Origin of the sequence: Citrobacter sp. S55_ASV_140 (assembly GCF_018919505.1) — a bacterium.
Lineage (GTDB): Bacteria > Pseudomonadota > Gammaproteobacteria > Enterobacterales > Enterobacteriaceae > Citrobacter > Citrobacter werkmanii.
The window spans coordinates 1-57671 of record NZ_JAHLQZ010000008.1 but is presented as its reverse complement, the minus strand read 5'-3'; the positions used below and the strand labels follow the sequence as shown (position 1 = coordinate 57671).

The following is a 57671-nucleotide window of genomic DNA, read 5'->3' as shown; positions in this document are numbered from 1 at the left end:
GGCGTTTTATCTGTTTATGTGATGACTTAGCGGCGAGAGGATGGACGGGCCTGACTCGGGAAGTTGTTCAGGATAATCCAGCGTGTAGTGCAGGCCCCGACTCTCTTTGCGCATCATTGCGCAGCGTACAATCAGCTCGGCAACCTGCACCAGGTTGCGCAGTTCCAGCAAATTGTTCGACACGCGGAAATGGGCGTAATACTCGTCGATTTCCTGTTGCAGCATGGTGATACGGCGCAGCGCGCGCTCCAGGCGCTTAGTCGTACGCACAATCCCGACGTAGTCCCACATAAATAAGCGCAGCTCATGCCAGTTATGCTGAATCACCACCAACTCATCCGGATTTTCCACACGACTTTCATCCCAGGCGGGAAGTGTGTTGACACCGCGTGCGTAAGGCATTCGCCTGTCGATATCTTCAGCGGCTGACCAGCCGTAAACCAGGCACTCAAGCAATGAGTTCGACGCCATACGGTTGGCGCCATGCAGGCCGGTATAGCTCACTTCGCCGATGGCATACAGACCGTCGACATCCGTGCGGCCAAAGTCATCAACCATCACACCGCCGCAGGTATAGTGCGCGGCAGGGACGATAGGGACCGGCTCTTTGGTCAAATCGATGCCCAGTCCCAGCAGTTTTTCATAAATCATCGGGAAATGCTGACGAACAAATGCTTCCGGTTTATGGCTGATGTCGAGGAACATGCAGTCAGCGCCCAGACGCTTCATCTCGTGGTCAATGGCACGGGCGACGATATCGCGAGGAGCCAGTTCGCCACGCTCGTCAAAATCGGGCATAAAGCGCGAGCCGTCCGGGCGCTTCAGGTGCGCGCCTTCGCCACGCAGCGCCTCGGTCAGCAGGAAATTGCGCGCCTGCGGATGATACAGCGCCGTTGGATGAAACTGGTTAAATTCAAGATTGGCGACACGACATCCCGCGCGCCAGGCCATCGCAATCCCGTCCCCCGAGGAGATATCCGGATTGGTAGTGTACTGATACACTTTTGACGCGCCGCCGGTAGCTAACACCACTGACTTCGCATGGCAGGTTTCGACAGCTTCTTTATTACGATTCCAGATCCAGGCCCCAACAACCCGACGCGTTCCCGGCAGGCCGATTTTATCAGAGACAATCAGATCGACGGCATTACTGCGCTCCAGAACCTGTATGTTAGGATGATTTTGCGCCTGGCTGACAAGGGTGGTTTCGACTTCTTTACCGGTAGCATCCGCAGCATGCAGGATGCGTCGATGACTATGACCGCCTTCACGGGTCAGGTGATAACTCTCTTCACCGTTAGGCTGAACCTGCGTATCAAATAACACACCCTGATCGATAAGCCACTGCACACAGGTGCGGGCATTGCTGGCGACAAACTCTACCGCATGACGATCGCAAAGTCCGGCCCCGGCAACCAGCGTATCTTCAACGTGGGAGTCGATACTGTCGGTTTCATCGAAAACCGCGGCAATACCACCCTGAGCATAAAACGTCGAGCCTTCGCTAACAGGACCTTTGCTCAGTACAATAACCTGATGTTTCTCAGCCAGCCGCAGCGCCAGCGAGAGTCCGGCAGCTCCGCTGCCAATGATCAGCACGTCACAGGATAATTCAGGAGTTGTATTCATAATGTTTGTTTAATTTACTAAACAGTGTTTGCTCACAATAGCACCAGAATACGCGTTGCTGCACGTTTTATTTTTAAATGTGTTGCAATGGCTAAACATGAAAGAAAAAGTATGACGAGGCCGAAATGAGCAAAATTATTTTGTGAAGCAGGCCGTTAGCATCAGATTATGTGATGAAATAAAGTGGCCGTTGGGTTACTCTGCAAGCGGTGAAATGGGCATTTCTTACAGATAGTGCGTTGATCGGGTTATGTAGACTTATAATGAGAGATAAGACCTGTCTACAACATGACAAACAAAAAACAAATGCGTAACGGAACTTTACGAAACTTGAGCACTCTAAGCATTTGCTTGCTCATAGTGAAGCTTATGGAGTGGCGTTTCGACAGCGCGTGGAAATTTGGTTTGGGGAGACTTTACCTCGGATGAGCGAGCAGTTAACGGACCAGGTCCTGGTAGAACGGGTCCAGAAGGGAGATCAGAAAGCCTTTAACCTACTGGTAGTCCGCTATCAGCATAAGGTGGCGAGTCTGGTTTCTCGCTATGTACCGTCGGGCGATGTACCCGATGTAGTACAAGAAGCATTTATCAAGGCCTATCGTGCGCTGGACTCGTTCCGGGGGGATAGTGCTTTTTATACCTGGCTGTATCGTATCGCAGTCAATACAGCGAAGAATTACCTGGTCGCTCAGGGGCGTCGTCCACCTTCCAGTGATATAGATGCGATTGAAGCAGAAAACTACGAAAGTGGCGGTGCACTGAAAGAAATTTCGAACCCTGAGAACTTAATGTTGTCAGAAGAACTGAGACAGATAGTTTTCCGAACTATTGAGTCCCTCCCGGAAGATTTACGCATGGCAATAACCTTACGGGAGCTGGATGGCCTGAGCTATGAAGAGATAGCCGCTATCATGGATTGTCCGGTAGGTACGGTGCGTTCACGTATCTTCCGAGCGAGGGAAGCTATTGATAATAAAGTTCAACCGCTTATCAGGCGTTGACGATAGCGGGATACTGGAAAAGGTATTAGGCATGCAGAAAGAAAAACTTTCCGCTTTAATGGATGGCGAAACGCTGGATACTGAGTTGCTTAAAGAGCTGACTCACGACCCGGAAATGCAAAAAACCTGGGAGAGTTATCACCTGATTCGCGATTCCATGCGAGGTGATACCGCCGACGTTCTCCATTTCGATATTTCCGCCCGCGTAATGGCTGCCATCCAGGATGAGCCAGTACGTCAGACGGCGCCATTGATTCCTGAGGCCCAGCCAGCACCGCACCAGTGGCAGAAAATGCCATTCTGGAAGAAAATGCGTCCGTGGGCCGCGCAGCTTACCCAAATGGGGGTGGCCGCGTGTGTATCACTTGCAGTTATTGTTGGCGTCCAGCACTATAACGGTCAATCTGAAACGTCCCAGCAGCCCGAAACGCCGGTATTTAATACATTACCGATGATGGGTAAAGCCAGTCCGGTAAGCCTGGGTGTACCTTCTGACGCGACAGCCAGCGGCGGTCAGCAACAGCAGGTACAGGAGCAGCGTCGTCGTATTAATGCCATGTTGCAGGATTACGAACTGCAACGTCGACTGCACTCTGAACAGCTTCAGTTTGAGCAGGCGCAAACACAGCAAGCCGCTGTGCAGGTGCCAGGAATTCAAACTTTAGGAACGCAATCGCAGTAATGAAGCAACTTTGGTTTGCCATGTCACTTGTGGCTGGTAGCCTGTTCTTCTCTGTAAACGCCTCGGCCAATCCTGCGTCCGGGGCGTTGTTGCAGCAGATGAATCTGGCCAGCCAGTCGCTAACCTATGAGCTGTCATTTGTCAGCATCAATAAACAGGGTGTTGAATCCCTACGTTATCGCCATGCCCGCCAGGATAACCGTCCGTTAGCGCAGTTGTTGCAATTGGATGGACCGCGCCGGGAAGTGGTGCAACGCGGCAATGAAATAAGTTATTTCGAGCCTGGGCTCGAACCGTTCACGCTGAACGGCGACTATATCGTTGATTCATTGCCATCCCTGATTTATACCGACTTCAAACGCCTTGCACCCTACTATGATTTTATTTCAGTAGGCCGCACTCGCATTGCCGATCGGCTCTGTGAAGTGATCCGCGTTGTCGCTCGTGACGGCACGCGTTACAGCTATATCGTCTGGATGGACACCGAAACCAAGCTACCGATGCGTGTCGATCTTCTCGATCGTGATGGCGAAACGCTGGAACAGTTCCGCGTCATCGCCTTTACCGTAAACAACGGCGTTAGCGACAGCATGCAGACGCTGGCGAAAGCCAATCTACCGCCGTTGCTGTCGGTTCCCGCGGGTGAAAAAACCAACTTCAACTGGAGTCCGTCATGGGTGCCGCAAGGCTTTAGTGAAGTCTCCAGCAGTCGACGTCCGCTGCCGACCATGGATAACATGCCGATTGAATCACGCCTTTATTCGGATGGCCTGTTTAGTTTCTCCGTGAACGTAAACCGCGCGACGCAAAACAGCACCGATCAACTGCTGCGAACCGGGCGTAGAACGGTCAGCACCAGCGTGCGTGATAACGCGGAAATTACGATAGTGGGCGAACTGCCGCCACAAACGGCGAAGCGTATCGCGGACAATATTAAGTTCAGGGCCGCACAATGATCAAAGAGTGGGCGACAGTCGTTTCCTGGCAAAATGGTCTGGCGACGGTCAGCTGTGATGTGAAAGCGTCATGTAGCAGCTGTGCTTCCCGGGCCGGGTGCGGGAGCCGCGTGCTGAATAAACTTGGACCGCAGACCACGCACACTATCGTGGTACCCTGCGATGAGCCATTGGCCCCTGGTCAAAAAGTTGAGCTGGGCATTGCCGAGAGGAGCCTGTTGGGATCGGCGATGCTGGTTTATATGTCTCCGCTGGCGGGGCTCTTTCTTTTCGCGGCGCTGTTCCAGGTGCTGTTTGGGTCCGACCTGGCAGCTTTAAGCGGGGCTGTACTGGGTGGCGTGGGCGGATTCCTGATCGCCCGCGGATATTCCCGTAAGCTTGCTGAACGTGAAGCCTGGCAGCCGGTCATTCTGAACGTTGCCCTCCCGCCCGATCTTATTCGCGTTGAAACCCAGCAGTGATATCTTTGCCTGATGGCGCTGCGCTTATCAGGCCTACCGCGTTTTCAGATGCAGGCGTAGGCCGGATAAGGCGTTTATGCTGCCATCCGGCAAAAGTTTCACCGACTTTGTAAGGTTGTTTCCAGTTCCCGCTATCCTTGCTCTATGAACGTTTCCTCGCCTCAGCGTTGTAGTGTAGAATGCGGCGTTTCACTTAAACAGACGTTAAGCTCAGATCAGCGACTTCTCAGAGCCTGCTCAGGCGGGCGTAAGGCACAATAATTACTCTATATGAAGAACATACGTAACTTTTCAATCATTGCTCACATCGACCACGGTAAATCGACGCTGTCTGACCGTATTATCCAGATCTGCGGTGGCCTGTCTGACCGTGAAATGGAAGCGCAGGTTCTCGACTCGATGGATCTTGAGCGTGAGCGCGGTATTACTATCAAAGCGCAGAGCGTGACGCTCGATTTCAAAGCATCTGATGGTGAAACCTATCAGCTTAACTTTATCGACACCCCGGGCCACGTCGACTTCTCATATGAAGTTTCCCGCTCGCTTGCCGCCTGTGAAGGCGCACTGCTGGTGGTTGACGCCGGGCAGGGTGTAGAAGCGCAAACGCTGGCCAACTGCTACACCGCCATGGAAATGGATCTGGAAGTGGTGCCGGTACTGAACAAGATTGACCTGCCAGCCGCTGACCCTGAGCGTGTAGCGGAAGAAATTGAAGATATCGTCGGCATCGACGCCACCGACGCAGTACGCTGCTCGGCGAAAACCGGCGTGGGCGTGACCGACGTGCTGGAACGTCTGGTGCGCGACATTCCGCCGCCGGAAGGCGATCCGGAAGGCCCATTGCAGGCGCTGATCATCGACTCCTGGTTCGATAACTACCTGGGCGTGGTTTCGCTGGTGCGTATTAAAAACGGCACCATGCGTAAAGGCGACAAGATTAAAGTGATGAGCACCGGTCAGGTTTATAACGCCGACCGTCTGGGTATCTTCACGCCGAAACAGGTTGACCGTACCGAGCTGAAATGCGGCGAGGTAGGTTGGTTGGTTTGTGCGATTAAAGACATCCTTGGCGCCCCGGTGGGTGATACCTTAACGTCTGCGCGTAACCCGGCAGAGAAAGCGCTACCAGGTTTCAAGAAGGTGAAACCGCAGGTTTATGCCGGTCTGTTCCCGGTCAGCTCTGACGATTACGAAAACTTCCGTGATGCGCTCGGCAAGCTGAGCCTGAACGACGCTTCCTTGTTCTATGAGCCGGAAAGCTCAACCGCGCTGGGCTTTGGCTTCCGCTGTGGCTTCCTCGGCCTGTTGCACATGGAGATCATTCAGGAACGTCTGGAACGTGAATACGATCTGGATCTGATCACTACCGCGCCGACCGTAGTTTACGAAGTGGAAACCACGGCGAAGGAGACAATCTACGTCGATAGCCCGTCCAAGCTGCCGCCGCTGAACAACATCTACGAACTGCGCGAGCCGATCGCCGAGTGTCACATGCTGCTGCCGCAGGCTTACCTTGGTAACGTCATCACGCTGTGTATCGAGAAACGTGGCGTACAAACCAACATGGTTTATCACGGTAACCAGGTCGCGCTGACCTATGAAATTCCGATGGCGGAAGTGGTACTCGACTTCTTCGACCGCCTGAAGTCGACTTCCCGTGGCTATGCGTCGCTGGACTATAACTTCAAACGCTTCCAGGCGTCTGACATGGTGCGTGTTGATGTCCTCATCAACAACGAACGTGTTGATGCGCTGGCGCTGATCACTCACCGCGACAACTCCCAGAGCCGTGGCCGTGAGCTGGTCGAGAAGATGAAAGATCTGATCCCGCGCCAGCAGTTTGATATCGCGATCCAGGCGGCCATCGGCACGCACATCATCGCGCGTTCAACGGTGAAGCAACTGCGTAAAAACGTTCTGGCGAAATGCTACGGTGGCGACATCAGCCGTAAGAAAAAGCTGCTGCAAAAACAGAAAGAGGGTAAAAAGCGCATGAAGCAGATCGGTAACGTCGAACTGCCGCAGGAAGCGTTCCTCGCCATTCTGCATGTCGGTAAAGACAGCAAATAATCTTAAGGAGTTGGCATGGCGAACATGTTTGCCCTGATTCTGGTGATTGCCACACTAGTGACGGGCATTTTATGGTGCGTAGATAAATTCATTTTCGCGCCAAAACGCCGGGAGCGTCAGGCAGCAGCGCAAGCTGCTGCAGGTGATTCACTGGATAAAGCAACGCTGAAAAAAGTGGCCCCTAAGCCGGGCTGGCTGGAAACTGGCGCATCCGTTTTCCCGGTATTAGCTATCGTGCTGGTGGTGCGTTCGTTTATTTATGAACCGTTCCAGATCCCGTCAGGTTCGATGATGCCGACGCTGTTGATTGGCGACTTTATCCTGGTGGAGAAATTCGCCTACGGGATTAAAGATCCGATTTACCAGAAAACGTTGATCGAAACCGGCCATCCGAAACGCGGTGATATCGTGGTGTTTAAATACCCGGAAGATCCGCGCCTGGACTACATCAAACGCGCTGTCGGTTTACCGGGAGACAAAGTGACGTACGATCCGGTGGCGAAAGAGGTGACTATTCAGCCTGGTTGCAGCTCCGGTCAGGCGTGTGAAAATGCGCTGCCGGTAACCTACTCTGATGTTCAGCCAAGTGATTTTGTGCAGACCTTTGCTCGTCGCAACGGCGGGGAAGCGACCAGCGGTTTCTTTGAAGTTCCGTTGAACGAAACGAAAGAGAACGGTATTCGCCTCACCGAACGTAAAGAAACGCTCGGTGAGGTAACGCACCGCATTCTGACCGTGCCAATCGCGCAGGATCAGGTAGGGATGTACTACCGTCAGCCTGGCCAGCAGCTAGCGACCTGGATCGTCCCACCGGGACACTACTTCATGATGGGTGATAACCGTGACAATAGCGCGGACAGCCGTTACTGGGGATTTGTGCCGGAAGCGAATCTGGTGGGTAAAGCGACTGCAATCTGGATGAGTTTCGACAAGCAAGAGGGTGAATGGCCGACCGGCGTGCGTTTAAGCCGTATTGGTGGTATTCATTAATTGCTAATAATCGTTCACGTTGTCGTCATTATGGCGACAACGTGAATTATTTCTCGGATAAATTCCCGCAGACTAACGACATCCCTTGTCGTTGTGTATAGAATATTCCCCCGAAGTTTTAGGTTGGCACCGACAGGTTGCCACGGCACACGAAACAGCGTTGGTTTGTATACAAAAGCATTCAGACGATGCCAGATGGCTAAGTGAATGGCGTATATCAGGTCTGTTTCGTGTGCTGAATTGTTGACGCATTCATTTATTGGTATCGCATGAACCCCATCGTAATTAATCGGCTTCAACGGAAGCTGGGCTACACTTTTAATCATCAGGAGCTGTTGCAGCAGGCATTAACTCACCGTAGCGCCAGCAGCAAACATAACGAGCGTTTAGAATTTTTAGGCGACTCTATTTTGAGCTTTGTCATCGCTAATGCGTTATATCACCGTTTCCCGCGTGTGGATGAAGGTGATATGAGCCGCATGCGCGCGACGCTGGTTCGCGGTAATACGCTGGCAGAATTAGCCCGTGAGTTTGACCTCGGTGAATGTTTACGTTTGGGGCCAGGCGAGCTGAAAAGCGGCGGTTTCCGTCGTGAATCGATCCTGGCGGACACCGTTGAAGCTTTGATCGGCGGCGTCTTCCTCGACAGCGATATTCAAACCGTTGAACAACTGATCCTGAATTGGTATCAAACCCGTCTGGATGAAATTAGCCCAGGCGACAAACAAAAAGATCCGAAAACGCGCCTGCAGGAATATTTGCAGGGTCGCCACCTGCCGCTGCCGTCCTACCTGGTGGTGCAGGTCCGTGGTGAAGCTCACGATCAAGAATTTACTATCCACTGCCAGGTCAGCGGCCTGAGTGAACCGGTGGTTGGCACAGGTTCGAGCCGTCGTAAGGCTGAGCAGGCTGCCGCCGAACAGGCGTTGAAAAAACTGGAGCTGGAATGAGCATCGATAAAACCTACTGCGGATTTATTGCCATCGTCGGCCGCCCGAACGTTGGCAAATCCACCTTGTTGAATAATCTGCTTGGGCAGAAGATTTCTATTACCTCTCGTAAGGCTCAGACAACTCGTCACCGTATTGTTGGCATCCATACCGAAGGCGCGTATCAGGCGATTTATGTTGATACCCCGGGCCTGCATATGGAAGAAAAACGTGCCATTAACCGCTTGATGAATAAGGCGGCGAGCAGCTCGATTGGTGATGTTGAGCTGGTGATTTTCGTTGTGGAAGGCACTCGCTGGACGCCGGACGACGAAATGGTGCTCAACAAGCTGCGTGATGGTAAAGCCCCGGTAATTCTGGCAGTGAACAAAGTCGATAACGTTCAGGAAAAAGCCGATCTGCTGCCGCACCTGCAGTTCCTGGCCAGCCAGATGAACTTTCTCGACATCGTGCCGATCTCTGCCGAGACCGGTCTGAATGTTGATACCATTGCGGGTATCGTACGTAAGCATCTGCCGGAAGCAATTCATCACTTCCCGGAAGATTACATCACCGATCGTTCTCAGCGCTTTATGGCCTCTGAAATCATCCGTGAAAAGCTGATGCGTTTTCTGGGCGCTGAACTGCCGTATTCCGTCACCGTTGAGATTGAGCGTTTTATCTCTAACGAGCGCGGCGGCTACGATATCAACGGTCTGATCCTTGTCGAACGTGAAGGGCAGAAGAAGATGGTGATTGGCAACAAAGGGGCCAAAATTAAAACCATCGGTATTGAAGCGCGTAAAGACATGCAGGAAATGTTCGAAGCGCCTGTTCACCTTGAATTGTGGGTGAAAGTGAAATCCGGCTGGGCCGATGACGAACGCGCGCTGCGCAGCCTCGGTTACGGCGACGATCTCTGAGAATAACCCCGATGGAGGGCTGGCAACGCGCTTTTGTCCTGCACAGCCGCCCGTGGAGCGAAACCAGCCTCGTGCTGGACGTCTTCACGGAAGAATCGGGCCGCGTGCGCCTTGTAGCCAAAGGCGCACGTTCCAAACGTTCCAATCTTAAAGGCGCTCTCCAGCCTTTTACGCCGTTACTGCTTCGCTTTGGTGGACGTGGTGAGGTCAAAACCTTGCGTAGCGCCGAAGCCGTCTCTTTGGCACTCCCTCTAAGCGGTATTACGTTGTATAGCGGTCTGTATATCAACGAGCTTATCTCACGCGTGCTTGAATACGAGACCCGCTTTTCTGAACTCTTTTTCGACTACCTGAACTGTATTCAGGCGCTGGCAGGCGCGACGGGTTCGCCAGAGCCTGCCTTGCGTCGCTTTGAACTGGCTTTACTCGGTCATCTGGGTTATGGCGTGGATTTTACCCACTGCGCGGGTAGCGGTGAGCCGGTAGATGACACCATGACCTATCGCTATCGGGAAGAGAAAGGATTTATCGCAAGTGTAGTGATTGATAACGCCACCTTTACCGGACGCCATCTGAAAGCGCTTGAGTCGCGTGAATTTCCGGATGCTGATACGCTTCGCGCTGCGAAACGCTTTACCCGCATGGCGTTAAAGCCGTATCTTGGTGGTAAGCCGTTAAAAAGCCGGGAACTGTTCCGGCAATTTATGCCAAAACGCGCAGTAAAAATTAAAAATGATTAACGAGGATTGTCATGGCTGAATTACTGTTAGGCGTCAACATTGACCACATTGCCACTTTACGTAATGCACGCGGCACCGCATACCCGGACCCGGTTCAGGCGGCGTTTATCGTTGAACAGGCGGGCGCAGACGGCATTACCGTACATCTGCGTGAAGACCGTCGCCATATTACCGACAGAGACGTGCGTATTCTGCGCCAGACGCTGGATACCCGTATGAATCTGGAAATGGCGGTAACCGAAGAGATGCTGGCCATTGCCGTTGAGACGAAGCCGCATTTTTGCTGCCTGGTGCCGGAAAAACGCCAGGAAGTTACCACCGAAGGTGGTCTGGACGTCGCCGGTCAACGCGACAAAATGCGCGACGCCTGTAAACGCCTGGCGGATGCTGGCATTCTGGTTTCACTGTTCATTGATGCCGACGAAGAACAGATTAAAGCCGCTGCTGAAGTTGGCGCGCCGTTTATTGAAATTCACACCGGCTGTTACGCTGATGCGAAAACTGACGCGGAACAGGCCAGCGAACTGGCGCGTATCGCCAAAGCGGCGACCTTTGCCGCAAGCCTTGGCCTGAAGGTGAATGCGGGTCACGGCCTGACGTACCACAACGTTAAAGCCATCGCGCGGATCCCTGAAATGCACGAACTGAACATCGGTCATGCCATTATCGGACGCGCAGTGATGAGCGGTCTGAAAGACGCGGTAGTAGAAATGAAACGCCTGATGCTGGAAGCGCGTGGCTAATGGCGATTTTGGGATTAGGTACGGATATCGTGGAGATTGCCCGCATTGAAGCGGTGATCTCCCGCTCCGGTGACCGTCTGGCAAGACGCGTGCTCAGCGACAACGAATGGGCAATCTGGGAGACGCATCAGCAGCCGGTGCGTTTTCTGGCGAAGCGTTTTGCGGTTAAAGAAGCGGCAGCAAAAGCCTTTGGTACGGGTATCCGCAACGGCCTGGCGTTCAACCAGTTTGAGGTTTTCAACGACGAGCTCGGTAAGCCGCGTCTGCGGTTATGGGGAGAGGCGTTAAACCTGGCGGAAAAACTCGGCGTCGCCCATATGCATGTGACGCTGGCCGATGAGCGTCACTACGCCTGCGCCACGGTGATTATTGAAAGTTAGATTTTGTCCGCGTGATGCATCTGGACGAATTTATCCCACAACTGCTCTTCACTCTCTAAATGTGCCGGATCTTTCAAAATAGTATTGGGGATCGGGCACACCTTCTGGCAGGTTGGCGTGTCGTAATGGCCTACGCATTCCGTACATTTGTCGCTGTTAATCTCGTAAATGCTGTCACCCATCGAAATCGCCTCATTCGGGCATTCAGGTTCGCACATATCGCAATTGATACACTTTTTAGTGATTAACAGGGCCATCAGGAAACTCTCAAAACATCACAAATCGGGCGGGCATTATACGCGCATTCTTTGCTCAGACCAGTTTTTTTACCAGCGCTTCGCTGTGACGAATGCGTTCCGGGGCATGCTCCAGATCCTGCTGCACCAGCGCCATAAACAGTAAATCGGTGAGCATCATTTGCGCGTGGGTGGAGGAGATCGCGGCGCTGCGCGTAGCCTGTTCCTCGGCAATCGTATACAGACAATGACTTGCACGTTGCTGCAGGGCATTGGGCGTAAATCCGGTGATGGCGAGAATTTTGGCCCCGGTACGCAGCGTTTCATCTGCCGCCAGATTAAGTTCGCGGCGCTCACCGGTGTACGAAATAGCCAGCAACAAATCGCCTGGTGAAAGCGCCTGCACCGTCGCCAGCAGGGCGTGCATATCACGTTCGACTACCGCGTTAAAACCTATCTTCAACAGCTTCCAGGCAAAGTTCTGCGCGACCAGACCCGATGCGCCAATACCGGTCAGAATAATACGTCGGGCAGAGCGCAACATCGTGACGCTCTCCAACAGTTTTTCTTCGCTGTTAATATCCAGCGTCGCATGCATCGCCGCCACGTTCTCCTGAATCAGCTTTTCGCCCACCAGACGCATCGGGTCATCACCCCGAATCTGGTTATGCACCGGAACAGAATGGGGGTTGGGATTACTGGCCAGCGCTTCGCTAATCGCCAGTTTCAGTGCCGGAAATCCTTTAAAACCCAATTTTTGCGCGAACTTCACCACGCTGGACTGGCTGACGCCCGCTTCGAAGGCCAACTGCTGTGAGCTGAGATGACGCGCGGTATCTGGTTGAGCAAGGAGATAATCCGCAAGTTTTTTATCGCTTTGCGCGAGATCCGGGTAACGCTGACGAATGCGAATTAAACAGTTCATGCTGTCTCCTGGCGAAAACGTGATGGCGATTACAAAACAAAATTTCCCTCGCCTGGATGAATATAATATTCCATTATGACAGATTATTATGAATTAAAAATTCCTAAGGACCAAAAAATGAATCTCGGTGCATTAGTTTCAGAAACCCGTAACCCTCAGACCATGGATCTTGATGCGCTCTCCACGTTGGAGTTGGTTCATCGTTTTAATCAACAGGATACGCTGGTAGCACAAGCAGTAAAAGCCACTCTTCCTGAAGTTGCGCGAGCGGTCGATGCGGCGGCGGATGCGCTTAAAGCGGGCGGACGCATTATATACATGGGCGCGGGTACCAGCGGGCGTCTTGGCGTGCTGGATGCCTCTGAATGCCCACCGACTTTCGGCGTACCGCACGGTCTGGTGGTTGGCCTGATAGCCGGAGGACCGGGCGCGTTGCTGAAGGCGGTTGAAGGCGCGGAAGATAACCCGCAGTTAGGTGAAGACGATCTGCGTACGCTCAACCTTACCCCAGAGGATCTGGTGGTTGGTCTGGCGGCGTCAGGTCGTACGCCGTATGTGATTGGTGGGCTGAAATATGCCAGGACGGTAGGCTGTACAACGGTGGCGATTTCCTGCAATCCGGACTCTCCTATTGCTCATGAAGCGGATATTGCCATCTCCCCTGTGGTAGGGCCGGAGGCCCTGACGGGGTCAACACGACTGAAATCCGGCACTGCGCAAAAACTGGTGCTCAATATGATCTCCACCGGTGCGATGGTGAAGTTTGGCAAGGTGTATCAGAACCTGATGGTGGATATGCAGGCAACCAACGTCAAACTGGTCGATCGGGCGTGTCGCATGGTGGTTGAGGCCACTGGCATTGCGCGTGAGCAGGCACAAGCGCTGTTAAAGCAGACTGACTTTGAGGTTAAACCCACCATTTTAATGGCGCTCACCGGCCTGGACGCTGCTGCCGCCCGCGAAAAGCTTGCCGCTCACCAGGGTTTTTTACGCGCGGCGTTAGAACGCTAAGAGGTGTATATGGATAAGACGGCGGTGCTGGCCAGCGACATTTTGCTGGGCGTTGGCGGAGAGAAAAATATTCTGCGCATGGAAAACTGTATGACCCGTGTCAGGGTGGAAGTCCGGGATGAGGCTCAGCTCGATGTATCCCGACTCAAGCAACTGTCCGGCGTCAGCGGCTACGTGAAGCAGGGCGCGCAGCACCAGATCATCGTCGGTCCCGGTAAAGCCGCCAGGGTGGTGGATGCTATGCGCGCCCTGATTGCCGATGGCGGCGAGCGCACCGATGCGCATGATATCGAGCGCACGAAGTCAGCGGCTAAAGCGAAATACAAAGCGCCGATGAGCGATGCGCTGCGTAAGCTGGCGAACGTCTTTATCCCTCTTATTCCGGCGTTTATCGCCTCCGGTTTAATTACCGGCATTATTAACATCCTTAAGCGACCGGATATCGTCGGGGATTTTGCGACCCACTATCCGAATTTACTTGGACTGATGGGCATATTTGGCAGCGCCGTGTTTGCCATTATGAATATTCTGGTCGGGGTGAATACCGCTAAAGTCTTTGGCGGTTCTCTGGCGATGGGCGGAGTGATGGCGGGGATCCTCTCCAGTCCGCAACTGGCGCAAATTACCCTGTTTGGCGAAACGCTGCAGCCGGGGCGCGGCGGGGTAATCGCCGTGCTGTTGGTGGTAGCGTTGATGTGCTGGATCGAACGCAAATTCCGCGAACTGCTGCCGGAATCACTGGAACTGATCCTTAACCCACTGCTGACCACCATTATTACCGGGGCTATTGCGATAGTGGCGCTGCAACCGTTGGGCGGTTGGATTTCCGAATCTATCGCTCACGGCGCATCCTGGGCTATCGATCGCGGCGGTTTTCTGGTCGGCGCTATACTGGCGGGAACCTTCCTGCCGCTGGTGCTCACCGGACTTCATCAGGGGTTAGTGCCTATCCACGTCGAACTGGTGCAGGCGCATGGTTATAACGCGCTCTTCCCAATCCTTGCAATGGCGGGTGTTGGGCAAATCGGTGCTGCGATTGCGGTGCTGATGAAAACCCGCAACGCACGACTAAAAAAGGTGATCAAAGGGGCGTTGCCGGTTGGATTGTTGGGGATTGGCGAACCGCTGATTTTTGGCGTTACGCTGCCGTTGGGTAAGCCGTTTATCGGTGCCTGTCTTGGCGGAGCGGTAGGCGGGGCGCTGATAAGCTACTGGAAAGTGGCGACGGTTATCACCTTTGGTATCTCAGGATTACCGCTGGCATTAACGATTGTTGCCGGAAAAGTGATGTTCTATCTGTTAGGCTATCTGGTAGCAGTTATTGCCGGGTTTCTGTTTACCTGGCTATTGGGGTTCAACGATCCAGAGGAATAAAGTTTGACCAATCACCAGCGCCGCGTTGTCTTTTTTGATTTGGATGGCACGTTACATCAGCAGGATATGTTCGGGAGTTTTATACGTTATCTGCTGCGTCGTCAGCCGCTGAACGTGCTGCTTGTGCTGCCTCTGTTACCGGTGATTGCGCTGGCGTTGTTGATAAAAGGACGCGCGGCACGCTGGCCGATGAGTCTGTTGCTGTGGGGATGCACTTTTGGTCGCAGCGAGGCGCATCTGAAAGCGCACCAGGCCGATTTTGTGCGTTGGTTTCGCAATAACGTGACGGCGTTTCCGCTCGTACAGCAGCGGCTTACCACCTATCTGTTAAGCTCTGACGCCGACATCTGGCTTATCACCGGCTCCCCACAGTCGCTGGTGGAGCAGGTTTACTTTGATACCCCGTGGCTACCGCGCGTCAATCTGATCGCCAGTAAAATGGCGCGAGGATACGGTGGCTGGGTGTTGCCTCTGCGTTGTCTGGGGCATGAGAAAGTGACACAGCTGGAACGCCAGATTGGCGCGCCGCTGCAACTTTATAGTGGTTATAGCGACAGTAAGCAGGACAACCCGCTGCTCTCTTTTTGCCAGCATCGCTGGCGCGTCACGCCGCGTGGGGAACTGCAACAACTCGAATAGAGTAAACGAGAGCGTCTGTGTATAATGCGCCCGCTTTGATTACTGGAGTTACCCCCTTTGTCTGAAGTTGAATTTAGCCACGAATACTGGATGCGTCATGCTTTAACGCTGGCTAAGCGCGCCTGGGATGAGCGTGAAGTCCCGGTGGGCGCAGTATTAGTGCATAATAACCGCGTCATTGGCGAAGGCTGGAACCGGCCGATTGGTCACCATGATCCCACGGCCCACGCTGAAATTATGGCGCTGCGTCAGGGCGGCCTGGTGCTGCAAAATTACCGTCTGTTGGATGCCACGTTGTACGTCACGCTGGAGCCGTGCGTGATGTGCGCCGGCGCGATGGTGCACAGCCGTATCGGCCGGGTGGTTTTTGGCGCGCGCGATGCGAAAACGGGGGCGGCGGGTTCATTAATTGACGTGCTACATCACCCTGGAATGAATCATCGGGTTGAAGTGACAGAGGGAGTCCTGCGGGATGAATGTGCCACGCTGCTCAGCGATTTCTTTCGTATGCGTCGTCAGGAAATCAAAGCCCTGAAAAAATCCGCCAATGCGTAAATGCTGGTCTGATTGTCTGATGTTTATCAGGCCGATAAGACTACTTTTCCTCTTTCTTTTGCGCTGAAAACAGCAGGGAAGGGGAGTGCGTCAGGTAGTTTGACGACGTCTGAGACAGAAACGCGGAAAGCGGGAATTTCTCTTTACCTAATAACTCCGCGGGCGACACCGCCGGGTAATCCTGCGCCAGTTGCTGCGTTTCCTGCGCCTGCTTTTCTTTTTCTTGCAGATATCCCACCAGGCTTATCTGGTATTTACGGATATTTTCCACATAGGCGTAGGCTTCATGACCACGCGCATAGCCATAGGTCAGCTTGTTGTAATACGGCTTTTGGCTGAGCAGCGGTAGCCGCTGTTTTACATCGGACCAGCTATTCGGATTGCCTTTGGTTTTGACCGTCAGCGCCCGCGCGTCCAGCATATGCGCATAACCCATATTGTAGGCGGCAAGCGCAAACCAGATCCGTTCTCCTTCCGGGACGGTATCCGGCACTTTACTCATCATATCCTGCAAATAACGCGCGCCGCCGCTGATGCTCTGTTCGGCATCGGTACGGTCAGTCAGCCCGAGACTCTGGGCGGTATTTTTGGTCAACATCATCAGTCCGCGTACGCCGGTCGGAGAAGTGGCCTGCGCGTCCCAGTGCGACTCCTGATAAGAGATCGCGGCAAGCAGTCGCCAGTCTATTTCCTGCGCATACTTCTCAAACAGCGGCTTGAGGTCTGGCAACACGCTGTCTACGGCGCGCAAAAAGGTGCGGGTGTCGACATAGTCAAAATCATCGCCATGTCCAAGATATTTCTCTTCCAGTCTTGCCAGGGAACCCTCTTCGTTCATGGAATTAAAGAAATCCAACAGGGCAGCGGCCAGCGTATTGTCATCGTCCAGACGACTAAACCAGGTCACCGGCTGTTCGTCGGAGACGTCCAGCGCGACGGCCAGCTCAGGGTGTACGCGTTGGTACAGGCTGATGGCGACGGAATCGGCAATGGTGTAATCCAGCTTACCGGCGATGACATCATCAAGTAGTTCAGTGGTGCCCTTTTTGTCATCCACTTTCCAGCTCAGGTCGGGAAATTTTTTCTCTTTTAGCTGCTGGAGATCGTTAACCACCACATGTCCCGGGGCGATAGTCAACTGATTTTCATTCACGCTAGCCAGGGTTCGAGGGCGATATTGCCCAACCCGATACACCAGCTGTTGTGACACCGAGTAATAGGTCGGGCCGGGCTGGTAATTTTTCACCCGCTCGCTGTTATACACCAGACCTGCGGCTAACAGATCGGCATCCCCGTTATCCAGGTCGTCAAACAGCTGGCTGATGTTCTGGCGCACGGTGATTTTTAATTTCACGCCTAAATAGTTGGCGAACGCCTGGGCCAGTTCATAATCCAGACCGAATTTTTTGCCGTTGAGGGTCGCATAAGTTAATGGCGAGTCAATGGTACTGACGCGCAGTTCTCCCCGCGACTGAATGGCGGCGATACGATTTTCGGCTTTACCGAACCAGGGAATAGATGGCCAGAGGGCCGCTGCCAACAACAGCGTTAATATGCCGATGAACAGATAATTAATCTTTAATTTTTTCAATTAGTTAATTCTCTGAACCGTACGTTGTCTCTGCCTGCTGTAGTGTTGTTTAAGAAGTGAAGTCGTCATTAATGAGCGGCATTTTGCTTAAACTTGCGTCAGTTGGCAACTTATTCAGAAAACAGACCGCATTTGATGATAAGACGAGGCCGCGATTTTATTTCGACGCAAACGGTTTCGTCGGCGCGGTAGATTCTTTATAATACCGCCCGTTTCCCCCACTTGGGCACACCGAAAGCTTAGAAGACGAGAGACTTATGATGGAAATTCTGCGTGGTTCACCTGCACTGTCTGCATTCCGTATTAACAAACTGCTGGCACGTTTTCAGGCTGCCAACCTCCAGGTCCACAATATTTACGCCGAGTACGTCCATTTTGCCGATCTGAACGCACCGTTGAATAAAGATGAGCACGCGCAGCTTGCACGCCTGCTGAAATATGGTCCTGCTCTTCACAGCCACGCTCCTGAGGGCAAATTACTGCTGGTCACCCCTCGTCCGGGCACCATCTCCCCGTGGTCTTCTAAAGCGACTGATATTGCCCACAATTGCGGCCTACAACAGATTAGCCGTCTGGAACGTGGCGTTGCTTACTATGTCGAAGCTTCTACGCTGACTGCGGAGCAGTGGCAGGAGGTTGCCGACGTACTGCACGACCGCATGATGGAAACGGTTTTCTCTGCGCTAAACGATGCCGAAAAACTCTTTGCGCATCACCAGCCTGCGCCGGTCTCCAGCGTCGATCTGCTGGGTGAGGGCCGTCAGGCGCTGATTGACGCCAACGTGCGTCTCGGCCTGGCATTGGCGGAGGATGAAATCGACTATCTGCAGGACGCGTTCAGCAAACTGGGGCGCAACCCGAACGACATCGAACTGTACATGTTCGCGCAGGCCAACTCTGAGCACTGTCGCCACAAGATTTTTAACGCCGACTGGGTTATCGACGGTAAACAGCAGCCGAAGTCGCTGTTTAAGATGATCAAAAATACCTTTGAAACCACGCCGGACCACGTGCTGTCCGCCTATAAAGACAACGCCGCGGTGATGGAAGGTTCTGACGTGGGGCGCTACTTTGCCGACCACAAAACCGGTCGCTACGATTTCCATCAGGAGCCAGCCCATATCCTGATGAAGGTAGAAACTCACAACCACCCGACCGCCATCTCTCCGTGGCCGGGCGCGGCAACCGGATCCGGCGGTGAAATTCGTGATGAAGGCGCAACCGGGCGCGGCGCGAAGCCGAAAGCCGGGCTGGTGGGCTTCTCCGTTTCCAACCTGCGTATTCCGGGCTTTGAACAGCCATGGGAAGAAGACTTTGGTAAGCCGGACCGTATCGTTACCGCACTGGATATCATGACCGAAGGGCCATTAGGCGGCGCGGCCTTTAATAATGAATTTGGTCGCCCGGCGCTGACCGGCTACTTCCGAACTTACGAAGAGAAGGTTAACAGCCACAACGGTGAAGAGCTGCGCGGCTACCACAAGCCGATCATGCTGGCGGGCGGGATCGGCAACATCCGCGCCGATCACGTGCAGAAAGGCGAGATCGTCGTCGGCGCGAAGCTGATTGTCCTCGGCGGTCCGGCGATGAACATCGGCCTCGGCGGTGGCGCTGCATCCTCTATGGCTTCCGGTCAGTCTGATGCCGATCTCGACTTCGCCTCCGTACAACGCGATAACCCGGAAATGGAACGCCGCTGTCAGGAAGTTATCGACCGCTGCTGGCAGATGGGCGATGCCAACCCGATTCTGTTTATTCACGACGTCGGCGCGGGCGGTCTGTCCAACGCCATGCCGGAGCTGGTAAGCGATGGCGGTCGCGGCGGTAAATTCCAGTTGCGCGATATCCTCAGCGACGAGCCGGGTATGAGCCCGCTGGAAATCTGGTGTAACGAATCTCAGGAACGTTACGTGCTGGCGGTGGCCGCTGACCAGTTGCCGTTGTTTGACGAGCTGTGTAAGCGTGAGCGCGCGCCGTACGCGGTGATTGGCGAAGCCACCGAAGAGCAGCATCTGACCCTGAGCGATAGCCACTTCGACAACCAGCCGATCGATATGCCGCTGGACGTGTTGCTGGGCAAAACGCCGAAGATGACCCGCGACGTGCAGACGCTGAAAGCGAAGGGTGATGCCCTGAATCGTGGCGAAATCTCGATTGCCGATGCGGTGAACCGCGTACTGCATCTGCCGACCGTCGCGGAAAAAACCTTCCTCGTAACCATCGGCGACCGTACCGTTACCGGTATGGTGGCGCGTGACCAGATGGTCGGGCCGTGGCAGATCCCGGTGGCTAACTGTGCGGTGACCACCGCCAGTCTTGATAGCTACTATGGTGAAGCGATGTCTATCGGCGAACGTGCGCCAGTCGCTCTGCTGGACTTCGCAGCTTCTGCCCGTCTGGCGGTAGGTGAAGCGCTGACTAACATTGCGGCAACACAGATTGGCGACATCAAACGCATTAAACTCTCCGCAAACTGGATGGCGGCTGCGGGTCACCCGGGTGAAGATGCCGGGTTATACGAAGCGGTAAAAGCCGTCGGGGAAGAATTATGTCCGGCGCTTGGCCTGACCATTCCGGTGGGTAAAGACTCCATGTCGATGAAGACCCGCTGGCAGGAAGGCAACGAACAGCGCGAAATGACCTCGCCGTTGTCACTGGTGATCACCGCTTTTGCCCGAGTGGAAGACGTGCGCCACACCATTACTCCGCAGCTCTCTACTGAAGATAATGCCCTGCTGTTAATTGACCTTGGTCTGAGCCACAACGCACTCGGCGCGACCGCGCTGGCGCAGGTTTACCGCCAACTGGGCGACAAACCGGCCGACGTACGTGATGTGGCGCAGTTGAAAGGCTTCTACGAGGCCATGCAGGCGCTGGTCGCACAGCGCAAGCTGCTGGCTTACCACGATCGCTCCGACGGCGGCTTGCTGGTGACGCTGGCGGAAATGGCTTTCACCGGGCACTGTGGTATTGAGGCTGATATCAGCACGCTGGGCGACGATCGTCTGGCAGCGCTGTTTAACGAAGAACTGGGCGCGGTGATCCAGGTTTGCGCCGCTGACCGTGACGCGGTGGAAGCCATTCTGGCGGCCAACGGCCTGGCAGACTGCGTACACTACCTCGGCAAAGCCGTGGAAGGCGACCGCTTCACTCTCTCCGCTAACGGACAGCCGGTGTTCAGCGAAAGCCGTACTACCCTGCGTATGTGGTGGGCAGAAACCACCTGGCAGATGCAGCGTCTGCGCGACAACCCGGAGTGCGCCGATCAGGAACACGACGCTAAAACCAACGACGCCGATCCTGGCCTCAACGTTAAACTGACGTTCGATATCAACGAAGATGTTGCTGCCCCGTACATCGCCACCGGCGCACGTCCTAAAGTCGCTGTACTGCGTGAGCAGGGCGTTAACTCCCACGTCGAGATGGCGGCCGCTTTCCATCGTGCGGGCTTCGATGCTATCGACGTGCACATGAGCGATCTGCTGGGCGGACGTATCGGTCTGGGGAATTTCCAGGCGCTGGTAGCCTGTGGCGGCTTCTCTTACGGTGATGTGCTCGGCGCCGGGGAGGGCTGGGCGAAGTCGATTCTGTTCAACAACCGCGTCCGTGATGAGTTTGAAACCTTCTTCCATCGCCCGCAAACGCTGGCGCTGGGCGTGTGTAACGGTTGTCAGATGATGTCTAACCTGCGCGAACTGATCCCGGGAAGCGACCTGTGGCCGCGCTTTGTGCGTAACCACTCCGATCGTTTTGAAGCCCGCTTCAGCCTGGTCGAAGTGACGCAAAGCCCGTCTTTACTGCTTAGCGATATGGTTGGTTCGATGATGCCGATTGCCGTTTCTCACGGTGAAGGCCGTGTGGAAGTGCGTGACGACGCGCATCTGGCTCAGCTTGAGAGCAAAGGCCTGGTGGCGCTGCGCTACGTTGATAACTTCGGTAAGGTGACCGGAACCTACCCGGCTAACCCGAACGGTTCGCCGAACGGTATTACTGCCGTTACCACTGAAAATGGTCGCGTCACCATTATGATGCCGCATCCGGAACGTGTGTTCCGCACCGTGGCTAACTCCTGGCACCCGGAAAACTGGGGCGAAGACAGCCCGTGGATGCGTATTTTCCGCAACGCGCGCAAACAGCTCGGTTAATTAGCCCGATAGCCATTAAGCCCCTCCTGCGAGGGGCTTTTTTTTTGCCTGTCTCTTTGTAGGCCGGATAAGGTGTTTACGCCGCCATCCGGCAATAAACTCAGTGCTTATGCCGCAAAATTAAAGTGTCGGGAAATCCCGACATGGGCGGGGTGACGATGTCGTCAAAAAGAGACATTTAACTATATGATTTATAATTGTTTTGTTTTTAAGTGCTACAGGTGTTGCTGATTGGCGACAGAAAGTGCAAAAAACCGGCAGAACCATTTTTTGCATGAACAACGATATTCTTCATATCTATCATTGTGTTAACAAAGTGTTTTGAATATTGGCACAGATGCTGCATAATATTAACCAGTGGCTCATTCACCTTCTTATGTCAGCCCCTTCGGGAAGCGCTACATAAACTTCGAATGACGCACAACAAGGTGCCTGCCGTCCAACATCTGATATTAGCATGGCTCATATCAACCTCCGGGCGAAACGTCGAGTTAGGCACCGCCTTATTCCACAACAAAGCCGGGTTAATCCCGGCTTTGTTGTATCTGGCGTTCCCCTCAGTTAGCATCAAGCTATTCCTGTCCATTGAGAGTAACGCCTTGAAGCGCTGGTCAGTTTTCCCCCGATCTTTACGTCAATTGGTTATGTTGGCATTCTTGCTGATTCTGCTGCCGTTGTTAGTTCTGGCCTGGCAGGCGTGGCAAAGCCTGAATGCCTTGAGCGCGCAGGCGGCGCTGACCAACCGAACCACGCTGATTGACGCCAGACGCAGTGAGGCGATGACCAACGCCGCGCTGGAGATGGAGCGTAGCTACCGGCAGTATTGTGTGCTTGATGACTCAACGTTGGCAAAGGTCTACCAGAGTCAGCGTAAGCGCTATAGCGACATGCTGGATGCGCATGCGGGCGTGTTGCCGGATACCAAGCTTTATCAGGCGTTACGTCAGGATCTCAACGACCTCGCGCAATTACAGTGCAATAACAGCGGTCCAGATAGCGTAGCGGCAGCCCGGCTGGAAGCGTTTGCGAATGCCAATACCGAGATGGTACAGGCGACGCGCACCGTGGTCTTTTCTCGTGGCCAGCAGCTACAGCAGGAAATTGCCGAACGTGGGCAGTTCTTCGGCTGGCAGGCGCTGGTGCTGTTTCTCGTCAGCCTGGCGATGGTACTGCTGTTCACTCGTATGATTATCGGCCCGGTGAAGGGCATAGAAAGGATGATCAATCGGCTGGGGGAAGGGCGCTCGCTGGGCGACAGCGTATTATTTACCGGGCCGCGTGAGCTGAGGTCTGTCGGTCAGCGCATTATCTGGTTGAGCGAACGTCTTTCCTGGCTTGAGTCGCAACGGCATCAGTTTTTACGTCATCTTTCCCATGAGCTGAAAACGCCGCTGGCGAGCATGCGTGAAGGGACGGAGTTGCTGGCCGATCAGGTTGTTGGACCGCTTACGCCGGAGCAAAAAGAGGTGGTCGGTATTCTGGATGACAGCAGCCGTAACCTGCAAAAGCTGATTGAGCAGCTTCTTGATTACAACCGCAAACTGGCGGATGACGTGGTTGAGCTTGAGAGTGTGGACATCGCGCCGCTGGTTGAAAGCGTTGTTTCTGCACATAGCCTGCCTGCTCGCGGCAAAATGATACATACTGAGGTAGCGCTTGAGGCGAACACCTGCCTGGCGGAACCGATGCTGTTGATGAGCGTGCTGGACAATCTTTATTCCAATGCGGTGCACTATGGCGCTGAATCCGGTAACATTTGGATTCGCAGCAGTTTGCATGGCTCAACGGTATACATCGATATAACGAATACAGGCACACCGATTCCAGAAGCAGAACAGACCATGATCTTCGAGCCTTTTTTCCAGGGTAGCCATCAGCGAAAAGGGGCGGTAAAAGGAAGCGGGTTGGGGCTGAGCATTGCCAGAGATTGCATCCGCCGTATGCGAGGCAAACTGTATCTGGTTGATGACCATGCGCAAAGCGTTTGTTTTCGCATAGAATTGCCCCTATCTGCTGCAAAAAATCACTAAAATAAACCTAAGTCTGGTGAGTATGCCACACGTTGTTTTCCGAATGCTTAAACGACATTTTTTCCGTCGAGTCTTGCTTATGAGCCTGCCGTGTCTGGCGCTGGCCGGGTGTGTGCCGAACGCGGTGAATCATGTTACTGGCGATCCCTCTCAGGAGAAAATCCCGCCTTACCAACTGGCGGACTATCTTGCAACCGAGTGTACGGATATCTGGTCCCTGACGAGCCAGCCTACAGAGACAAACCCACTGTACTGGCTGCGGGCTATGGATTGCGCCAATCGCCTGATGCCGGTACAGGCGCGCAGTGAAGCCAGTATGATGATGCCAGATACCTGGCAGGGGGCTTTCAGACGCGGGATTCTGCTTGATAACGCTAACATTACGCCACCTGAAAGGCGGGAGGCTGTTACGCGCCTCGAGGTATTAAGTCCGCAAATTCCGCCGCAAGTCAGACCGCTGTATCAGGTCTGGCTCAGCAGCCAAACGCTACAACTGCAGCTTGCCGAAGAGCGTATGCGCTACAGTAAACTCCAGCAAACATCGGACAGCGATCTGGACACGCTGCGTCAACAGCAGCAGCATTTGCAGTCCCAGCTCGATCTCACAACCCGTAAGCTGGAGAATCTGACCGATATAGAACGTCAGCTTTCCACGCGCAAACCTGCCGGCAGCTACAATCCTGACGCGCCGCACGGGAATGATAAACTCACCACGCCTGATAACGAGGATGGCACTGCGCCATCTGCCGATGAGGTCACACCATGATAAGCCGTAAGCCCGCACATCTGCTGCTGGTGGATGACGATCCGGGCCTGTTGAAATTGCTCGGTATGCGACTGACCAGCGAAGGTTACAGCGTCGTAACCGCCGAAAGTGGGCAGGAAGGGTTACGGGTGCTGAACCGCGAAAAAGTGGATCTGGTTATCAGCGATCTGCGTATGGATGAAATGGACGGCATGCAGCTGTTTACTGAAATCCAGAAAGTACAACCTGGAATGCCGGTTATCATCCTCACTGCTCACGGTTCCATCCCTGACGCCGTTGCCGCGACGCAGCAAGGAGTATTCAGTTTTCTCACCAAGCCGGTTGATAAAGACGCGTTATACCACGCGATTGATGGCGCATTGGAACAGTCTGCGCCAGCCACTGATGACAGCTGGCGTGAGTCTATCGTCACCCGCAGCCCGCTGATGCTGCGTCTGTTAGAACAGGCGCGGATGGTAGCGCAATCGGATGTGAGCGTATTGATTAACGGTCAAAGCGGAACCGGGAAAGAGGTGTTTGCCCAGGCGATTCATAACGCCAGCCCGCGCAGCCACAAGCCATTCATTGCTATTAACTGCGGCGCGTTACCGGAACAGCTGCTGGAATCCGAACTGTTTGGTCATGCGCGCGGCGCCTTTACCGGTGCGGTAAGCAATCGCGAGGGCCTGTTTCAGGCGGCGGAAGGCGGGACGCTGTTCCTTGATGAGATTGGCGATATGCCCGCGCCGTTACAGGTCAAATTGCTGCGCGTATTACAGGAACGCAAGGTCAGGCCGCTGGGCAGTAACCGCGATATAGACATTGATGTGCGCATTATATCGGCTACCCACCGCGACCTGCCTAAAGCGATGGCGCGGGGTGAGTTCCGTGAAGATTTGTACTATCGCCTCAACGTGGTTAGTCTGAAGATCCCGGCGCTTGCCGAGCGTACGGAAGATATTCCGCTGCTGGCAAACCACCTGCTGCGACAGTCTGCTGAACGGCACAAACCCTTCGTGCGCGCCTTCTCGACCGATGCCATGAAGCGTTTGATGACCGCCAGTTGGCCGGGCAACGTACGCCAGTTGGTCAACGTGATTGAGCAGTGCGTGGCCTTGACCTCTTCGCCGGTTATCAGCGATGCGCTGGTGGAGCAGGCCCTGGAAGGGGAGAACACCGCGCTGCCGACTTTTGTTGAAGCGCGCAATCAGTTTGAACTTAACTACCTGCGCAAACTATTGCAAATCACAAAAGGCAATGTGACCCACGCGGCGCGAATGGCGGGGCGCAATCGCACCGAGTTCTACAAGTTGCTTTCTCGCCATGAGCTGGATGCAAACGATTTCAAAGAATAAATCTGCGGATTATGTTAGCTTTATTCGATCAAAAGACAGGCGACCTTTTCAAGGAATAGCATGAAAAAGATTGATGCGATTATTAAACCTTTCAAGCTGGACGACGTCCGTGAAGCGCTGGCTGAAGTCGGCATTACCGGTATGACTGTGACAGAAGTGAAAGGGTTTGGCCGTCAGAAAGGCCATACCGAGTTATACCGTGGTGCGGAATACATGGTGGATTTTCTGCCGAAGGTAAAAATTGAAATTGTGGTTCCCGACGACATCGTCGATACCTGCGTTGACACCATTATTCGTACCGCGCAGACCGGTAAAATCGGGGACGGTAAGATTTTTGTTTTCGACGTGGCGCGCGTTATTCGTATTCGTACCGGTGAAGAAGACGACGCGGCAATCTAAGCCGCGCCGTTAATTTGTAGGCCTGATAAGCGTAGCGCATCAGGCAGAGTGATTGCCGGATGTCGGCGTAAACGCCTTATCCGGCCTACTCGCGTAATACATTACAATACTTTATGCGGGCCGAAGCATTCGTAATGAATGTTCTCGTTTTTCACGCCCAGACCGACCAGTTGCTTCGCGGCGAACTGCATAAAGCCGACCGGGCCGCACAGATAAAACTGCATCGCCGGATCGCTGATTGCCCCTTCCAGTTTGTTCAGATCCATCAGACCAATGCTATCAAACGCACCTTTCGCGCGATCGGCTTCGTTTGGCTCACGATACCAGGTATGTGCGCTAAAGCGTGGCAGCGTTTTGCCGAGTTCTTTTACTTCATCGGCGAAAGCATGTACATCGCCATTTTCCGCCGCGTGGAACCAGTTAACCTGCGCCGTATGATGAGCTTTCGCCAGCGTATCCAGCATCGCCAGCATTGGCGTTTGGCCCACGCCTGCGGAAATCAGCGACACCGGCGTATCGGTCGCGACGTCCATAAAGAAATCCCCCGCTGGCGCGGCCAGGTGAACCACATCGCCGACATTGGCGTGGTTATGTAGCCAGGTTGAAACCTGACCACCGTCCTCGCGCTTCACGGCAATACGGTAGCCTTTGCCATCTGGCTTACGGGTCAGCGAATACTGACGGATTTCCTGATGCGGGAAACCTTCCGGCTTCAGCCAGACGCCCAGGTATTGACCCGGATGGTATTCCGCCACTGCGCCGCCATCGACGGGTTCAAACTCAAAGCTGGTAATCGCGCGGCTTTGCGGCGTTTTCGCCACGATACGGAAAGGACGCGTACCTTCCCAACCGCCGGTTTTGCTGGCGTTTTCGCTGTAGATTTGCGCTTCACGGTTAATAAACACGCCCGCCAGCACGCCGTATGCTTTGCCCCACGCATCCAGCACTTCCTGGCCCGGGCTGAACATTTCGTCCAGCGTGGCCAGCAGGTGACTTCCTACGATGTTGTACTGCTCTGGTTTAATCTGGAAGCTGGTATGTTTCTGGGCGATTTTCTCAACGGCTGGCAACAGCGCTGGCAGGTTGTCGATGTTGCTGGCATACGCGGCAATGGCGTTAAACAGCGCTTCACGTTGGTCGCCATTGCGCTGGTTACTCATGTTGAAAATTTCTTTCAGCTCTGGGTTATGCGTAAACATGCGATCGTAGAAATGGGCGGTCAGCTTCGGACCTGTTTCAACCAGCAGGGGAATGGTGGCTTTCACTGTAGCGATGGTTTGTGCGTCAAGCATACGGTCTTCCTTTATCTGAAACTTTAATGATGTATGTCAAATACATCTTATAAAAAATACCCCTGCATTGTAAATGGTTCTTTGTAACTTTGCGTTGTAAAGGTTACATCGTGAAAAATCTGCATCACAAACCTGAAAAGAAATCCGTTGAAATTCAGCAGACCTTTGTTCTCCAAAGCCTTGTGTGCCGTGAAGGTAATCGTTTGCGTAAAATCCTTTGTCAAGACCTGTTATCGAAGAATGATTCGGTTATACTGTTGGCCGAAGTCCTGGAAGACTGCCTTTTCAGGCCAAAATTTACTTGTTAGCTGAGTCAGGAGATGCGGATGTTAAAGCGTGAAATGAACATTGCCGATTATGATGCCGAACTGTGGCAGGCTATGGAGCAGGAAAAAGTACGTCAGGAAGAGCACATCGAACTGATCGCCTCCGAAAACTATACCAGCCCGCGTGTAATGCAGGCGCAGGGTTCTCAGCTGACCAACAAATACGCTGAAGGTTATCCGGGCAAGCGCTACTACGGCGGTTGCGAGTACGTTGATATCGTTGAGCAACTGGCTATTGATCGCGCTAAAGAGCTGTTTGGCGCTGACTACGCTAACGTACAGCCGCACTCTGGCTCTCAGGCTAACTTCGCTGTCTACACCGCGCTGCTGCAGCCGGGCGATACCGTGCTGGGTATGAACCTGGCGCAGGGCGGCCACCTGACTCACGGCTCCCCGGTTAACTTCTCCGGCAAACTGTACAACATCATTCCTTACGGCATTGATGAGTCCGGTAAAATTGACTACGAAGACATGGCTAAGCAGGCCAAAGAGCACAAACCGAAAATGATTATCGGTGGCTTCTCTGCCTACTCCGGCGTGGTTGACTGGGCAAAAATGCGTGAAATCGCTGACAGCATCGGCGCATACCTGTTCGTCGACATGGCGCACGTTGCCGGTCTGATTGCCGCTGGCGTTTACCCGAACCCGGTTCCGCACGCTCACGTTGTGACCACCACCACCCACAAAACCCTGGCGGGTCCGCGCGGCGGCCTGATCCTGGCGAAAGGCGGTGATGAAGAGCTGTACAAAAAACTGAACTCCGCCGTGTTCCCAAGCGCGCAGGGCGGCCCGCTGATGCACGTGATTGCGGCGAAAGCCGTGGCGCTGAAAGAAGCGATGGAGCCAGAGTTCAAAGTTTACCAGCAGCAGGTTGCGAAAAACGCCAAAGCGATGGTGGAAGTGTTCCTGAACCGCGGCTACAAAGTGGTTTCCGGTGGGACTGAAAACCACCTGTTCCTGCTGGATCTGGTTGATAAAAACCTGACCGGTAAAGAAGCCGACGCTGCACTGGGTCGTGCTAACATCACCGTCAACAAAAACAGCGTACCGAACGATCCGAAGAGCCCGTTTGTGACTTCCGGTATCCGTATCGGTTCTCCGGCTGTCACTCGCCGTGGCTTTAAAGAAGCGGAAGTGAAAGAGCTGGCTGGCTGGATGTGTGATGTTCTGGACAATATCAATGATGAAGCGGTAATTGAGCGCATCAAAGGTAAAGTGCTGGATATCTGCGCGCGCTTCCCGGTTTACGCGTAAGTCATATTGATTGCTGGACCTTATCCGGCCTACAGGTAACTCACCTGTAGGCCGGATAAACGAAGAGACATCCGCCAGTTATAGTGACTTAAGCAAGATTGTTTCATCGACTAAAGCCGCCACTGGCGGCTTTTTCTTAGCCTGAATCCATTTCCGCAATAAGCGCATTTCCCGGCCCTGGTTCAACGTCACTGCGCCGACAACGACGTCATTCTGCAAACTAAACCATATTGCTTTCTGCGCATCAGGATCGCCACGTACGAGCCAACTTTCTCCTTGCATTTCGCCAACAAATTGCAGGTTATCGCTGTATTGATCGGTCCAGAACCAGCCCGGCGTGGCTTCCGGCAGGGGTAAACCGAGCATCGCGGCGGCGGCGACCTGCGCCTGGCAGTTGGCATTTTCCCAGCTTTCTATGCGCCTTAAGGAGCCGTCCGGCTGGCGAGTGAGCGCCACATCACCGGCGGCGAAAATGACCGGGTCGGAGGTGGCGCAGGCGCTATCGACAATAATACCATTGGCCGTTTCCAGCCCCGCGTCGCGGGCCAGCGTATCGTTCGCCACGATGCCGATGCCGTAAACGACCGCATCGGCCTTCAGTATTTCGCCGTTTTGCAGCGTGAGCGTGAGAAATTCTCCCGCTTCAGCGTGCTCAATGGCGCTATTGAGCAGCATTCTCACCCCGGCCTGCTGATGGCGGGCTAAAAGATAGTCGCGCACCGGCGCAGGCGCATTGCGGCCCATCACCGTTGATGCCAGTTCGACCACCGTCACCCGGCAGCCGCGCTGGGTGGCGCTGGCCGCCAGCTCCAGGCCAATGGTGCCCGCGCCGACAATCACGATCGATTTTCCTGGCTGTAGCGCAGCCCGGAGACGCTCGGCATCTCCCGCATGACGTAGGGTAAAACAGCGCTCGCCCAGCGCATCCAGCAGCGGTAGCGGTCTGGCGGCGGCCCCGGTAGCCAGCAGCAGCTGAGTCCAGCGGTAGGTTTGCCCATCGGCGAGCGTTAACGTACGCGAGGCGCGATCAATCTCGCGTAGCGTAACGCCCAGATGCAACTGCACGTTGTGTTCCTGCCACCAGCTGGCGGGCAGAACCGGCTGAAGCTGCGGGTTATCGTCCAGCAGCATCGCTTTTGACAGCGGCGGGCGCTCGTAGGGTAGGTGAGCCTCGTCAGAAAAGAGGTGTAACGGTCCGCTAAACCCCTGCTGACGTAGCGCAGCGGCGGCCATCGCTCCCGCCTGGCCGCCGCCGATGATGGCAATAATCTGTTCGTTCATGATGACTCCTTACAGATCCAGACCAGCTGCGACGTGCCGGATCCCACGGATCCCCAGACCGGCGTCGGCATTGATCATCACGCCGCTTAGCGTACGGTTGTTGCGGCGTGAAGCCAGCATCACGTACGGGCCGGTGAAGTCAGCCGGTTCCGGGAAGAACTGCAGCGGCAGAATGGCGGCAATTTTCTCCGGCGTCAGCGACTGCATAATCGAGGTATCGTTCTGACCGAGCGCCTGCGGGCCGCGCAGATCGGTCGCCATGCCGCATGGGCCGACACCGTTCACCCGCACTTTGGGGGCGAGTTCGTAGGCCAGTTGGCGAATCAACCCGGTGGCCGCGTGCTTGCTGGCGGTATACAGGGGCCCGCCGCCGCCGGGATACCATGCGGCGTTAGACAGGGTAAAGATGATGCTGCCTTCGCTGGCGATTAATGCCTGGGCGCAGGCTTTGGCGCCCAGCAGATAGCCCAGCACGTTAACGTTAAACAGCTCGTGGAAGCCGCTTTCCAGCGCCTCGGCGGGCGTATTGACCAGCGAAGCGTTGTGATCCCAGATACCCGCGTTGCCGATAAAACAGTCCAGCTTGCCGAAGGTGGTGAGGATCCGATCCACCGCGCGCTGGTAGTCGGCATAGCAGGTCACGTTGCCTTCCACCGCCAGTACGTGTTCACCAAAGCGCTGGCGCAGGCTGGCAATCTTCGCTGCGGACAGCTCGAGCGTGGCGACTTTAGCACCTTCTTCAATAAAGCGTTCTACCAGCGCCAGCCCCAGCCCGGAGCCGCCGCCAGTAATAAACACAACGTTATCGCGTAAATCGCTCATCTGGCCTCCTCGGGTAAATCAATAAACACCTCGCCGCCTTCCACATGCACCGCATAGGTGGTGAGCGGATCGGTGGCGGGCAGGCACAACGCTTTGCCGGTTTTCAGGCAGAAGCTGGCGGCGTGCAGCGGGCACTCCACCGTGGCGTCGTCTTCCAGATAGCCCTCCGACATCGAGGCGTTACCGTGGCTACAGCGATCGTTAATGGCATAAAACTCACCGCCAACGTGAAACAGCGCGATGACGGGAGAGGTTTCCAGCCGGAGGGCTTCCCCCTCCGGCAGCTCCGTGGCGGAGCAGGCAAATATGCGGCTCATCAGAACAGTACACTCAGGTTGTGGGAGGTGATCACCGCCTGATCGAGCACGATCTCACGCTCCAGTAAGCGCCATTCGTCGCCCGGCAGACGACGGACCTTATCCATGCGCGTGCCGACGTAGAACGTCTCGTCACGCTCTTTTTGTGCGCGGTACAGCAGATAGTTCAGGCGCACGGCGAACACGTCCGGCTGGTCGGTTTCGCTCACCTGCAGGTTGCTGATCATGTGGCGGGTGCGGGAAGGTGGCTCTTCGGCCCACGCCATGCCGGTTTCCAGCCGCGCGATACGGCGTTCAAGCTGGCCTTTATTGTCGTTGAAAATCCAGGTGGTCGGCGGCTGTACGCCTTTACGGCGGTCGCGCGTCTGGGCATTCACCGTGGTGCGCATGGTGTAACGTATGTCGTCATCCAGTTGCGCCAGCCAGCCGCGGAACTGCCAGTCGTCCAGCAGACGCGCTTCTTCATACAGGAACTGGCTGATGCGGTGATGTAGCTCAGGGGAGACTAACGCGCTCATTTCATCACCTCCTGCTGGTATGCGGCGGTTTTTTCCTGCACTTCCTGCCAGCTTTCGCTGCTTAATAAATCGGCCCAACGCTGATACATGCCGCGGGCGGCGGTTTCCGAGAAGATGTAGTTAGTGATCCCCGGAATGCCGTCTTCACGACGTTTTTCCTGGCCGAGACCCATCTCCAGGCACAGGTTGGTGTTGCGTGCCCGGTGGCCTTTGAGCAGTTTTTGAATCTCACACCAGTTTTCCGAGTCGTCCTGCTCAAGGAACCCCGCCGGGCCGAAGGCGCGGGTGGCGCTGTTTTCAAAAGCGGCTTTGACGTCATCAGAGGCGGCTTTATCGGCGATGCAGAATGCCCACACTTCGACTTTGTCCGGCCCGCGCGGATGCCAGACGCGCAGCGTGGCGGTGCCGTTCAGCCAGGAGAGCGTGGGGAAAATATTGTTGTGACCGGCGAGACGCAGTGCACGAACCTTACCCAGACGCTGCTCCGCCTCTTCATAGGTATCGCGATAGTAGCTGGAGACTTCGCCGTCGACCCAGACGTTGGCGTCCGGTTTCTCGGTAAAGAAGAAGCCGCTGCCGTGTCCATCCTGGCCGAACTGTAGCGCGTCTTTGGCTGTTTCCCACACCGGGCGGGCGGTTTGACCGTCTCCCAGGCGTTTGTCGCTGCCGTCGTCTTTCGCGCCCAATACCTGTACGGCAGAGGCGTGGCTGAACAACGCGTGATACTGGTCACTGGCGAACTGTTCGGCGGGGAATTTCCAGTTACAGTCGATGGTCCACTTCTGTACGCCGCCGACGATTTCAGTGCCGCCTTCACGGCGATCTAGCACGCCGTCGAGATACCAGGCGATGTCGCCGAGATAATCGCGAAGATTCGGCGCGGTGGTATCCCAGTTACCGAAAATCAGCCCTTTGTAGCTTTCGACGCATGGCACTTCGTTCAGCCCCCAGTGGGATTTGCACAACCCTTGTGGGTAGGCGCGCGGCTCCAGCGGCACGTCGATCAGCTCGCCGTTAATGCCATACGACCAGCCGTGATACGGGCAGGTGAAGGCGCGGGTGTTACCGCAGTCGGCATAACTCACGCGCATCGCGCGGTGGCGGCACTGGTTGAGAAACGCTTTGATGCTGCCGTCCTTCTGGCGCACCACCACCACGGCGTCTTCGCCCATATAAGTGTTAAAGAAATCGCCCGGTTTGGGGATTTGGCTTTCGTGGGCGAGAAACAGCCAGCAGCGTCCGAAGATGCGTTCCAGCTCCAGTTGGTAAATTTCAGGGTCGGTATAAATACGTGGGGTTACGCGACCGTTTTGCGTGTCGATCAGTCGGTAGATGTCTAAATTTGAGGGTATGGTCATATTTTTTAATCCTGAAAGCTAAGATGTATTGACCTTCTTTTTTTGTACCCTAAGGATGTTGCTGGTTAGTTATCAATCTGTGAAATAGTAAATTTCTACCAGTTGAGACATTTTTTCGATAACAAGGGGAAGGGCATGGAACTGAGGCACTTACGCTATTTTGTGGCGGTGGCGCAGGCGCTGAATTTCACCCGGGCGGCAGAAAAACTGCATACCTCTCAGCCCTCGTTAAGCAGTCAGATCCGCGATCTGGAGACCTGTGTGGGGGTTCCCTTGCTGGTGCGGGACAAGCGCAAAGTTGCGTTAACGGCAGCAGGTGAATGTTTTTTACAGGATGCGTTGGTTATCCTCGAGCAGGCGGAAAATGCCAAAGTTCGCGCCCGTAAAACGGTGCAGGAAGATAACCATTTCGCCATCGGCTTTGTCCCTTCCGCAGAGGTAAATCTGTTGCCCAAAGTGCTGCCTTTGTTTCGTTTAAAACAACCAGATACGCATATTGAACTGGTCAGTTTGATCACCACTGAGCAGGAGGAGAAGATCCTGCGCGGAGAGCTGGACGTTGGCTTAATGCGTCATCCGGTTTACAGCCCGGAACTGGATTATCTGGAGCTGATTCATGAGCCGCTGGTGGTGGTGTTACCGGTGAATCATCCGCTCGCTAATGAGAAAGCGATATCGGCACAGCAACTGCACGGCGTCAATTTTGTCAGTACCGATCCGGCCTATTCCGGCGCGTTAGCGATGATTGTCAAAAACTGGTTTCAGCAGCAAAAAAGCCAGCCCAATATCGTGCAGGTGGCGACCAATATTCTGGTGACCATGAACCTGGTCAGCATGGGGTTGGGGGTGACTTTGATACCCGGTTATATGAATAATTTTAATACCGGGCAGGTGGTTTTTCGCCCTATTGTTGGCGATGTTCCGACCATTGCGCTGCTGATGGCGTGGAAAAAGGGGGCGCTGAAACCGGCGCTGACCGACTTTATCGCCACGGTGCATGAACGTTTAGCCGTGAGCGTTGTGGATTAACGACTACAGCTCGCTAAGCTGCGACTCGACATACAGATAACCGATTCCCATCAGTTGCTGAGCGCGATTAAGCTTACCGAAACCGATCTGCGTTGCCCGGGCTCGTGGGTTATCGCCATGATCGAACGGATTAAATCCGGTTTGCTGTACCAGCGTGTTGAGCCAGCTCTCGCCGAAGGCGCAGCTACGACCATACAGCCAGATTTGATTAATATTTAATATATTTAGAAAATTGTACAGACTCAGGCCAATGGCACTGGCGGCATGTTCGGCCCACGCCTGAATGCGAACATCTCCGTGCCTCCAGGCATCAATAAGCTGGTCGGTCGTCAGCGTTTGGGGATCATACAGGGATGTCGGTTGCGATTTCATCCACACGCGAGCCTGCTTTTTCAGTGCGCTTAATGACGCCACCGTTTCCAGACACCCATAACGGCCACAGTCACAGGCAACCCCGTCCGGATCAATTATTGTATGGCCAATCTGACCGCTGCCGTACAAACTGCCCCGCCAGATGTTATCGTTAATGACAAACGATGAGCCAATGCCGTAATCAACGTTAATCACACAAAAATCACCGTTAGCCGCCGGATTTTGCCACTTTTCCGCCAGCGCCAGCATCACGCAGTCATTGTCCAGCCGGACCTGCACACCAAGCATTTCCTCAAGCAGGTATTTTATTTCCACCGGTGTTTTCCACGGAGCCTGAGGCATGGTTTTTGATGCGCCGGTAATCGGATCAACCTGGCCGTGCACGCCCAGTGCCAGATTAATCGTAACCTCTGGAAATTGCCGACGGTATTCTCGCCAGTGTGCCGCCAATGCTGTCAGCAGCGCTTTTGGCGTATCAGGATTAATGACCTCATGGCGCCAGTCGCCGACGGCCACCAGACGCGCGTCCGCCAGTTGGCTGGTGATGCTGGTGGGGGTGACGTTGATGCAGAGCGTCCAGGCGCCTGTTTCTGGCAAATGATAACTGCCGCTACTCAAACCGCGCTGGCTTAACGTCTCTCGCGAATGGCTGATTCTCCCTTCATCCATCAGCTCTTCAAGAATATTGCTGACCGCCGGGATCGACAGACTGGTCAGCTGCGCCAACTGCGACTTGCTAAGCTGTTTTTCCCGCCATAGATGCGACAAAAAGATCTGTTTATTTGCCTGACGCACCCTGGCGTTATTGAATCCCGAACGCTGCATACACTTAACTCCCTTTACTATATTGCGTGAGCATTGCGCATTTTAACGCCACTTAACTGCCGCAGAATAGCCTCAGGTTAAATTTTTACTTTTGTTTATTGAGTGGAGAGCGGCATGTACGGTTCAGTTAAAGTCTGGCAGGAAACGATCACCCTCCCAACGTGGACGGTGGGTGAAGAAGACGCTAACCCGATGTTTCTGGAGAAAAGGGTATATCAGGGATCCTCTGGTGCGGTTTATCCCTACGGCGTGATTGATACCCTGACCGGCAAGCGTGAAATGCGCGACTATCAGGCGGTGTGGATGGAGAATGACTTCATTCGCATCATGCTGCTGCCGGAATTAGGCGGACGTATCCATCGTGCGTATGACAAAGTGCAGCAACGTGATTTCGTCTACTACAACGAAGTGGTGAAACCAGCGTTGGTTGGCCTGCTTGGGCCATGGATCTCTGGCGGCATTGAGTTCAACTGGCCGCAGCATCATCGTCCAACCACCTTTATGCCGGTTGATTTTACGCAACAGCAGGGCGAGCAGGGGGAATATACCGTGTGGATGGGGGAGGTTGAACCCATGCGTGGTTTACAGGTGATGACCGGATTCACACTGTATCCGGATCGTGCGCTGATCGAAATAACCGGGAAGGTGTTTAACGGTAACGCCACGCCGCGCCACTTCCTGTGGTGGGCGAATCCGGCGGTGAAAGGCGGCGACGATCATCAGAGCGTGTTTCCGCCGGATGTAACCGCGGTATTCGACCACGGCAAGCGCGATGTTTCAGCGTTTCCTGTCGCTACTGGCACCTACTACAAAGTGGATTACTCGGCGGGTGTGGATATCTCTCGCTACAAAAACGTACCCGTTCCGACCTCTTATATGGCGGAAAAATCGGATTATGACTTTGTCGGTGCCTGGCACCACGGCGAACGCGGTGGATTACTGCACGTGGCGGACCACCATGTTTCGCCGGGGAAAAAACAGTGGACCTGGGGATACGGCGACTTTGGCGTTGCCTGGGATCGTAATCTCACCGATGACAACGGTCCGTATATCGAACTGATGACCGGGGTCTTTACCGATAACCAACCGGATTTCACCTGGCTTGCGCCGTACGAAGAGAAAGTTTTCGTGCAAAACTTCCTGCCCTACAGCGAACTTGGCATGGTGCAAAACGCCAGCACGCAACTGGCGCTTCGGCTGGTGCGTGAGGGAAGCCAACTTTCAGTGGGCGTTTATGCGATAGCGCCGCTACGCGATGTTCAGGTTACGCTTGCGGCACACGGGGAGCCGTTCTTTGAGAATACACTCACCCTTGAGCCGGGGCAGAGCTGGTTAGCCGATGTGTCTGACAATGGTCATGCCCGGGTAACGATGACCGTTACTCGCGCCGATGGCACTGTGCTGTTGCAGTACGAAGAGCACCTGGCGCAAGAATTACCACTACCCTCGGCGGCCAGCGCGCCAGCTCAGCCAGAAGCGCTTGCTAATACCGATGAACTCTATTTTATTGGTCAGCATCTGGAGCAGTACAACCACGCCAGCCGCTATGCCGAAGACTATTACCGCCGCGCGCTGGAGGTCGACCCGCTTGATTATCGCAATAATGTGGCGCTGGGGACGCTGGCACTAAACCGCGCGGACTGGGCATTAGCAGCCCATTGCGCGGGCAAGGCGCTGGAACGGGCGCACAAGCTCAATAAGAATCCACGTGATGGCGAGGCGAGTATGCTGCTGGCCGCCGCGCAGGAACGCCAGGGCGACGATGAAAGCGCCTGGGATAATTATTATAAGGCGAGCTGGAGCGGCAACTGCCGGGACGCGGCTTTCTGGTCGTTAGCGCGCCTGGCGATGAAACGTCAGGACTATGCCGGCGCGTTGGAAAAAGTCGAGCAGAGCCTGCGTTTTAACGGCAGTAATAACCTGGCGATGGGACTGAAAGCGCTGGCGCTGGCTAAGCTTGATCGCAATGCGCAAGCGCTGGAATACATTCGCCAACAGCTGGTTGATTATCCGCTGAGTTACACCCTGCACTATGCGCGCTGGGCTATTTGCCAGGATGAGGCCACTGCACAGGCGCTAATCTCGATTACCGGGCGGCGCGGTACCAACGCGTGTGAACTGGCTGGCTGGTTGATCGCATTGGGGCAAAAAGATGCTGCCCGTGGCGTGCTGGAACTGCTCGACAGCCAGGAAACGCTACCGATGCTGTGGCGCGCTTCGCTGAGCGACAATCCGCAACCTTTCATCGAACGAGCGCGTAAGTGTCTGCAAAATCGCGTCCGTTTTCCTAATACGCTGGATGAAGTACAGATGCTGCAAACCCTCGAGCAGAGCGCTTTTGCCCGCTATTTGCTCGGCTGTTTCTGGTACAGCAAACGCTGCTATGACGAGGCGGTCTCCTGCTGGCAATTTACCCTTGCGCAGGAGCCGGATTTTGCCCCAGTGCATCGCTTATTGGGTATCTATGCCTGGAACAAACAGCACGATGCACAGCAGGCGATGCAGTATCTGTCGCAGGCCGTAGCACTGGAGCCGCAAAATGCCCGTTTCCTGTTCGAACTCGACTATCTCAAAAAGCTGATGGCGCAACCGACTGAACAGCGTTTGCAACGACTGGAAGCCAGCAAAGATATTGTCTTCCATCGTGACGATCTGACGGTGGAACTGCTTAGTCTGTGGAATGGATTGGGGCGCTACGACGAGGCCGCGGCAATATTACGTGAGCGTGTATTTCATCCGTGGGAGGGGGGAGAAGGCAAAGCCACCGGGCAATATTTGCTGAATCAGATGCATCGCGCACTGGAGGCCGTTCAGTCGGGCGACCCGCAAACCGCCATCACGCAACTGCAACAGGCGCTGCACTACCCGCAAAACCTTGGAGAGGGGCGCCTGCCTGGGCAAACGGATAATGACATCTGGTATTTGCTGGGTTATTGCGCCCAGCAGCAGGGGCATTTCGAGGAGTCCCGGCGCTATTTCTCCCGTGCCACGCGTGGCGGTAGCTCACTGGATGCCGGACGTTACTACAACGACCAGCCGGTGGACTATCTCTTCTGGCAGGGGATGGCGCAGAGAAAACTCGGCGATGATGCACAGGCGGACGCTCTGTTCAACAGCTTCCTGCAATGGGTTGAGTCGCATCGCGACAACGTCCCGGATGTCGATTTCTTTGCCGTATCGCTGCCCGATCTGGTGGTGCTGGATACCTCAGCACAAGCAAAACACCAGCAACACTGCCTGTTTATCAATGCGCTTGGGCATCTGGGGCTGGGAAATAGTTCTGCTTGCCAGCGCGATCTTGATGAGCTTCTGCAACTCAATCCGGCACATGACAAGGCGTTACTGCTGCGTCACGCCATTAACGTAAGGCTGTTCCAGTAATACCCGAAACGGGTGGGGGCAACCTCACCCGAAACCTTCTGTCCCCTGCGTTTCCCTGAAAGAGGAATCATAATGAATAACGCGCAGACACATTTAAAGATTGGTTACGTCTGGACTATCTGCCTGGTTGCCGCCTGCGGTGGTTTACTGTTTGGCTATGACTGGGTGGTGATCGGCGGGGCAAAGCCCTTCTATGAAGCTTATTTTTCGATTACCGATCCGGCGCAATCTGGCTGGGCGATGAGCTCGGCGCTGGTTGGTTGTATCTTTGGTGCGCTGATTTCCGGCTGGTGTGCCGATAAGTTTGGCCGAAAGATGCCGCTGATTCTCTCGGCAATCCTTTTTAGCGCTTCAGCCTGGGGAACAGCAGTTGCCAGCAATTTTGACATGTTTGTTGTCTATCGCATCGTTGGCGGCGTGGGGATTGGTCTGGCATCCGCGCTAAGCCCGCTGTATATCGCTGAGGTCAGCCCGGCGGAAAAGCGTGGTCGCTTTGTTGCCGTTAACCAACTCACCATCGTCATTGGCGTCCTGGCGGCGCAGCTTATCAACCTGATGATTGCCGAACCTGTCGCTACAGGCGCTACGCAGCAGGCGATTGTGGAAAGCTGGAACGGTCAGACGGGCTGGCGCTGGATGTTTGGCGCTGAATTAGTGCCCGCGGTAATTTTCCTGGTGCTGATGTTCTTTGTCCCTGAATCGCCGCGCTGGTTGGTGAAGGCAGGAAAAGCCGAACGTGCGCGCACCATGCTGCAGCGCATTGGTTCAGCGGAATATGCCGGGCAAACGCTGAAAGAGATTGAACATACGCTACAAAAAGATAACCACAAGGTCGCGTGGTCATCACTGTTACAACCGCAGATCAAACCGATAGTGATTATTGGCATGGTGCTGGCAGTGTTCCAGCAGTGGTGTGGGATCAACGTTATTTTCAACTATGCGCAGGAGATATTTGCTTCTGCCGGATTCGACATCAACGGCACGTTAAAATCGATCGTAGCGACCGGGATCATCAATCTGGTCTTTACCCTTGCCGCTCTGCCGCTGGTGGACAAAATTGGGCGTCGTAAACTGATGCTGTTTGGTGCATCAGGGCTGACGGTTATCTACGTACTCATTGCCGGGGCATACGGGTTGGGCATTCTGGGCTGGCCGGTTTTGGTACTGGTGCTGGCGGCGATCGCCATTTACGCCCTGACGCTGGCCCCGGTAACCTGGGTGCTGCTGTCCGAAATTTTCCCCAACCGAGTACGCGGGTTAGCGATGTCGTTCGGCACGCTGGCGTTGTGGGTTGCCTGCTTCCTGCTGACCTATACCTTCCCACTGCTGAATGCGAGTCTGGGCGCATCGGGAAGCTTCCTGCTCTACGGTGTGATTTGCGCGATGGGCTTTATCTATATTCTGCGTAATGTGCCGGAAACCAAAGGCGTGACGCTGGAAGCGCTGGAGGAACAGCTGGCGGCGCAGCATACGAAAGTTGGCGCATCAAGCCAACAACGAAGCACCCGCTAATGAATTCTCTGCTGATGCTTCAAAACGCACATCTACGGATGTGCGTAGATCCGCAGGGCGGTTCGCTATTGAGTCTGGTTTCGTTACAACATCAACGGGCAATATTACGTGAAGGTCATGGTCAGCAGCCCGGTGATTGCGGCCTGTTCCCGATGCTGCCGGTGGCAAACCGGGTGGCGGGCAACCGTTTTATGCTACGTGGGGAAGAGGTTGTGCTACCGCACCATGAGGCGGATGAACACTTCTTCCTGCACGGTGACGGCTGGCTGCAGCGCTGGCGGGTTATCACCGCGACACCAAGCGGTTGTTTGCTACAGTTGCGCAGTTGGCATCCCTGTGGCTACGACTATACGGCGCAGATTTGCTACCAACTGGAAGCGTCGAGCCTGCATGCTTCATTGACGCTCACCCATTGCGGGGAACGACCGATGATCTATGGCTGCGGGTTCCATCCGTTTTTCGCCTTTGATACGTACAGTACGGCCCAGTTCACTGCCAGCGGCTACTGGCCGGAGGGGGAACAGCATCTGCCACTGGACTGGCAAAGTGATATTCCACCCGCAGCGGATTTTATGCATGCGCAATACGGTGAAGATGCCTGGTTGAATGTGGGTTATTCTGGCTGGAGCGGGCGGGCCGTTATTCAGCGCGATGTGATGAAAGTCACGATTTTAGCGCAAACTCCGTGGCTGATGCTGTTCAGAATGTCGGGTGAACCATTCCTGTGCCTGGAGCCGCAGACGCATCCGGTGAATGCCCACCACATGCAGGGGCAGCCGGGATTGCAGGTTTTAGCGCAGGGAGAACGCTGTCATTTTGCGATGCAAATTTGTGTCGAATAGGGCGAAAATCATGTTATCTGCCTGTTAATGGTCTCTTGCGCCAGCCAGAGTTTATCGCCAGACTACCGTCTCCAAACGGGAGGGATTCATGGCTTTGCATTCCACGCGCTGGCTGGCGCTCGGTTATTTCACCTATTTCTTTAGCTACGGTATTTTTCTGCCTTTCTGGAGCGTCTGGCTCGAAGGGTTGGGGCTGACGCCGGAAACCATTGGTTTACTGCTGGGCGCGGGGCTGATTGCCCGTTTTCTCGGTAGCTTGCTGATTGCGCCGCGCGTGAGCGATCCCTCTCGTCTGATTACCGCTTTACGTATTCTGGCTCTGTTGACATTGGTGTTTGCGCTTGCCTTCTGGGCGGGGACCAACGTGGCGTGGCTGATGGTGGTGATGGTCGGATTTAACCTGTTTTTCTCACCGTTGGTGCCGCTGACTGACGCGCTGGCTAACACCTGGCAAAAACAGATAACCATGGATTACGGGCGGGTTCGACTGTGGGGATCCGTGGCCTTTGTGATTGGCTCTGCGCTGACCGGTAAGCTGGTGAGCCTGTTTGACTATCGGGTGATCCTTATTCTGCTGTCGCTTGGCGTCGCCTCAATGCTGCTGGGCATGATGATTCGTCCGAGCGTGCAGCCAGCTGGTGAAAACCGTCAGCAGGAGAGTGCGGGATGGCCCGCATGGCGCGCGTTAATAACGCAAAGCTGGCGTTTTCTTGCCTGCGTGAGTCTGCTGCAGGGCGCGCATGCCGCCTATTACGGTTTTAGCGCCATTTACTGGCAGTCTGCTGGTTATTCCGCTTCGGCGGTGGGCTATTTATGGTCATTGGGCGTGGTGGCGGAAGTCATTATCTTCGCGCTCAGCCACAAGCTGTTCCGCCGCTTTAGCGCCCGCGATCTGCTGTTGCTTTCCGCCGTTTGCGGCGTGGCGCGTTGGGGGCTGATGGGCTGGAGCACCGAACTACCGTGGCTGATTGTGGTGCAGATCCTGCACTGCGGTACCTTCACCGTCTGCCACCTGGCGGCAATGCGCTATATCGCGGCGCGACAGGGCAGCGAAGTGATTCGTTTACAGGCGGTCTATTCCGCGATAGCGATGGGCGGCAGTATCGCCATCATGACCGTTTTCGCTGGCTACCTGTACCAAAACCTGGGCAGCGGCGTATTCTGGGTGATGGCGCTGGTGGCGCTACCGGCTATCGTGCTGCGCCCGAAAGTAGTGGCGCAGCCTGCGACGTTATGATTCGAGGATTTTGCGGATCTGCTGCTGCTGGTGAGACGTCAGCGCCAGATCCGCATGAATCAACGGCGGTGAAAACAGCGGCAGCGGCGTAGTGTACGGTGTGACGATCAGCGTTACGCCGCGCGGCGCACCCTCTTTTTGAAAGTCCTGCATTGGCATATGTTTTACGTTGAGCGGCAGTAGCGTCAGTTCGCGTAGCTGCTGTTCAATATGCGCTTCGAGTTGTTCATTACTGCCGGTCAGCAGGATAATCTGCTTTTCGTGCAAATCCTTCTCCTGCATCAGCCAGGCACCGAAAATCACCGCTACCAGACCGATCTCTTCTTCTGAAAATTGCACTTCGTATTCCGCTTCGAATCCGTGTATCGCCTCGCGGGTGGTGCGAACCAGCCGGGGATAAAGTCGGCTGAACTCCTCCGGCAGCGTGTTATCAATACCAATGGCAAACAAACTGCGGTTCAGAGCCTGGGCAAGGTGGATATACAGCTGGTCGTTCAGCCCTTGTTCATCGCTGAAGCGAACGTTGCCATACTCGCGAAAACGCAGCACCAGCCGCGCGATAGCCAGACGCAAACGGCGATCCTGCTGGTGGTTATCGCGGATGGGATCGGGGATGCGAATCATTGAGAACAGCAATGCCATAAACAGCGATTCGCCCGGCGGCGCACTTTGCATGACGTGACGTTGCCAGTGGCGGGCAATCTCCTCAGCGAGCGCATACTCTGCGCAGGATTGCGCCCAGCGCTGCTGGAGCGGATTAAACTCCGGGGTGATCCCCGCGTGATGTTGCAGCAGGCAGTATTGTAAAAACAGCCGCAGGAACTGGATATCACGGCACTCAAAGGGTTTTTGCAAGCGTCGGGAGCAGAGGTTAATCAGCGCATGCAGATTGGTGTCATCATACAACGTGCGCGCTATGCCCTGCTGTTTAAGCGCCATTTTCAATGTGGGTGTGAAATGTTGCGTGATAAACGTCGGGCAGATCCGCAGGCCACGGCGCAGCCAATGCAACAGGCACAGCCGCTGGTTCAGCGGGGCGCCTTCGATCGTATAGCCGCCATTCTGGGCGGAAGTAATGGCGAGCCGATGATAGCGCTGGATTTCGAGCCCCGCGCCAATGATATCCTCCTGAACGGTGGCATCATCGACGCCATTGAGACTGCTGAAGGTCTGCGCGGTAGCAATCTGCCCCGGCAGAAAAAGCGTCAGCAGTACCTGGCAACGGCGTTGGGGAGCGGAAAGTACAGATGGCGGGGCGAGCGTTGACATCATCTGTAGAATCTCCCGTGAGTATGTTTGATAAGAATAGTTAAAGTTTGCGCATAGATTTGCGGAATGGAAAGCTTTACGCCAGGAATGCTGGGGAGCGTCACAGAATTTTTAACGTGCGGAACAGATAGCGGTAGTGAAACGCAGCGCGTTAATCCACTTTTTCACGGTTTTATCTTTAGTTTACATATAAAAGAACTGGTAGAGATGTACTGCATGTCTGTTAAACATTATGGAGAACATGTGATTCCGGATCGGGGTGTCGCTTCAGCGCTCTTGCTTTTAGCTATATCCGTTTCGCTGTTCAGATATTTTCAAATAAAAATACAGGTGGTCAGGTGTGGGCTGGTCCGGCTGAAAATTGCCGACGTGTTTCCGTAAGGCCGGGAGAGCCAGCATGGATGCTGGCTCAGGGCGCGCTTTGCAAGGACGCTACCTCGCGCCCGGCCCGGTAGCCTGGAGGAATAAGCGGAGGGAACCACGAAGTGGCAATTTTCCCGCCGGGAGCCGGGATTGTTAAGGGTACGGCGATAGTACCCTTAACACGTTCACTGGGAGTAATCGTTTCAGAGAAGTGAAAAACATACGGTGAACGTAACAATACGCCGGAGGCAACAGATTTATCACCTCCGGAACAGATGCCTGGCGTTACTGCCCACGGCGCAGCGTTAATCCCACATCGCCGCCGGGATGCACCGCCAGCAGCGTCTCCTTTGAGTAGCCGCTTTCACTCATCAGACAGGCGCAGGCGGCGTCAAAGATAGCCAGTACCAGCAGAATTGAGGTCGTCGCCAGCATGTTCAGCGGGTCGGCCTCACGCTGTACGCCGGTGGAAATCACCAGCCTCGACGCTTTAGCGATGGCCGAATTGGCGTTTTCCGTCACGCTCAGGATCGGCACATTTCTCGCCGCCAGCCCAGGCAGCAGCCGGGTAAGTTCATCCGAATTGCCACCGCGCGACAGCATAATAACCAGGTCGTCGGCGCGTAAAAAACCCAGATCGCCGTGCGCCGCATCGGTGGCATTGAGATAAATCGCCGGGCGCTCCACGCAGGCGAGCATATGCGCGACTTTACGCGCCGCAATGCCGGAGGTACCGACGCCGGTAACGACGATTTTCCCCTGGCATCCGCGCAGTTCCGCCATCAGCGACTGCCAGACCGGCTCAGTCAGATGCTGTCCCAGTCCCGCAAGGGCATCGCTGTAGATCTGGAATACGCCGGTGGCTTGAGACCATGAATTACTCATGCCTCCTCCTGCATCAACTGGCGATATTTCATATGATCCTGATACATCTCGTGGAATACCCGATATTTGCGATCGTAGTACTGCTTAATACGGTTGGTTTGCGGGGTGACCGTTTTACCAATCCGGCTCATCGCCGACATCGCTTCCGGGAAGGAGTCAAAAACGCCTGCGGCGATGGTTCCCATCATGGCGCCGCCCAGCAGCATGGCTTCACTCTCTTCCGGCAGCAGCATCGCGCAGCCGGTGGCGTTGGCATGCTCCTGAACGAAGATCGGGTTTTTCGTGCCGCCGCCGCTGGCCATAATCGTATCGATGGTGTAGCCGCTTTGATTCATCGTTTCAATAATATGCCGGGTACCAAGGGCAATGGCCTGGATGGTCGCCAGATACTGTCGCGCCATATCTTCCGGCGTGCGCGACAGCTTAAGTCCGGTGATTGCACCCGTAAGCGTTGGGTTGGCGCGCGGCGAGCGGTTGCCGTGGAAATAGGGCAGGATATGCATATCGCGGGTCAGGAAGGCGATATCTTCCGGCTCACCGGCCATTTTACGCAGCAACGCATTCAGCACTTCATAAATGGTCTGCCCTTGGGACTTAGCCTGCGCCAGTAGGGTGTCGTAGCACGGATGCGACTGAATTACGTGGTCGATTAACGCCCCCGTAGCCGACTGCCCGCCTTCGTTGAGCCAGTATTCCGGCAGTACGGCAGAGTAGTAAGGCCCCCAGACGCCGCCGATAAAACGCGGCTCTTTGGAAATTGCCATGTGTCCGGTGGAGGTACCGCCAATCAGTGCGATACGACGGTCGAAATCCGGCACCTCGCCAGAAACGCCGCTGGCGCCGAGCGTGCCGAGCGTACCGGCGTGGGCATCAATAATTGATACGCTGACCGCGGTGCCGGGGATGAGTCCCATTTCGCTGGCGGCGCGCGCTGACAGCCCATGGCCGAGCGGTTCGCCCATGGTCTTCACGTAACGGCCAATTTTGGCGGCATCGTGCTCCAGCAAATCTTCCAGCCCAATCTGGCGGAAATAGCTGGCATCCCATTTATCTTCATGACCCATATAGGTCCATTTACACACCGTCGAGCACAATGAGCGCGTGTCATCGCCCGTTGCCCGCCAGGTGAGGAAATCAGGCAGGTCAAAGTAGTAACCGGCGTTAGCCCAGGTATTGGGCATATGCTGCTTCAGCCACAGCAGTTTTGGCGTTTGCATTTCCGGGGAGATAATACCGCCCACATAGTCCAGCACCCGATGATGCAGGGCGTTAATGCGATCGGCCTGAGTAATGGCGCGATGGTCCATCCACACAATAATGTTCTGTTCACTGCGCCCGGAAGGGCTGATGGTCAGCGGATTGCCTTCTTTATCCAGCACCACCAGTGAACAGGTGGCGTCGAAGCCCAGACCTTTCACCTGGATAGGATTGATATCCGACTGGTTAATCGCATCGCGTACCGCGTTACACACAGCCTGCCAGATGTTATCGGAAGACTGCTCAACAAAATCGGCCTGCGGACGGTAAATTTCGATGGTCCGACTGGCCTGACCGACCATTCTGCCGTTGAGATCAAACACGCCAGCGCGGGCGCTTCCGGTTCCGACATCCACACCAATAAAGTAACTTGCCATAATTTTTTCTCCTGAAATCAGGCTTTACGATTCTGTAATGCGATAAAGAGGATCAGCACCGCGCCCCACAGCGCCATCGTCAGATAGCTGCTGACCCCCAGCAAGTTAAGGCCGCTTTCCAGCATTTGCAGCACAATCAGCGCCAGTACCAGGCCGATAATGCGTCCGAAGCCGCCGTCCGGATTGATACCGCCGAGCACGGAGGCAAGGATGGTGACCAGCAGGTAGGATTCACCGTATCCGGCTTTGGCCGAGTTGAATTTCGCCATCATCAGAATGGCGGCGACCCAGCCGAGCAGGGCAGAAATAACGTACACCGAAATTTGTACCCGTACGGTATTCACACCGCTGTAGCGGGTAGCCTGCTCATTGGAACCGACGAGATACAGGCTGCGCCCAAGCGTGGTGTGCTCCAGCAGCACCCACAGCAGGATTGCCACGAGGAAAAAGAGCAGCAGTGCCACCGGAATACCGGCAATCGTCGCGTTACCAAGGTATTGAATGGCGGTCGGGAAGCCGGAAATCACCGTCCCGTTGGAGAGCAAAATATTCAGCCCCGAGATCAGCGTCATCGTGCCGAGGGTGGCGAGAATAGGCGAGACGCCGACCCAGGCAATTAAAGCGCCGTTGAGCGTGCCGATAGCCACCGCCACCGCTGCGCCTGCAATCAACGCCAGCGCCAGAAACAGCGGGTTATCCGGGTGGGTGACGATAATCGCCGCCATCACCAGCGAGCAGGCGTTCGCACCGGCAATAATCGACAGGTTAATGCCGCCGGTCAGCATGGTCATGCCCATCCCGAGGGCCAGCATGCCGAGGATTGGCAACTGCGAGCCGATCGACTGGAAGTTAGCGACGCTGAAAAAACGGCTGCCGAGCAGGGCCGAGAAGACCAGGGCGACGACCACAATAATGACGCATTGCAGACGAATGATGGCATCACCGGGTAAAAATCTGGCGATTGTTTTCATCTCAAAGCTCCCTTGCCAGTTTACGTTTTTCGTTCCAGGCCGTGGCGCTAATGCTGACCAGGATAATGGCGCCGCTGAACACGGTGTGCCAGTAAGAGGAGACGCTCAGCAGCGTCAGACCATTTTGCAAGAACGCCAGCAGCACAACACCCAGTAGCGTTCCGGTTAACGTACCGCGCCCGCCGCTCATGCTGGTGCCGCCGAGCACGACCGCCGCCAGCACCGTCAGCTCAAAGCCGAGCAGGGAATTGGGGGCAACAGACTGGGTGATTTGCGCCTGAACCACGGCGGCAACGCCTGCCAGAATGCCCATATAGCCATAGACGTAGAAATGCAGCTTCAGCAAATTCAGCCCCAGGCGCGAGGCCGCGTCGCGGTTGCCGCCCATGGCGTAAACCTGACGGCCAAGACGGGTATAGTTCATCAGTACGGCGGTAAAGATGATCACCGCCGCCAGGCACAGCAGGGGCAGGGTTAAACCGTAGTCGTAGCCGTCTGTCGCGGTGAACGACAACCAGTTGATACCGTTCATAAACCAGTCCGGGAAGCCGTACAGCCAGGTACCCTTGGTGGCATAAACCAGCAGGCCGTAGTAGACGTTTAGCGTGGCGATGGTAATGATGATCGCCGGAACGCGCAGCCAGTACACCAGGAAGCCATTAATCAGCCCAAGCAGCAGACCTACCGCCATTGCGATGGTTAAAGCCAGTATGAAGTTGCCGCCGTGAGCGATCACCCAACTGGCCATCGCATACTGGGCAATCGCTGTCATCGCCGGAAATGAGATGTCGATCCCGCCGGAAATCAGCACCACAAACAGCCCGCAGGCGAGAATGCCGAGAATCGCGTAACTGGTGGCGACATCTGTGAGATTGCCCAGCGACAGGAACTCATCGGTACTGACGCTCAGCCCGACGGCGAGCGCCACGACCAGCAGGCCCAGCCAGAATTCATGTTGCCCGATTAAACGGGAGAGACGCAGACTATTCATTGATTACCTCGACCACTTCAGCAATCTCCTCTTCACGGCAGTGATGAGGATTAAATTCCGCCACCAGTTTGCCGCGGCGCATCACCAGCACACGATGGCTGTTGTAATACGCTTCCGGGATTTCATCGCAAATCATTAGTACCGCCATTCCCTGTTCCGCCAGATCGCGGGCTATCTGGTAAATCCCCTCTTTGTTGGCGATATCCACGCCGACGGTAGGGGAGTCGAGGATCAGGATGCGCGGATGGGTTGCCACCCATTTGGCAATGGCAATGCGTTGGGCATTACCGCCGGAGAGCGTTTTGACCGGCAGATGCGGATCGGAGACTTTAATGTTCAACTCACGGATCAAATCGGCGACCAGCTTTTGCGCTTTACGATGATCGAGCAGACCGCTGCCGGTATGCAGTTGGTCAAACACCGTGACGATGGTGTTGTCATAGATCGACTGCTCCATGATCAACCCCTGCGTCAGGCGATCTTCTGAGACATAGCCGATCCCGTGTTTGATGGCGTCATGGTTATTGCGCAGAGTAACCGGCTGACCGTTAATGCGCATTTCGCCGCTTTCCGGATGGGTCATGCCGAACAAACTGAGGCAAAGCTCGGTGCGACCGGCACCCAGCAGACCGACAATGGAGACAATCTCACCGCTATGTAGCGATAAATTGATGTTCTGGTATTTCCCCCGGCGGCTGAGGTTGCGTAGCTCGAGCAGCGGCTCTTGCTCAATAGCGGGTCTTTCCGGCAGCGGGCTGTAGTGGAAGCGTTGTCCGGTCATCAGGAAGGCCAGTTCGTGACTGTCGAGTTCGCTGGCTGGGTATGTTCCCACCAGTTTGCCGTCGCGCATCACGCTGATACGGTCAGCCACTTCCATCACTTCATCCAGACGGTGGCTGACAAACACCACGCAAATACCGGCCGCTTTCAGTTCGTTGACGACCCGCAGCAGACCATTGACCTCCTGGCGGGTTAACGAAGCGGTGGGTTCATCCATAATCACCAGACGCGCATCGGCGGCAATAGCCCGGCAAATGGCGACCAGTTGCCGATCGGCAATCGACAGTTTTTCGACTTTTTTATCGGGATCGATGTTCACGCCGATGCGTTTCATGGCGGCCAGCGCCTGCTGTTTCATCGCGCCACGGCGTACCCAAATATCGCCACCGGGCAGATAGCGGTTGACCGCGATATTTTCAGCGACGCTAAAGTTAGGGAATAACGACAGGTCCTGATAAATAACCTGAATACCATAATGGGAAGAAAGCTGCGGCGTCAGGTGATGGAATAATTTGCCATCGAGTAAAATCTGCGCGCCTTTTTCCGGATGATACACCCCAGAGATCACTTTAATAATGGTGCTTTTACCACAGCCGTTTTGACCCGCCAGACAGTGAACTTCGCCTTTTCTCAGCGTCAGATTCACGTTATCCAGCGCCAGCACGCCCGGGAATTGTTTGCTGATATTCTCAAGAGTGATAAATGCGGTGGTGTCTGTCATGGACAATACCCCTGCGCACGTCCGCATGGACGCTAAGTGTTAGTTTGGTTGATAGCGCCGACCAGACGGTCGGCGTTAAGGTTCCCTGGTGTCGGCTAAAGCCTTAGAAACCGAGTGATTGTGCGTTGTCTTTGGTGACTTCGAGGATCTTGTTAAAGCGGATCACTTTCTTCTCCGTGTCGATATCGGCTTTCCCTAAACCATCAATACTCAAATCGGCGTTCACTTCTTTACCCTGCAACAGCTGGTCGGCCACCGTTACCAGAGCGTATCCGGCGTCTTTTGGATCCCACAGCAGCGCTTTTTTGATATCGCCGCGCATCAGGTACGGCGCAGCCTGTGCTGGCATGGCGATCCCGACGACGGCGATTTTATCTTTGGCGCGTTTTTTCTGCACCGCCTGACCCGCACCGATTGGACCCAGCGATCCGAAACCAATAATGCCCTTCATCTGCGGATAGGTTTTCATCAGGTCCAGCGTGGTGGCGTAGGATTTATCGATGCTTTCCGCGACCGGCAGACGTGAAGTGACCTCGAACATTTCGGGATATTTTTCTTTTTGGTACTTAATCGCAAAATCGGCCCACGCGTTATGCAACGGTACCGTCAGTGAACCGACATAGATGGCATAACCCCCTTTACCGCCCATGCTTTTCGCTAATTCATCGACGTTAGCCTGCGCATATTTTTCACTGTCGATGGTTTCAATATCCCATTGACCAATCTGCTCGTCCGGGGATTCGTGCGTCAGCACCACGATGCCTTTATCGCGCGCTTTTTTCAGCACCGGCTCAAGGACCTTGGCATCATTCGGCACCACGATGATCGCGTTAACGTTTTTGGCGATCAGATCCTCAATGACTTTCACCTGCTGAGCCGGATCCGGCGTGGAAGGCCCGGTCTGGTAAGCATTCACATCCAGTTTTTTTGCTGCTTCATTAACGCCGGTTTCCATCCGGTTAAACCACGGAATCCCGGTGACTTTGGCAACCACAGCAATTTCATATTTTTCCGCCGCAAAGGACGTGCCGGACAACATGCATGCAGAAACCAGGGTTGCACTGAGTAATGCGAGTTTGAATTTCATAGTTGTACCTTTCGTAGGGGGCAGGACATGTCACGGGGTGAAGTTAACTACGAATGGAAGAGGGAATGAATCATAAGTTCCGTGAATGTGATCTATGTCCGTTATTGTAAATTTAAAGAAAACTAATGGTTAAATATTGGTTAAATTCATGGGATTTTATATCCATACCAGCAAAATTATTGTTAATAAATAATTAAAATAAAACTTTTAATTAACAATTTATTATCATTTTGCATAAATTGTGGCCACGAAAAGGGATTCAGACGGGTGTTGCTGGAGAAAGAATTGTCGAAATTGAGAACTGAATCGATACCGGAAAAGGGGGCTCAACATTTTTTCGTTCAATGTTATCCTCAGCACTCTTTCGCCAAACACACCATTATTTCTGGCGGCCTGGATTTTTATCGTGGAGAAGTCATGCAGCGTGTTAAGCACATCATTGTAACGTTGTTTCTTGCTGTCCTGTCCTTTGGCGCAGGGGCGCATCCCCACAGCTTTATCCATTTGAAAACCGAGATAGTGAGCGAGAATAATCAGTTCGTGGCGCTGAAAATGCGCTGGACGATGGATGAAATCACCTCGGCAGATCTGCTTTACGATGCGGGGAATGCTAAACCTAGCTCGGAGAGCTGGAAAAAACTGGCGGCGGAAGTGATGGCGAATGTGCTTGGGCAGCATTATTTTACTGAAGTGTGGCATGAAGGGCAAAAGGTAAAGTTTAAAAACAGGCCGACGGAATACGGCATGGAACGTGAGGAACATCAGGCGGTGCTGACGTTCGTTCTACCCTTAGCTGAACCACAGCCGCTGAGTGGTCAAAAATATACCATTTCAACCTTCGATCCGACCTACTACGTGGACATGAGCTATGACCAGGATAGCGATGCCCGGCTGTCGCAGGCGATCAGCCAGCAATGCCGTATTTCAGTACACACCCCGACGCCGAATGAACAAACGCTGATCTTTGCGCAGTCGCTGGATAAAGAAGACGCCCCGCCGGAGGATATGGAGTTGGGTAAACAGTTCGCACAAACGGTAACGCTGCAATGTCAGTAGTTTATCAACCACGACCCATTGGACGTCGCTGGCTCACGCTGTGGCCGCTGGCGCTATTTTTGCTGCTGGCGGCAGGCGGCATACTGTGGCTATGGCTGGCCTGGCCGCAGGTGATGATGAAAAGCATCGTCTGGCAGCGCGAAGTAAACCAACAGATGAGCGGATTGCTGAAAGCGGTTGCTGCCAGTCCGACCCAGGCAGGGGGATCGCTGCTACTGTTTAGTTTTCTCTACGGCGTTCTGCATGCGCTGGGGCCGGGACATGGAAAAGTGGTGATTACTACCTGGCTTGCGACGCACCCGTCAAAACTCAAATCCAGTATCGGCCTGACGCTGGCGTCGTCTTTATTACAAGGACTGGTCGCGATTGGTCTGGTCGTTATCGTGCTCACCGTCTTGCAGTTGCCTGCGCGGCAGCTGCATATGAGCAGCTTCTGGCTGGAGAGAGGGAGTTATGTGCTGGTGGGCGTGTTAGGCCTGCTGCTGTGCTGGCGGGCGCTGAAAAAACTGCGCTTATTGCTAAAGCGGCCAACGTTTACCGCCTTCACGCCGCGCCATGTGCATCACGACGGCTGTGGTTGCGGGCATCAGCATCTGCCGAACCCTGAACAGGTGCAAAGCGGTGATGACTGGCGCGCCCGGCTGATGATTATTCTGTCTATGGGGATGCGCCCATGCTCCGGGGCCATCATGGTGCTGTTGTTCAGCAAAGTGATTGGCGTCTTTTACTGGGGCATGGCGTCGGCGCTGGCGATGGCGGCGGGCACCTCTTTGACGATTACGTCACTGGCTTTATTGGTACACAGTTTCCGCACGCTGGCGGTGAGACTTAGCGGGCATAAAGCGCCGGTGCTGTGGCGACAGATTGGCTGGACGACGCTGGCGTTAGCCGGGGGCACGGTATTAATTGCGGCAGCGGTGGTGATGTGGATGAGCGCGGTGCCGGTGGGGCGAGGGATAAGACCGTTTTAGCACTGTTGTAGGATGAATGCCTGATGGCGCTTCGCTTATCAGGCCTACGGGGAACTTCCCTGGTAGGCCGGATCAGGCGCTAGCCGCCATCAGGCATCAAACAATTAGCGCTTCAGCGCATCGCTCAGTTCGTCACGCATGTTAGCCAGCATGGCTTTCACTACGCGCGGGTTACCTGCAACGATGTTGCCGGTCGCCATGTAGTTATGGCCGCCGGTGAAGTCGCACACCAGGGCGCCAGCTTCACGCGCAATCAGCTCGCCTGCGGCGAAATCCCACGGGCGCAGACCAATTTCGAAATAACCGTCAACGCGGGCTGCGGCAACGTAGGCCAGATCCAGCGCGGCAGAACCGGTACGGCGGAAGTCAGCGCATTCGGTAAACATGTTGCCAAGGATTTTCATGTAAGAAGCGGCGTGTTGTTTCGCTTTGAACGGGAAGCCGGTGGCAATGATGGTGCCGTCCAGATCGCGAGCCGTGCTGCCACGAAGACGGTAACCGTTAAGCTGCGCGCCCTGACCGCGGGTTGCGGTGAACAGTTCATTACGCATTGGATCGTAAACAACGGCAACCTCAGTACGGCCTTTAATGCGTACTGCGATAGATACCGCGAAGTGCGGCAGGCGTTTTACGAAGTTGGTGGTGCCATCCAGTGGATCGATAACCCATTGAACATCCAAATCTTCACCAACATGTTCACCGCTTTCTTCGGTGATGATGGTGTGCTGTGGGTAAGATTTGCGAATCGTTTCGATAATAATCGCTTCGGCGGCTTTATCGACGTTAGTCACGAAATCATTGCTGCCTTTCTGGCTGGTTTCTACAGAGTCTGGCGTTTCGTAGTGTTTGGCAATTACATTACCCGCCTTGCGCGCTGCGCGCACGGCGATGGTCAGCATCGGATGCATCGGTCTCTCTCACTGGATGTTAAAGAACGGGAAAACGGCGCAGAGTATAGCAGCGAGTTCGGAATATGTCTTCGTTTTATGATAATATGCCCGAATAATCTTTAGCCGAAGAAATACAATGCTGCAAAATATTCGAATTGTGCTGGTGGAAACCTCTCACACTGGCAACATGGGCTCTGTGGCCCGCGCAATGAAAACCATGGGTTTAACCAATCTGTGGCTGGTTAATCCACTGGTCAAACCGGACTCGCAGGCCATCGCCCTGGCGGCAGGCGCCAGCGATGTGATCGGCAGCGCGCAGATCGTCGATACCCTCGATGAAGCGCTGGCGGGTTGTAGTCTGGTAGTAGGCACCAGCGCGCGTTCCCGTACGTTGCCGTGGCCGATGCTGGACCCGCGCGAATGCGGCTTAAAAAGCGTGTCTGAAGCGGCGAATACGCCGGTGGCGCTGGTATTTGGTCGTGAACGCGTTGGCCTGACCAACGAAGAACTGCAAAAATGCCATTATCACGTCGCCATTGCTGCGAACCCGGAATACAGTTCGCTCAACCTGGCGATGGCGGTGCAGGTTATCTCTTATGAAGTCCGCATGGCCTGGCTGGCGACGCAGGAAGGTGATAAGAGCGTCGAATATGAAGAAGCTGAGTATCCGCTGGTGGATGATTTAGAGCGTTTTTACGGTCATCTGGAACAAACGCTGCTGTCGACCGGGTTTATTCGCGAAGGCCATCCGGGACAAGTGATGAACAAGCTGCGCCGTCTGTTTACGCGTGCGCGTCCTGAGAGTCAGGAGCTGAATATCCTGCGCGGGATTCTGGCATCTATCGAACAGCAGAATAAAGGCAAGTAAGCGAAACGCCTCCTGCAAGTGAAAACGGCACTGAAGGTTAAATACCTGACTAAATTAGTCAAGTAAATAGTTGACTGATTTAGTCGGGAATGTCAGACTTGCCCCTGCTATGCAATACCCCCATTTTACAATAAAAAACCCCGGGCAGGGGCGAGTTTGAGGCTAAGTAAGACATGAGACTGACATCAAAAGGGCGTTATGCCGTGACCGCAATGTTGGACGTTGCGCTCAACTCAGAAACGGGCCCGGTACCGTTGGCTGATATTTCTGAACGTCAGGGAATTTCCCTGTCATATCTGGAGCAGCTGTTTTCCCGTTTGCGTAAAAACGGTCTGGTTTCAAGCGTACGTGGACCAGGCGGCGGGTATCTGCTGGGTAAAGATGCCGGCAGCATCGCAGTAGGTGAAGTCATTAGCGCTGTCGACGAGTCTGTAGATGCGACCCGTTGCCAGGGCAAAGGCGGTTGTCAGGGCGGCGATAAATGCCTGACCCATGCGCTGTGGCGCGATCTGAGCGATCGTCTGACCGGGTTCCTCAACAACATTACGTTGGGCGAACTGGTGAATAATCAGGAAGTCCTGGATGTGTCTGGTCGCCAGCACACGCATGACGCTCCACGCACTAATCGTGCTCAAGACGCGATCGACGTTAAGTTACGCGCATAATAAAAGTATTTTAGAATCAGGCCGGGGTGTTAAACGCCCCGTTAACTCGGTCGTACATCCAGCCGGTTGCCTGGTTCCTTGCATTGAAGCGATGTACGGAGTTTATAGAGCAATGAAATTACCGATCTATCTCGATTACTCCGCAACCACGCCGGTGGACCCGCGTGTTGCCGAGAAAATGATGCAGTGTCTGACCCTGGACGGAAACTTTGGTAACCCAGCTTCCCGTTCACACCGTTTTGGCTGGCATGCTGAAGAGGCGGTAGATATCGCCCGTAATCAGATCGCTGATCTGGTCGGTGCCGATCCGCGTGAAATCGTCTTTACCTCCGGTGCGACGGAATCCGATAACCTGGCGATTAAAGGTGCAGCCAACTTTTATCAGAAAAAAGGCAAGCACATCATCACCAGCAAAACCGAACACAAAGCCGTGCTGGATACCTGCCGTCAGTTGGAGCGCGAAGGGTTTGAAGTCACTTACCTCGCCCCACAGCGTAACGGTATTATCGACCTGAAAGAACTTGAAGCGGCAATGCGTGACGACACTATCCTCGTGTCCATCATGCACGTGAACAACGAAATTGGCGTGGTGCAGGATATCGCGACTATCGGTGAAATGTGCCGTGCGCGCGGCATCATCTATCACGTTGACGCCACTCAGAGCGTGGGCAAACTGCCTATCGACCTGAGCCAACTGAAAGTTGACCTGATGTCCTTCTCCGGCCACAAAATCTATGGTCCGAAAGGTATCGGCGCGCTGTACGTGCGTCGTAAACCGCGTATTCGTATCGAAGCGCAGATGCACGGCGGCGGTCACGAGCGCGGCATGCGTTCCGGTACTTTGCCTGTCCACCAGATCGTTGGCATGGGTGAAGCGTACCGTATCGCGAAAGAAGAGATGGAAACCGAGATGGCGCGTCTGCGCAGTCTGCGTAACCGTCTGTGGAACGGCGTGAAGGACATGGAAGAAGTGTACCTGAACGGCGATCTCGAACAGGGCGCACCGAACATTCTCAACGTCAGCTTCAACTTTGTTGAAGGCGAGTCGCTGATTATGGCGCTGAAAGACCTGGCGGTATCCTCCGGTTCTGCATGTACTTCAGCAAGCCTGGAGCCATCCTACGTGCTGCGCGCGCTGGGTATGACCGACGAGCTGGCACACAGCTCAATTCGTTTCTCTTTAGGTCGTTTCACTACCGAAGAAGAGATTGACTATGCCATCAATCTGGTTCGCAACTCCATTGGCCGTCTGCGCGACCTTTCTCCACTGTGGGAAATGTTCAAACAGGGCGTGGACTTGAACAGTATTGAATGGTCACATCACTAATTCGGCACCAATAAGGAGAATTCAACATGGCTTACAGCGAAAAAGTTATCGATCACTACGAGAATCCACGTAACGTGGGCTCTTTTGACAACAGCGACGAGAACGTGGGTAGCGGCATGGTCGGCGCACCGGCCTGTGGCGACGTGATGAAGTTGCAGATCAAAGTCAACAATGAGGGTATCATTGAAGACGCGCGTTTCAAGACTTACGGCTGCGGTTCCGCTATTGCCTCCAGTTCTCTGGTTACCGAATGGGTAAAAGGGAAATCGCTGGACGAAGCACAGGCGATTAAAAACACCGATATCGCCGACGAGCTTG

At 54.6% G+C, this 57671-nt stretch carries 53 protein-coding genes and 1 pseudogene (1 of these 54 running past the window's edge); 35 read left to right on the top strand and 19 right to left on the bottom strand.

Annotated elements, in window-relative coordinates; translation table 11 throughout:
• Positions 1-22, top strand: partial view of a tRNA(1)(Val) (adenine(37)-N(6))-methyltransferase TrmN gene (gene trmN / locus KQJ18_RS03000; RefSeq protein WP_159121871.1) — the end only. 716 nt of this gene lie to the left of the window's left edge; only the last 22 of its 738 coding nucleotides appear in the window; its start codon lies off the left edge, out of view; it ends in the stop codon at positions 20-22.
• Here trmN and nadB read toward each other — a convergent pair.
• Positions 7-1629 (bottom strand): L-aspartate oxidase, encoded by a 1623-nt coding sequence (gene nadB / locus KQJ18_RS02995; RefSeq protein ID WP_038642714.1) that lies wholly within the window; start codon positions 1627-1629, stop codon positions 7-9. The two genes, trmN and nadB, sit on opposite strands and share 16 nt — an antisense overlap.
• A gap of 263 nt (positions 1630-1892) precedes the next feature.
• Here nadB and rseD point away from each other — a divergent pair.
• The 12 genes and pseudogenes from rseD to acpS all read left to right on the top strand — a co-directional run bounded on the left by rseD (position 1893) and on the right by acpS (position 11504).
• A pseudogene (gene rseD / locus KQJ18_RS02990) lies at positions 1893-2058 on the top strand (rpoE leader peptide RseD).
• A complete protein-coding gene (gene rpoE, locus KQJ18_RS02985; protein ID WP_003037573.1) occupies positions 2055-2630 on the top strand; it encodes an RNA polymerase sigma factor RpoE in 576 nt (191 codons plus the stop codon). The pseudogene rseD and the gene rpoE overlap by 4 nt, the downstream one beginning before the upstream one ends.
• Before the next feature lie 31 nt (positions 2631-2661).
• Positions 2662-3312: an anti-sigma-E factor RseA gene (gene rseA, locus KQJ18_RS02980; protein ID WP_008785497.1), complete on the top strand. Its 651-nt coding sequence runs from the start codon at positions 2662-2664 to the stop codon at positions 3310-3312.
• The gene (gene rseB / locus KQJ18_RS02975) at positions 3312-4268 is read left to right on the top strand and encodes a sigma-E factor regulatory protein RseB (protein WP_038642710.1); all 957 of its coding nucleotides are present in this window, start codon (positions 3312-3314) and stop codon (positions 4266-4268) included. The genes rseA and rseB overlap by 1 nt, the downstream gene beginning before the upstream one ends.
• A complete protein-coding gene (gene rseC, locus KQJ18_RS02970; RefSeq protein WP_204527555.1) occupies positions 4265-4729 on the top strand; it encodes a SoxR-reducing system protein RseC in 465 nt (154 codons plus the stop codon). The genes rseB and rseC overlap by 4 nt, the downstream gene beginning before the upstream one ends.
• A 270-nt stretch (positions 4730-4999) precedes the next feature.
• Entirely contained in the window at positions 5000-6799 is a 1800-nt protein-coding gene (lepA, locus tag KQJ18_RS02965; RefSeq protein ID WP_038642706.1) for a translation elongation factor 4, read from the top strand.
• A 15-nt stretch (positions 6800-6814) separates the two neighbouring features.
• A complete protein-coding gene (gene lepB, locus KQJ18_RS02960) occupies positions 6815-7789 on the top strand; it encodes a signal peptidase I (RefSeq protein WP_038642704.1) in 975 nt (324 codons plus the stop codon).
• 269 nt (positions 7790-8058) lie between these two features.
• Positions 8059-8739, top strand: a complete 681-nt coding sequence (gene rnc / locus KQJ18_RS02955; protein ID WP_003037579.1) for a ribonuclease III — start codon at positions 8059-8061, stop codon at positions 8737-8739.
• Complete coding sequence (era, locus tag KQJ18_RS02950; protein ID WP_042306656.1) at positions 8736-9641, top strand: GTPase Era; 906 nt, start codon at positions 8736-8738, stop codon at positions 9639-9641. The genes rnc and era overlap by 4 nt, the downstream gene beginning before the upstream one ends.
• Before the next feature lie 11 nt (positions 9642-9652).
• The gene (recO, locus tag KQJ18_RS02945; protein WP_038642700.1) at positions 9653-10381 is read left to right on the top strand and encodes a DNA repair protein RecO; all 729 of its coding nucleotides are present in this window, start codon (positions 9653-9655) and stop codon (positions 10379-10381) included.
• A gap of 11 nt (positions 10382-10392) precedes the next feature.
• Complete coding sequence (pdxJ, locus tag KQJ18_RS02940; RefSeq protein ID WP_003838383.1) at positions 10393-11124, top strand: pyridoxine 5'-phosphate synthase; 732 nt, start codon at positions 10393-10395, stop codon at positions 11122-11124.
• The gene (gene acpS, locus KQJ18_RS02935; RefSeq protein WP_038642698.1) at positions 11124-11504 is read left to right on the top strand and encodes a holo-ACP synthase; all 381 of its coding nucleotides are present in this window, start codon (positions 11124-11126) and stop codon (positions 11502-11504) included. Before pdxJ ends, acpS begins: the two co-directional genes overlap by 1 nt.
• Here the strand turns inward: acpS and KQJ18_RS02930 are convergent.
• Complete coding sequence (locus KQJ18_RS02930; RefSeq protein WP_038642696.1) at positions 11501-11761, bottom strand: YfhL family 4Fe-4S dicluster ferredoxin; 261 nt, start codon at positions 11759-11761, stop codon at positions 11501-11503. The two genes, acpS and KQJ18_RS02930, sit on opposite strands and share 4 nt — an antisense overlap.
• 55 nt (positions 11762-11816) lie before the next feature.
• Positions 11817-12665: a MurR/RpiR family transcriptional regulator gene (locus tag KQJ18_RS02925; RefSeq protein ID WP_085049300.1), complete on the bottom strand. Its 849-nt coding sequence runs from the start codon at positions 12663-12665 to the stop codon at positions 11817-11819.
• Positions 12666-12782: 117 nt separating this feature from the next.
• Between KQJ18_RS02925 and murQ the strand changes: the two genes are divergently transcribed.
• From murQ to tadA, 4 genes are read left to right on the top strand one after another with little or no spacing between them, the layout of a single operon-like run.
• On the top strand, positions 12783-13676 hold the full coding sequence (gene murQ, locus KQJ18_RS02920; RefSeq protein ID WP_216421398.1) for an N-acetylmuramic acid 6-phosphate etherase: 894 nt from the start codon (positions 12783-12785) through the stop codon (positions 13674-13676).
• A 9-nt stretch (positions 13677-13685) separates the two neighbouring features.
• Complete coding sequence (locus tag KQJ18_RS02915; RefSeq protein ID WP_216421394.1) at positions 13686-15050, top strand: PTS transporter subunit EIIC; 1365 nt, start codon at positions 13686-13688, stop codon at positions 15048-15050.
• 3 nt (positions 15051-15053) lie between these two features.
• The gene (yfhb, locus tag KQJ18_RS02910) at positions 15054-15689 is read left to right on the top strand and encodes a phosphatidylglycerophosphatase C (RefSeq protein ID WP_204526164.1); all 636 of its coding nucleotides are present in this window, start codon (positions 15054-15056) and stop codon (positions 15687-15689) included.
• A 57-nt stretch (positions 15690-15746) separates the two neighbouring features.
• Positions 15747-16244: a tRNA adenosine(34) deaminase TadA gene (gene tadA, locus KQJ18_RS02905; RefSeq protein ID WP_038642688.1), complete on the top strand. Its 498-nt coding sequence runs from the start codon at positions 15747-15749 to the stop codon at positions 16242-16244.
• Between the two features lie 40 nt (positions 16245-16284).
• Here the strand turns inward: tadA and mltF are convergent, their stop codons facing one another.
• Positions 16285-17835 carry a membrane-bound lytic murein transglycosylase MltF gene (gene mltF, locus KQJ18_RS02900; protein WP_137347036.1) on the bottom strand — a complete coding sequence of 517 codons (1551 nt, stop codon included), beginning with the start codon at positions 17833-17835 and terminating at the stop codon, positions 16285-16287.
• A 257-nt stretch (positions 17836-18092) separates the two neighbouring features.
• Here mltF and purL point away from each other — a divergent pair, with 257 nt between their 5' ends.
• The 5 genes from purL (at position 18093) to glnB (ending at position 26509) form a co-directional block, all read left to right on the top strand.
• Positions 18093-21980, top strand: a complete 3888-nt coding sequence (gene purL, locus KQJ18_RS02895) for a phosphoribosylformylglycinamidine synthase (RefSeq protein WP_216421393.1) — start codon at positions 18093-18095, stop codon at positions 21978-21980.
• A 599-nt stretch (positions 21981-22579) separates the two neighbouring features.
• Positions 22580-24010, top strand: coding sequence for a two component system sensor histidine kinase QseE/GlrK (qseE, locus tag KQJ18_RS02890; protein ID WP_137350969.1), 1431 nt, complete (start codon positions 22580-22582; stop codon positions 24008-24010).
• Between the two features lie 22 nt (positions 24011-24032).
• A complete protein-coding gene (gene qseG, locus KQJ18_RS02885) occupies positions 24033-24776 on the top strand; it encodes a two-component system QseEF-associated lipoprotein QseG (protein WP_085049306.1) in 744 nt (247 codons plus the stop codon).
• Positions 24776-26110 carry a two-component system response regulator GlrR gene (gene glrR, locus KQJ18_RS02880; RefSeq protein WP_304441077.1) on the top strand — a complete coding sequence of 445 codons (1335 nt, stop codon included), beginning with the start codon at positions 24776-24778 and terminating at the stop codon, positions 26108-26110. Before qseG ends, glrR begins: the two co-directional genes overlap by 1 nt.
• A 60-nt stretch (positions 26111-26170) precedes the next feature.
• Entirely contained in the window at positions 26171-26509 is a 339-nt protein-coding gene (glnB, locus tag KQJ18_RS02875) for a nitrogen regulatory protein P-II (protein ID WP_000717694.1), read from the top strand.
• A gap of 101 nt (positions 26510-26610) precedes the next feature.
• Here the strand turns inward: glnB and hmpA are convergent, their stop codons facing one another.
• On the bottom strand, positions 26611-27801 hold the full coding sequence (gene hmpA / locus KQJ18_RS02870) for an NO-inducible flavohemoprotein (protein ID WP_069324438.1): 1191 nt from the start codon (positions 27799-27801) through the stop codon (positions 26611-26613).
• Between the two features lie 326 nt (positions 27802-28127).
• Between hmpA and glyA the strand changes: the two genes are divergently transcribed.
• Positions 28128-29381: a serine hydroxymethyltransferase gene (glyA, locus tag KQJ18_RS02865; protein WP_032939458.1), complete on the top strand. Its 1254-nt coding sequence runs from the start codon at positions 28128-28130 to the stop codon at positions 29379-29381.
• A gap of 78 nt (positions 29382-29459) precedes the next feature.
• On the opposite strand, the gene hcaD is transcribed toward glyA, so the two are convergent.
• Genes hcaD through hcaE form a run of 5 tightly spaced genes read right to left on the bottom strand, consistent with a single transcriptional unit; the run spans position 29460 to position 33677 of the window.
• Complete coding sequence (hcaD, locus tag KQJ18_RS02860; RefSeq protein ID WP_216421389.1) at positions 29460-30662, bottom strand: phenylpropionate dioxygenase ferredoxin reductase subunit; 1203 nt, start codon at positions 30660-30662, stop codon at positions 29460-29462.
• A gap of 9 nt (positions 30663-30671) precedes the next feature.
• Positions 30672-31484 (bottom strand): 3-phenylpropionate-dihydrodiol/cinnamic acid-dihydrodiol dehydrogenase, encoded by an 813-nt coding sequence (gene hcaB / locus KQJ18_RS02855; protein ID WP_085049308.1) that lies wholly within the window; start codon positions 31482-31484, stop codon positions 30672-30674.
• Positions 31481-31801, bottom strand: coding sequence for a 3-phenylpropionate/cinnamic acid dioxygenase ferredoxin subunit (gene hcaC / locus KQJ18_RS02850; RefSeq protein WP_038642667.1), 321 nt, complete (start codon positions 31799-31801; stop codon positions 31481-31483). The genes hcaB and hcaC overlap by 4 nt, the downstream gene beginning before the upstream one ends.
• Positions 31801-32319, bottom strand: a complete 519-nt coding sequence (gene hcaF / locus KQJ18_RS02845) for a 3-phenylpropionate/cinnamic acid dioxygenase subunit beta (protein WP_216421387.1) — start codon at positions 32317-32319, stop codon at positions 31801-31803. Before hcaF ends, hcaC begins: the two co-directional genes overlap by 1 nt.
• Entirely contained in the window at positions 32316-33677 is a 1362-nt protein-coding gene (gene hcaE, locus KQJ18_RS02840) for a 3-phenylpropionate/cinnamic acid dioxygenase subunit alpha (protein ID WP_087856404.1), read from the bottom strand. Before hcaE ends, hcaF begins: the two co-directional genes overlap by 4 nt.
• Before the next feature lie 135 nt (positions 33678-33812).
• On the opposite strand from hcaE, the gene hcaR reads away from it, so the two are divergent.
• Positions 33813-34706 (top strand): DNA-binding transcriptional regulator HcaR, encoded by an 894-nt coding sequence (gene hcaR, locus KQJ18_RS02835; protein WP_085049311.1) that lies wholly within the window; start codon positions 33813-33815, stop codon positions 34704-34706.
• 3 nt (positions 34707-34709) lie between these two features.
• Here hcaR and KQJ18_RS02830 read toward each other — a convergent pair whose 3' ends face one another.
• Positions 34710-35903 carry an ROK family transcriptional regulator gene (locus tag KQJ18_RS02830; protein ID WP_085049312.1) on the bottom strand — a complete coding sequence of 398 codons (1194 nt, stop codon included), beginning with the start codon at positions 35901-35903 and terminating at the stop codon, positions 34710-34712.
• Between the two features lie 114 nt (positions 35904-36017).
• Between KQJ18_RS02830 and KQJ18_RS02825 the strand changes: the two genes are divergently transcribed.
• From KQJ18_RS02825 to KQJ18_RS02810, 4 genes are all read left to right on the top strand, one after another.
• A complete protein-coding gene (locus KQJ18_RS02825) occupies positions 36018-39284 on the top strand; it encodes a DUF5107 domain-containing protein (RefSeq protein WP_216421386.1) in 3267 nt (1088 codons plus the stop codon).
• A 72-nt stretch (positions 39285-39356) separates the two neighbouring features.
• Entirely contained in the window at positions 39357-40796 is a 1440-nt protein-coding gene (locus tag KQJ18_RS02820; protein WP_137347041.1) for a sugar porter family MFS transporter, read from the top strand.
• Entirely contained in the window at positions 40796-41638 is an 843-nt protein-coding gene (locus KQJ18_RS02815; protein WP_137347042.1) for an aldose 1-epimerase, read from the top strand. The genes KQJ18_RS02820 and KQJ18_RS02815 overlap by 1 nt, the downstream gene beginning before the upstream one ends.
• Before the next feature lie 88 nt (positions 41639-41726).
• Positions 41727-42875 (top strand): 3-phenylpropionate MFS transporter, encoded by a 1149-nt coding sequence (locus KQJ18_RS02810; protein WP_038642652.1) that lies wholly within the window; start codon positions 41727-41729, stop codon positions 42873-42875.
• Here KQJ18_RS02810 and csiE read toward each other — a convergent pair.
• On the bottom strand, positions 42870-44147 hold the full coding sequence (gene csiE / locus KQJ18_RS02805; protein WP_038642650.1) for a stationary phase inducible protein CsiE: 1278 nt from the start codon (positions 44145-44147) through the stop codon (positions 42870-42872). The genes KQJ18_RS02810 and csiE overlap by 6 nt on opposite strands.
• 63 nt (positions 44148-44210) lie before the next feature.
• On the opposite strand from csiE, the gene KQJ18_RS02800 reads away from it, so the two are divergent.
• Entirely contained in the window at positions 44211-44525 is a 315-nt protein-coding gene (locus KQJ18_RS02800) for a hypothetical protein (RefSeq protein ID WP_159121861.1), read from the top strand.
• A 267-nt stretch (positions 44526-44792) separates the two neighbouring features.
• Here the strand turns inward: KQJ18_RS02800 and KQJ18_RS02795 are convergent, their stop codons facing one another.
• From KQJ18_RS02795 to KQJ18_RS02770, 6 genes are all read right to left on the bottom strand, one after another.
• Entirely contained in the window at positions 44793-45392 is a 600-nt protein-coding gene (locus tag KQJ18_RS02795) for an SIS domain-containing protein (protein WP_085049316.1), read from the bottom strand.
• Positions 45389-47026: an FGGY-family carbohydrate kinase gene (locus KQJ18_RS02790; protein ID WP_085049317.1), complete on the bottom strand. Its 1638-nt coding sequence runs from the start codon at positions 47024-47026 to the stop codon at positions 45389-45391. Before KQJ18_RS02790 ends, KQJ18_RS02795 begins: the two co-directional genes overlap by 4 nt.
• A 17-nt stretch (positions 47027-47043) precedes the next feature.
• Positions 47044-47997, bottom strand: a complete 954-nt coding sequence (locus KQJ18_RS02785) for an ABC transporter permease (protein WP_038642644.1) — start codon at positions 47995-47997, stop codon at positions 47044-47046.
• Between the two features lies 1 nt (position 47998).
• A complete protein-coding gene (locus KQJ18_RS02780) occupies positions 47999-48988 on the bottom strand; it encodes an ABC transporter permease (protein ID WP_038642642.1) in 990 nt (329 codons plus the stop codon).
• Positions 48981-50489, bottom strand: a complete 1509-nt coding sequence (locus KQJ18_RS02775; protein ID WP_069324450.1) for a sugar ABC transporter ATP-binding protein — start codon at positions 50487-50489, stop codon at positions 48981-48983. The genes KQJ18_RS02780 and KQJ18_RS02775 overlap by 8 nt, the downstream gene beginning before the upstream one ends.
• Before the next feature lie 103 nt (positions 50490-50592).
• Complete coding sequence (locus KQJ18_RS02770; RefSeq protein ID WP_038642638.1) at positions 50593-51576, bottom strand: autoinducer 2 ABC transporter substrate-binding protein; 984 nt, start codon at positions 51574-51576, stop codon at positions 50593-50595.
• A 417-nt stretch (positions 51577-51993) separates the two neighbouring features.
• Between KQJ18_RS02770 and KQJ18_RS02765 the strand changes: the two genes are divergently transcribed.
• Positions 51994-52632 carry a DUF1007 family protein gene (locus tag KQJ18_RS02765; protein ID WP_216421383.1) on the top strand — a complete coding sequence of 213 codons (639 nt, stop codon included), beginning with the start codon at positions 51994-51996 and terminating at the stop codon, positions 52630-52632.
• The gene (locus tag KQJ18_RS02760) at positions 52623-53603 is read left to right on the top strand and encodes a nickel/cobalt transporter (protein ID WP_216421377.1); all 981 of its coding nucleotides are present in this window, start codon (positions 52623-52625) and stop codon (positions 53601-53603) included. The genes KQJ18_RS02765 and KQJ18_RS02760 overlap by 10 nt, the downstream gene beginning before the upstream one ends.
• A 104-nt stretch (positions 53604-53707) precedes the next feature.
• Here KQJ18_RS02760 and suhB read toward each other — a convergent pair whose 3' ends face one another.
• Entirely contained in the window at positions 53708-54511 is an 804-nt protein-coding gene (gene suhB / locus KQJ18_RS02755) for an inositol-1-monophosphatase (RefSeq protein ID WP_003835237.1), read from the bottom strand.
• A gap of 118 nt (positions 54512-54629) precedes the next feature.
• Here suhB and trmJ point away from each other — a divergent pair, with 118 nt between their 5' ends.
• The 4 genes from trmJ to KQJ18_RS02735 all read left to right on the top strand — a co-directional run.
• Positions 54630-55361, top strand: coding sequence for a tRNA (cytosine(32)/uridine(32)-2'-O)-methyltransferase TrmJ (gene trmJ / locus KQJ18_RS02750; protein WP_069324453.1), 732 nt, complete (start codon positions 54630-54632; stop codon positions 55359-55361).
• 173 nt (positions 55362-55534) lie between these two features.
• On the top strand, positions 55535-56026 hold the full coding sequence (gene iscR / locus KQJ18_RS02745; protein ID WP_003037674.1) for a Fe-S cluster assembly transcriptional regulator IscR: 492 nt from the start codon (positions 55535-55537) through the stop codon (positions 56024-56026).
• Positions 56027-56138: 112 nt separating this feature from the next.
• The gene (gene iscS / locus KQJ18_RS02740; protein ID WP_038642631.1) at positions 56139-57353 is read left to right on the top strand and encodes a cysteine desulfurase; all 1215 of its coding nucleotides are present in this window, start codon (positions 56139-56141) and stop codon (positions 57351-57353) included.
• 26 nt (positions 57354-57379) lie between these two features.
• On the top strand, positions 57380-57671 hold a 292-nt coding region (locus tag KQJ18_RS02735), incomplete at its 3' end, for an iron-sulfur cluster assembly scaffold protein (protein WP_216421375.1).

Coding starts and splice junctions, on each gene's coding strand:
- KQJ18_RS02800 (WP_159121861.1), top strand. CDS start 44,211: ATGGAAAGCTTTACGCCAGGAATGCTGGGGAGCGTCACAGAATTTTTA.
- trmJ (WP_069324453.1), top strand. CDS start 54,630: ATGCTGCAAAATATTCGAATTGTGCTGGTGGAAACCTCTCACACTGGC.
- lepA (WP_038642706.1), top strand. CDS start 5,000: ATGAAGAACATACGTAACTTTTCAATCATTGCTCACATCGACCACGGT.
- KQJ18_RS02810 (WP_038642652.1), top strand. CDS start 41,727: ATGGCTTTGCATTCCACGCGCTGGCTGGCGCTCGGTTATTTCACCTAT.
- glyA (WP_032939458.1), top strand. CDS start 28,128: ATGTTAAAGCGTGAAATGAACATTGCCGATTATGATGCCGAACTGTGG.
- recO (WP_038642700.1), top strand. CDS start 9,653: ATGGAGGGCTGGCAACGCGCTTTTGTCCTGCACAGCCGCCCGTGGAGC.
- era (WP_042306656.1), top strand. CDS start 8,736: ATGAGCATCGATAAAACCTACTGCGGATTTATTGCCATCGTCGGCCGC.
- KQJ18_RS02815 (WP_137347042.1), top strand. CDS start 40,796: ATGAATTCTCTGCTGATGCTTCAAAACGCACATCTACGGATGTGCGTA.
- suhB (WP_003835237.1), bottom strand. CDS start 54,511: ATGCATCCGATGCTGACCATCGCCGTGCGCGCAGCGCGCAAGGCGGGT.
- rpoE (WP_003037573.1), top strand. CDS start 2,055: ATGAGCGAGCAGTTAACGGACCAGGTCCTGGTAGAACGGGTCCAGAAG.
- rnc (WP_003037579.1), top strand. CDS start 8,059: ATGAACCCCATCGTAATTAATCGGCTTCAACGGAAGCTGGGCTACACT.
- rseC (WP_204527555.1), top strand. CDS start 4,265: ATGATCAAAGAGTGGGCGACAGTCGTTTCCTGGCAAAATGGTCTGGCG.
- purL (WP_216421393.1), top strand. CDS start 18,093: ATGATGGAAATTCTGCGTGGTTCACCTGCACTGTCTGCATTCCGTATT.
- KQJ18_RS02820 (WP_137347041.1), top strand. CDS start 39,357: ATGAATAACGCGCAGACACATTTAAAGATTGGTTACGTCTGGACTATC.
- KQJ18_RS02930 (WP_038642696.1), bottom strand. CDS start 11,761: ATGGCCCTGTTAATCACTAAAAAGTGTATCAATTGCGATATGTGCGAA.
- csiE (WP_038642650.1), bottom strand. CDS start 44,147: ATGATGTCAACGCTCGCCCCGCCATCTGTACTTTCCGCTCCCCAACGC.
- hcaB (WP_085049308.1), bottom strand. CDS start 31,484: ATGAGCGATTTACGCGATAACGTTGTGTTTATTACTGGCGGCGGCTCC.
- KQJ18_RS02765 (WP_216421383.1), top strand. CDS start 51,994: ATGCAGCGTGTTAAGCACATCATTGTAACGTTGTTTCTTGCTGTCCTG.
- glnB (WP_000717694.1), top strand. CDS start 26,171: ATGAAAAAGATTGATGCGATTATTAAACCTTTCAAGCTGGACGACGTC.
- KQJ18_RS02770 (WP_038642638.1), bottom strand. CDS start 51,576: ATGAAATTCAAACTCGCATTACTCAGTGCAACCCTGGTTTCTGCATGC.
- lepB (WP_038642704.1), top strand. CDS start 6,815: ATGGCGAACATGTTTGCCCTGATTCTGGTGATTGCCACACTAGTGACG.
- iscR (WP_003037674.1), top strand. CDS start 55,535: ATGAGACTGACATCAAAAGGGCGTTATGCCGTGACCGCAATGTTGGAC.
- hcaE (WP_087856404.1), bottom strand. CDS start 33,677: ATGACCATACCCTCAAATTTAGACATCTACCGACTGATCGACACGCAA.
- qseG (WP_085049306.1), top strand. CDS start 24,033: ATGCCACACGTTGTTTTCCGAATGCTTAAACGACATTTTTTCCGTCGA.
- hmpA (WP_069324438.1), bottom strand. CDS start 27,801: ATGCTTGACGCACAAACCATCGCTACAGTGAAAGCCACCATTCCCCTG.
- murQ (WP_216421398.1), top strand. CDS start 12,783: ATGAATCTCGGTGCATTAGTTTCAGAAACCCGTAACCCTCAGACCATG.
- rseB (WP_038642710.1), top strand. CDS start 3,312: ATGAAGCAACTTTGGTTTGCCATGTCACTTGTGGCTGGTAGCCTGTTC.
- KQJ18_RS02830 (WP_085049312.1), bottom strand. CDS start 35,903: ATGCAGCGTTCGGGATTCAATAACGCCAGGGTGCGTCAGGCAAATAAA.
- KQJ18_RS02785 (WP_038642644.1), bottom strand. CDS start 47,997: ATGAAAACAATCGCCAGATTTTTACCCGGTGATGCCATCATTCGTCTG.
- KQJ18_RS02915 (WP_216421394.1), top strand. CDS start 13,686: ATGGATAAGACGGCGGTGCTGGCCAGCGACATTTTGCTGGGCGTTGGC.
- KQJ18_RS02795 (WP_085049316.1), bottom strand. CDS start 45,392: ATGAGTAATTCATGGTCTCAAGCCACCGGCGTATTCCAGATCTACAGC.
- iscS (WP_038642631.1), top strand. CDS start 56,139: ATGAAATTACCGATCTATCTCGATTACTCCGCAACCACGCCGGTGGAC.
- nadB (WP_038642714.1), bottom strand. CDS start 1,629: ATGAATACAACTCCTGAATTATCCTGTGACGTGCTGATCATTGGCAGC.
- hcaF (WP_216421387.1), bottom strand. CDS start 32,319: ATGAGCGCGTTAGTCTCCCCTGAGCTACATCACCGCATCAGCCAGTTC.
- KQJ18_RS02790 (WP_085049317.1), bottom strand. CDS start 47,026: ATGGCAAGTTACTTTATTGGTGTGGATGTCGGAACCGGAAGCGCCCGC.
- hcaC (WP_038642667.1), bottom strand. CDS start 31,801: ATGAGCCGCATATTTGCCTGCTCCGCCACGGAGCTGCCGGAGGGGGAA.
- rseA (WP_008785497.1), top strand. CDS start 2,662: ATGCAGAAAGAAAAACTTTCCGCTTTAATGGATGGCGAAACGCTGGAT.
- KQJ18_RS02760 (WP_216421377.1), top strand. CDS start 52,623: ATGTCAGTAGTTTATCAACCACGACCCATTGGACGTCGCTGGCTCACG.
- hcaR (WP_085049311.1), top strand. CDS start 33,813: ATGGAACTGAGGCACTTACGCTATTTTGTGGCGGTGGCGCAGGCGCTG.
- KQJ18_RS02775 (WP_069324450.1), bottom strand. CDS start 50,489: ATGACAGACACCACCGCATTTATCACTCTTGAGAATATCAGCAAACAA.
- KQJ18_RS02925 (WP_085049300.1), bottom strand. CDS start 12,665: ATGAACTGTTTAATTCGCATTCGTCAGCGTTACCCGGATCTCGCGCAA.
- KQJ18_RS02825 (WP_216421386.1), top strand. CDS start 36,018: ATGTACGGTTCAGTTAAAGTCTGGCAGGAAACGATCACCCTCCCAACG.
- hcaD (WP_216421389.1), bottom strand. CDS start 30,662: ATGAACGAACAGATTATTGCCATCATCGGCGGCGGCCAGGCGGGAGCG.
- acpS (WP_038642698.1), top strand. CDS start 11,124: ATGGCGATTTTGGGATTAGGTACGGATATCGTGGAGATTGCCCGCATT.
- KQJ18_RS02780 (WP_038642642.1), bottom strand. CDS start 48,988: ATGAATAGTCTGCGTCTCTCCCGTTTAATCGGGCAACATGAATTCTGG.
- pdxJ (WP_003838383.1), top strand. CDS start 10,393: ATGGCTGAATTACTGTTAGGCGTCAACATTGACCACATTGCCACTTTA.